Consider the following 57671-nt stretch of genomic DNA (forward strand, 5'->3'; position numbering starts at 1 on the left):
TTTTTGTATGTTTTGTAGTGCGTATTGTAAATCGTATCGTTCCTTATTCCATCATCATTTCTGGAATAGTTCCCTCAATAATTAATGCTGCTTCAGTGGAAGCAATAATATGTTCTACCGTTACTCCTGGAGCCCGTTCTAGTAACTTAAATCCTTTGGGGGTTACTTCTAATACGGCTAGTTCAGTTACGACTTTTTTCACGCAGCCCACACCAGTTAATGGTAAAGTACATTGTTTAAGAATTTTAGATTGTCCCGCTTTGTTGACATGCATCATCGCAACGATAATATTTTCGGCAGAAGCCACTAAATCCATGGCACCACCCATTCCTTTTACCATTTTTCCTGGAATTTTCCAGTTGGCAATGTCACCGTTTTCAGAAACTTCCATCGCGCCCAGAATAGTGAGATCAACATGTTGCCCACGAATCATTCCAAAACTTAGCGCTGAATCAAAAAAGGAGGCTCCCGGCAATGTTGTTATCGTTTGCTTTCCGGCGTTGATAATATCCGCATCTTCTTCGCCTTCAAAAGGAAATGGACCCATGCCTAAAACGCCGTTTTCACTTTGAAACTCAACGTCAATTTCATCAGGGATATAATTAGCGACCAATGTTGGTATACCTATTCCTAAATTCACGAAATAGCGGTCTTTAAGTTCTTGTGCAATACGTTTTGCAATACCTATTTTATCTAATGCCATAATATTTATGTATTAATTTTTTAATGTATCAATCTAGCAATGTGTCGAATTGTTTTATATAGCTTTGAATTAGCCATTTTTTTTGCTGCTACTGATTATTTTATAAACGATCAAACCAAGTTCATTGACTGTAGCCTTTAAATTAGTATCAAATGGTTAGCTTTTTGCACTTTCACAAATAATTAACCACTATTTAGTTGCTTCTAATTCTTTTGCAGCAATCTTTATCTTATGAATAAAGTCTGCTCTACTTTCTGCATTTTGAGCTGCTTAAATAGTAGCGCCAATACTTGTGCCGTTTTTTAGCAACTGATTTCCGATTACTTTCTACTAATTCACAAAACTGAATAATTTACAATTCTAAATCTACTGATTTAGAAACAGCTACATTCTCTCTGAACATAATTGTGTTTTTTAAATTATTAGATTGGTAAATTGATAAATTGTTTAATTCTTTTTTCTGGTTGTACGTTGCTCGATTCTTTTTTCATATTTCGATCCTTGAAAAATACGTTGCACGAATATGCCTGGAATATGAATTTGATTGGGATCAAGCGTTCCGGCTTCCACTAATTCTTCCACTTCAGCAACGGTGATGGTAGCGGCTCCGGCCATGGACGGATTAAAATTGCGGGCTGTTCCTTTAAAAATCAGATTCCCAGCCGTATCTCCTTTCCACGCTTTTACGATAGCAAAATCAGCTTTGAAAGCCAATTCCATCACATGCATTTTCCCATTAAATTCTCTAACTTCTTTTCCAGTAGCTACTTCAGTTCCGTATCCTGCAGGAGTAAAAAAGGCGGGTATTCCAGCTTGAGCAGCACGACATCGTTCAGCTAAGGTTCCTTGGGGAATTAATTCTACATCCAGTTCCCCAGAAAGCATTTGGCGCTCAAACTCTGCGTTCTCTCCAACATAGGAAGAGATCATTTTTTTAATTTGTCTTTTGTGTAATAATAAGCCAAGACCAAAATCGTCCACACCAGCATTATTAGAAATACAGGTTAGACCGGTGGTTTCTTTTTTTACCAATTCAGCGATGGAATTTTCGGGGATGCCACAGAGACCGAAGCCACCTAACATGATGGTCATTCCGTTTTCAAGCCCTTCAAGGGCAACTTGAACGTTATCTACTTTTTTGTTTATCATAGTCTATTTTTTTAGGTCCGAGCAGCTGTGTTATCAAACAGTTTTAAGTGTGAGAATAGGAAACTGCTGGAAATTCAAAATCAGTAAATGCAATTATTCTTTGTCAGAATAGTATCAATTATAGTTGTTTAATAGTCCGAAAATAATTCGGTTTTTATAGAGCTATATTGAATACATAAGGCGTATTAGAATTCAAATTCATCTGTGCTTTGAAGCGTATCAGTAGTGTCTTTTGCAGCCGGTGCATTGTAACAATCTACTCTTATCGAAAGATTTGGAGGTCTTTCAAATTCTCCTTTTGACACATTTAAATTTTCATCAGCATAACAAAGTTTCATAAAGTAAGCCCACACAGGCAATGCCGCAGTTGCCCCTTGTCCATAAGTAATACTTTTAAATCGGGCGGAACGATCTTCATTACCTACCCAGACGCCTGTTACCAGATTTGGAACCATTCCCATGAACCACCCGTCAGACTGGTTCTGCGTTGTTCCGGTTTTACCTGCAATTGGATTGGTAAACTTATAAGGATAGCCCGTAATTCTGTTGTATCCATAACCTCCACCCTCAGTTCTTAATCTGTTTCCGGATCCTCCCTCGGTTACCCCTTCTAATAATTTAATAATGGCAAAGGCAATATCTTTGTTCAGTACATCATGAGATTCCGGTATTGGCTCATAAATAATGACACCACTTTTGTCTTCGATTCGGGACAAGAACTGCGGTTTTGTATAAACACCTTGATTTGCAAATGTGCTATATGCCGCAACCATATCCTCGACGGTTATATCTACCGCGCCCAATGCAATAGAGGGTTGGATAGGTATTTCAGATTTAACCCCTAATTTATGCGTTAGCTTAACAACCGCTTCAGGACCTACTTTGTCCATCAGTTTTGCAGAAATTGTATTTATGGAATTGGCCAATGCTTTTTTCAAGGTAACCATTCCTATGTACTTGTTGTTGGAGTTTCTGGGTGTCCATGCTTCAGTAACGTGGTGGCGCCCAACAGGCATAGTGAAAGGAGCATCTATTATGGAATCACAAGGGGACATGTTTAATTGTTCGATTGCCGTAGCGTAAACAAAGGGTTTGAATGTGGAGCCCACTTGTCTGGCTCCTTGACCCACGTGGTCGTATTGAAAATATTTATAGTTAATTCCACCTACCCAGGCTTTTATGTTACCGGTTTGCGGTTCCATCGCCATAACTCCTGATTGTAGAAAATGTTTGTAGTATCGGATGGAGTCCATAGGAGTCATAATAGTATCTTTTTCTCCTTTCCACGTAAATACCGTCATTTTTGTTTTTACACCAAAAGATTCGATAATTTCTTCATCGCTTTTGTCCGCAGATTTTAAAACAGCCCAGCGGTTTGATGCTTTCATCGCATTGGTTAAAATGCGTTGCGTTTCCCTGTCAGAGATACCTACAAAAGGCGCGTTTTTGTTGTTTTTTGCTTGAATAAAAAATTCTTGCTGAAGATTTGCCATGTGAGCAGAAACGGCTTCTTCCGCATGTAATTGCATTCTGGAGTCAATAGTGGTATAGATTTTTAATCCATCTTTGTAGATATCATAATCAGATCCGTCTGGTTTTTTGTTTTCATCAACCCATTTTTTCATGTAATCACGAAGATACTCTCTGAAATAAGTGGCAGATCCTTCTCTATGGCTTTCCAGTTTAAAATCAAGAGTAATTGGTAAGCTTTGGAGTCTTTCTTTTTCTTTCTCTGTAATAATATCTCCTTTCGCCATCTGCGCAAGGACTACATTTCTACGATTTTTCACTCCTACAGGGTTTCGTATCGGATTGTACAAACCTGAATTTTTGAACATCCCTACTAATATAGCAGACTCTTCAATAGCTAAATCTTTTGGTTCTTTTGAAAAATAGGTTTGTGCTGCAGAACTTACCCCTACTGAATAGTTCCCAAAGTCATATACATTGCAGTACATAGCTAAAATTTCATTTTTGGTATATTGTCTTTCTAATCGGATAGCAATAATCCATTCTTTTACTTTTTGTACGATTCTAAAAGGCAAAAACTTTGAACCTTCGCCATGGAATAATTGTTTAGCCAGTTGCTGTGTTAAAGTACTTGCACCACCGCTACTTCCAAGACTTGCAATAGCTCTTAACGTCCCTCTTCCATCGATACCTGAATGTTCGAAAAAACGCTCGTCTTCTGTCGCTACTAGGGCTTGAACTAAATTTTTAGGCAAGTCGGCGTATTTTAATTGAGATCTATTTTTTTGAAAATACTTCCCTAACACCACCCCGTCAGCTGAAATAATCTCCGTCGCTAAATTAGAGTCTGGATTTTCCAAGTCTTCAAAGGAAGGCATAGTTCCAAAAAGTCCCCAGGAGGCAAATAAGAAAAAGAGAAGGATACCACCCATTCCAAAAAGAAAAATTTTCCAAAATGTTTTAGTATAATATTTAAAATCTTTATTGGCAGTATCGCCCTGATTGTTGTTTTTTTTAGCAGCCATAAATTATCCTAGTCTTTATTTTCTATTCTTAACCCTACTTCTGTAATTCCTTCTAATAGCTTGACACCGGATATTTTACCGGTCTCCCTGACGGCTTGTTTGATATAGATTTTGTATTCCCCCTTGAATTTTACATTCTCTTTAAAAAACAACTTACTTTCCTTTATGTCCGTAAAGCCGTTACCTAAAAGGGTTCCGTCAGGTTCTGCCATTTGATATTCTAAGGTATCTACTTTTGTATAGCCATTGGGTTTTTCAACAGATACAATCAAAAATAGATTATTGTATTGATAATTGTTATTGTCTCTAAGAGTTATGAATAAATCATATCGTTTTGTGGAATCTAATTCTGGTAAATCGAATGTTATAACACTATCTTTATGCCAGGCATTTCCCACCGATTTATATTCGTCAAAAGCTCTTTTTTTATCACATGAAAAAAAGAGTATTGCAATCAAAAACAAAAAAAACGCTATTTTTTAGCCTCATTTCTAGTAATAATTATGGGTTTTCTTGTTATGGCAGGTTTCTTTTCGTTTGAAACTGGAGGTACGGTGTTTGCCGGTTTTTTAGTGTTTGCGACAATCTTATTATCTCCTGCTGGTTTACTTTCTCCTGTTGGCCTAGGTTTTTTTGTTTGGTTTTTTCTTTTTTTAGGTTGATCAAATCGCGTTAAGCTCTCTTGACCCATCGCATTATTGAAATCTTTTTCTATTTCTTGAACGACTTCAATTGCATAATCCTCAAGTGAGGATACTTTGTTTTTCAATTTGTTTTCGGCGATGATTTCCTGTACTTTTTCAATTTTTAGGATATGCCAATTCGCAAAATTATTAGTGTAAGCAAACCACATTAATCCTTTAAAAATATCTTGTTTTTGACAAATTGCATCACCTTTTTCGGTAACTAATTTGGTTTCAAAATCAGGAAAACCTTTCAAGGCATCCATGTAAGTGTCCAATTCATAGTTAAGACAGCATTTTAATTTGCCGCATTGTCCCGCTAACTTTTGCGGATTCAATGATAACTGCTGGTAACGCGCTGCTGAAGTATTTACGCTTCTAAAATCCGTTAGCCAAGTAGAACAGCATAATTCTCTTCCACAGGAACCTATTCCCCCTAGACGAGCTGCTTCCTGACGGAAACCTACTTGTTTCATTTCGATTCGAGTACTGAATTCTTTGGCGAAATCTTTAATCAAAAGTCTAAAATCAATTCGGTCATTTGCCGTGTAGTAAAACGTGGCTTTAGACCCATCTCCTTGAAATTCAATATCAGAGATTTTCATTTCCAGTTTTTGAGAAATGGCTAATTCACGAGCGCGAACTTTCATAGGTTCTTCCTTTTCTCGTGCCGCAGACCAGATGTCAATGTCTTTCTGTGATGCTTTTCTATAGATTTTAGGAACCTCGTTGCTGTCAGGATTTGCTCCTTTTTTCTTCATTTGGATTTTTACCAATTCCCCCGTCAAAGTAACAATTCCGATATCATGTCCCGGAGAAGCTACAGTTGCCACGATGTCTCCCATACTCAAAGTCAATTTTTCAGTATTGCGATAGAACTCTTTTCTTCCGTTTTTAAAACGAACTTCAACACAGTCAAAGGGGGCTTGTCCAGTAGGTAAGCTCATATTAGAAAGCCAATCGAAAACAGTTAATTTATTGCAGCTATCAGTGCCGCAAGTCCCATTATTTTTACAACCCTTTGGTGATCCACCATCAGAAGTTGAACAACTTGTACATGCCATAATTTTATATATAGTGTTGTGACGAGCACAACTTATGTTCTTAAAAAGATTAATGTGTAAATATAGCATTTTTTAAGTGCATGATACAAAAACAGTAAATTACAACAGATTAAATTTTTCATAAAAAAGCCTATTTCAAGTGGATGAAATAGGCTTTTTAAGAACTTTATGTTAAAAAACAGGAGTTTAAATTTTATACAACTTATCAGATAAACGAATTCTAAAAGGCAATTTGAAGGTGCAGGTATCCCCAGCAACTGCTTTTTCAGCAGTTGCGTCATTCACTAACATTTCTTCGATAATTAATTTTTGCTTACCGGTTGTAGCGCCTATAATCAGGATGGTATCTCCTGTTTTAATTTCGTTTTCTTCTATTAAAAATTGGCCAATACTTGGTTTTGGGTAAAAATGAGTTCCTTTTCCAATGTATTGTTTTGTGATTTTCGGTTCTTTGGTACTAGCCACTTTTGGTACAACTGCGACAAAAGTACCGAGACTTTCTAGATTATTTTTAAAAGTCAATACATCCGATTTTCCTTTTTTGAAAATCTTATTCCCGTTTTTGATTCCTCTGCGAATGGCTTTTTGCTCTTCCTCTGGTAAGCGAACTACATCAATACAGTCTTGTGAACAACAGCCTTCCATTATCTGAGCACATTCCTCACATTGGATAAAAAGCAAATGACAACCTTCATTTAAACAATTGGTGTGCACATCACATGATTTCCCGCATTGGTGGCATTGTGATACGATATCGTCTGTAATTCTTTCGCCTAAGCGGTGATCGAAAACAAAGTTTTTCCCAATGAATTTACTCTGTAAACCTTCCTCTTTAACTTGTCGGGTGTATTCAATGATTCCGCCTTCCAGTTGATAGACGTTGTCAAAACCTTTGTGCTTAAAGTAAGCGCTGGCTTTTTCACATCTAATTCCTCCGGTACAATACATCAAAAGGTTTTTATCTTCTTTATGAGCTGCAAGTTGGTTTTCAATAATGGGTAAGCTTTCTCTAAAAGTATCTACGTCTGGCTTGATTGCGTTGGTAAAATGACCAATTTCGCTCTCGTAATGATTTCTCATATCAACCACAATGGTGTTTGGGTCTTCTAAGAGATCATTGAATTCTTTCGCTTTCAAATGAATCCCGATGTTTGTTACATCAAAAGTTTCGTCTACTAATCCGTCTGCAACAATTTTGTCACGCACTTTTACCGTTAATTTTAAAAAGGAATGATCGTCTTGTTCTACGGCAATATTCAATCGGATGCCTTTCATGAAATCATAGGTGTCAATAGTATCTTTGAAGGCATAGAAGTTATCTGCGGGAAGTGATAGCTGGGCGTTGATTCCCTCGTTGGCCACATATATCCGACCAAGAACCTCAAGTGGGTTCCATGCGAGGAATAAGTCGTTGCGAAATTGTGTGGGGTCTTGAATTTGCGCATAAGCATAGAACGACAAAGTAAGTCTTTGTTTTCCGGCATCATCAATCATGATGGCTCTTTCTTCTGCGCTTAAGGTGTTATACAGTTGCATGCTATAAACAGTTTAAGTGTGAAAAATGATTTTTGCAAAAGTAAGGAAAAGTGACAAAGTGACAAAGTTTCTGAGGTTCTAAGTTTTTAGGAGCTATTTCCAGCTCTCCACTGTATCTTTTATGCCAAACCCTGGCATAAAAGGATGCCGTTTCCATCTGGGCTAGGTAGTTTGGGCAGCTAGAAGTTTATTTTAATTATAAGAGGTTCTTAAAATAAAAAAAGCCCTGAATAAACTTCTGAGCTAATATTTGTATTTTAATCAAGTTACTTATTTGCGGTTATTCACCACATTTTCAGTCAGTATGTGGGATACTTCTCTTAGTTTTCCTTGTTCGTACAACTGTGGCAAATCTTTCAAAGCGGTTTTAACAGGCGCTTCATAATTTACATAATCCTGAAAAGTGACGCCAGCAATTACGCGTGTATTAAAAGCCGCTCTAAAACGTACGCCGCCTTCATTTACTTGGTAATTGTAAGCCAAATAATCAATTTTGTGGTTGTCTTTATTAATCCAATATTGGTATTCATCATTAAAATCTTTTCCGCCACCGTCTTGACCAAATGTTGCGCTTATCACATCGTACTTCTTTCCTTTGATAGTTGTTTCTTCAACGAATTTCGTGTTTACCGAAGCATCATGTAATTTGTGCGGTAGCGTGGCAAAGTAAATAACCGAATTCAACGTTTCAGAATATTTCCCAGCATCTTCTTTATTTAATGTTTGTAAAGTGCTATTGATACTCCTTTTAAACTGGTCTTGAGTCATTACATCTTTAACAAGAGAATCACCTTTTTGAACTTCAGAGGAGTACTCAAAATGGTCTCCATTGTTTATAAAACGATATTTGTTTCCTCTAAAAACAAAAGAATAATCAGCAGTATCGTACAAGCTTCCACCGTGCGCTTCGATGGCGCGATTAACTATAGAGTCTGCTTTTGAGAGCTGTTTTTCGATTCTAATGGTATCGTTTTTTTCGGTTGCTTCATCACTATCCTTTTTCTTATTACAAGACAATAAAAGCGTCGCAATAACACAAAGCATTATTAGGTTTTTTTCATTTTTAAATGTATTGCATTTTATAAAGAACAGCTTAATAAGTATGTGTTTTATACAATTTTTAACGTCGGCGTTCTTTTTTTATGATTTAGAAATAATTTGTCAGTGCTGGGTTTTGCCCGCGCTGTAGCAAAGTATTCTCGTGAAAGCTAATGGTTACGAAGTCTGGGGACGTGGTTTTTACATTTTCTGGTCTTCTTCAACAATTAGTTTCAAAGAGTTGATGTAATCCGTATCAAATTCTATCACTCTTATTTTGTTTGGCTTAAAACTCATCTCTCCTTCAAATATTCCTTCGTCTCCTAAAAAGTCTATTACTATCTCTTCTTCATCCATTTCTATGAGTTTACCCAGATAAACGGCTTTATCGGACTTTGTTGCGATTTGGAAAACTTCATATTTACTCGCTAAAAAATAGATGATGGAAGTTATATCAGTAAGCGGAATTATTTCGGCAGCACTTGTTTTTAATCCTTTGAGTTTAATTACTCTTTCGGTAAATTCATGGTCCTTGTCTTGGATAATGGCCTTTACATTTTTGTTTCTTAATATCGTATATCCATCAATTATAAAATCGACAGGATTATTTTTAATTAAGATCCAATCTTCAGTCCAATCAATAAGAAAACCACTGAAAATGTCTTTTTTGTCGTCAAATTCTATTGTGATTAATTGTCGTAAGTATTTGTCCATTTTATTTTTTTAATTTTATTGAGCGGTTTGTCACTACTGTAAGTTTCGGAATTGTTACGATAAAAGGGCATCGTAACCTTTAGTATATTTATTCAAAAGTAAATATACGTGTTTATAGAACCGACTGCTTGAATGTATTCGCACCAATTGCTTCCCGTAAAGATACTACGGATTTAGTTCTTATTTAAATGTAAAATTCGTCGTTAGGATTCTTTTTAGCTACTTTCGTGTCACAGAATGTAATTCTGCGCTGACGGAAATCGCAATCAATTCGCAAAGATTTATAAACAAATTCAATCATGTTTGTCATCTGGTAGGAATCTCAAATACTGTAATGCTTTTATCGAATTGCTATGTGGGATGGTAATTTAAAGGTTTCCATTGGTTCTGATGCAGGGTGCAATTCTGCGCTCACGGTTGAGGTTTATCTGCGCAATCGGGTTTAAAAATTGGATAGGTACGAAGTCGGGACTACTCATAGCAAGGTTTACTTTTTATTCAATTGTTATCATAAAACTTAATATTTAATTTCTAAATGTAGTTGTCTTCCTTTTTTAAATGCTTTTTTATCCATTTTTAAACCAACAGCAACAGCAACTCCCATAACAAGAGGTAAGTCCAAAGCCAGCAACCCAAGATTGCTCATACTCAATCCTAAACCACCCCGATTGGCAAGCTAAAAGCAGACATTCCAACTCCCATCCAGAGATTTGGATAGTAGCTTTTTGGAGTAACTTTAAGTTCTTTTTCAACTTGCTTTAAAGTTTTGATTTGTTCTAGCTTTATAAGCTCCCTTAATTTATCTCCTGTAAGTGACGAAGAGTTTAGTTTTTCAATACTTCCATGAATAGATTTGATAATGTTTTGAGATAATTCCCTTCTTCTAATTCGCGTAGAGGTTCTCCAAATTAGGAATAAATTCTATCTAATTTAACGAGGCTCGTTATATCTTGTCTCTTTTTTAGTTTAATGTTATTCATATTGTTATGTAAAGTTAATTGCTTAGCAATAGGCCTTATTAAAGACACATCTTTTTTGGACTAGCTGTTATTTGATGAGTAAATTATGAATAATTAATTGTAAGAAATTTTATATATTTTTTCCAATCTTCATTTAGAGTAGGCACGTTTTTAGCCCAGATGGGTATTACATCCTTTTTCTAGTCTTGTCTTTTGGACGTGTTCAGAAAAGGTATAGTATGCACCTGACCCGAGCGAAGCGAACTGGCGAAGTAGAATAACTCCAAATAAAGAAACCACGCCGGGACGTGGTTTTAAACAATACTTTTTTGACTGGGTTAACAGTTTATTTTAGCTATTTAGCCCGCAAGACGTTAACGTTTTAACTGGTTTTATCTTGAAGCCTCTTTTTTACTTTTATTTAATATACACAAGCGACTCTGATTTTTCTATGAGTTCTCCTATTGGTTCCGCATAAAGCCCCTTGCTTTTTAAAATTGATTCCACTTTTTGGGCAGCCTCTTTTTTGACAGCAATCAATAGTCCGCCACTAGTTTGTGGATCACATAAGATATGGCGTTGCTTTTCATTTTCAATGTCAAGTTTATGACCGTAACTATCCCAGTTTCGAAGTGTACCGCCAGGAACACATTTTTTATCGATATAGTCATGAATCTCATTGAAAACAGGCACTTTGCTATAATTAATAATAGCAGATACATTGCTTCCTTCACAAACTTCAAGCAAATGGCCCATAAGTCCAAATCCAGTTACATCAGTTAATGCGGTTACTTCTTCCATTTCGGAGAGTTCTAATCCTACATCATTTAAAATAATCATCGAATTAGCAGCAATGTCTTTATGTGCGTCTTCTAAAAGGCCTTTCTTTTGTGCCGTAGCTAAAATTCCAACACCTAAAGGTTTGGTTAAATAAAGGACACTTCCTGATTCTGCTTTATCGTTGCGTTTTAAATTAGAGATTATAACTGATCCAGTAACTGCTAGTCCAAAAATAGGTTCTGGATTATCAATACTATGACCACCAGCAATTATTATTCCTGCATCAGCGCATGCCTTTCTGCCACCTTCCATTACTTGAGCGGCCACTTCAGGGGCTAACTTATCTATGGGCCATCCTAAGATTGCAATCGCCAGTAATGGTTTTCCTCCCATGGCATACACATCGCTTAAAGCATTAGTAGCTGCAATCCTTCCAAAAGTGAAAGGGTCGTCTACTATGGGCAAGAAAAAATCGGTAGTACTGATGATTCCCGTGCCATTTCCCATGTCGTATACCGCAGCATCATCCCTAGTGTCGTTACCTACTAAAAGACGGGTGTCTTCCATTTTTGGGCTATTAGACTCTAATATGGTAGTCAATACTTTTGGTGATAACTTGCATCCGCAACCTGCACCGTGACTAAAACTTGTTAGTTTTATACCTTCGTTCATTTTTTTTAATTTAGTAAGTTTTATTAAAAAACCAGCCGTTTCCTCAGGATTGACGGTAGGGGTTTTAAATTCTAGAATTCTAGAATCTTCGCGTTTTTGTAATCCCTTTAGGTAGTATTTATCATAATATAGTAGGGTAATAGCTACTACTTTATAATAGTTCTTCTTTTCAAGCTCTTCTTGAGCAAATTTGGCATTGTCGTATCCAAGTCTTTTAGTGATTCGACCAATAGCATCGGCTAATTTGTCTTGATTAAGACTTGCGTAGGTGGTAACAAGGTGTTTTATTCTTTCCTCGAGAGGAACGTCTAAAAAATAGACGGGCATCTCTCTCATTTTAGAATAAAATGCATCAGGAATCGCTACTTGGCCAATTAACCTACTTTCGTCTTCAACCCATATTGTTTGATTAGGGTCTAAAGTTCTGACTATTGAGAATAGATTATTTTCAAATTGCTCCGTTGTTGGCTGCGGCGGAAGGTCTATCCCCCCGAAAGCGGAGCCTCTATGATTAGCCAATCCCTCCAAATCAATTACTTGCTGCCCTTTCTTTTTTAAAGAATGCAGTATCTCAGTTTTCCCCGTACCAGTATATCCACCTAGAATTTTAAGATTAAAGGGTTGATCAAAAAATTGTACTACATAATTGCGGAAAGCTTTGTACCCTTTTTCAATAACGTAAACTTTTTCAAAACCATTTTCGATAAGATGGTCAGCAAAAGCATTACTTCTCATTCCTCCACGCCAGCAATGAATAGCCACTTCTTTGTTAGGTGCAATTGCAATGGATTTAGTTATAAAATCATTTAGTTTGGGTTCTACATACCCAAACCCAATTTCAATGGCTCTTTCTTTTGACTCTTTTTTATATGCAGTGCCAACTACTGCTCGTTCTTCATCAGTAAATAATTCAAGATTAGTAGCATTTGGCACATGTCCTTTAGCAAATTCTCCAGGCGACCTCACATCAATAAGTGGGATATGCTCTAAATTTTGAAAGTAGAAGTCTATGGAAATGATTTGTTTCATTACAAAGTTTATATGATCCATCAAAGATAAACTTATTATAGAAAGCAAGCTTCTATTTTTCTAGAAGTAAGAGCAATAGTTTTAGTATTAATTGCATTAGCTGTATGTGCAAAGTTAATATTAAACGAATTTATGTCTTAGTTCAAAATGCTTTGGTATAATGCCGATAGATTATGCCGATTTTTCGACATAATAGAAGAATTTGAAGAAGGTACTATTGGAATTAGTGATGCAATGCAATGCTGCGCTAACTACTTTGATTTATCTGATTGATCGGGTAAGGTTTAGGAAGGAGGAAGACTTCAAGCAGTGGGTGACCACTATATTTAAAGAATACGTCAAAGAGCTGTGTGATTTAGCATTTTTCATTTGCTAATCATTTCCTAAAACAGGGTTTAGTAATTTTAAATTTTTAGTATTTAAGAGCTATAGTCATTTTCAGAACGCCGCCATCATATAGAAATTCAGCATCAGAATAGGAAGGAGCACTCAATACGATTTTTGCACCAGAAGAAAAACCATAACCTTCCTTTGGAATTCCAAACATGTTAGTGTCAAGTTCACCGTTGTGGTTTTCATCATGAATCACTACAATCGCATATTTTCCTGGTAGAATATCTGAAAATTCAAAACTCGCGTCTGCTCCGCTTATTTGTGTTATCATAATCTTAGGTGCAAATTTCAGAAATTTATCCGGAAAACCTTTTTCGGATTTAAAAATAGCGCAGGCGATGGCTCCAGTATTGTTAGCAATATTCTGAATTTTCACATTAAGCGAGGGACATTCTGTCTGAGCAAATCCTTTTGACGGCAGCCATAAGAAGATAAGAGCCAACCAAAAAAGCGGCCGTGAAAATTTTCGGAAAACCTGATGTATTACCGAGTTACGATTATTTTGAGAGAAAAACATAAAAAGCAGATTGTTTAACATTTTGATTTGTCTTTGATACATAATCTAAGTTAATTATTATGTGTTTGAAATACAAGTTATTAACAGCTATAAATATTTTTTTATAGATTTTTTAATTTTTTTCTCATTTGTGAGGTCTTATTTATGTCAGCTGGTTAAAGTTAAGGGGCGGGAATAAGAATGTGTTGGTGGCAGCTTTCTTGCTTGTCACTTTACATCTAAAGTGTTGCATTTATATCAGTTGTGTGCTAGTTGCGATAATCGATGGTGGCTACATTTATCCTGGTAGTACAACTAGTATAAGCTCTACGTGGGCTTAAGGATCGCGCTGGCGTAGGTCATATCAAGGGAGTTTTTTAAAATAGCATTGAAAAAATTACAGATTGTTACTGCTTATGGGTATGAGTAAGATGGTGTACTTTATGTTAAACAAAATAGGTTTGGCATCAGCAGTGGCTTGAGTTATGAGGAAAAGGTAGAGATCTATCAAACAGCAGTTTGATTTTGTTTTAAATAACACTTCGAAGAGCTGCATGTCGGTTGATCGGTTCCGTTCAACCAAGACTTCATGTTGGGTTTTCTAGACTACCTAATCCTTAGTTGCTAGCAGCAGTTCTTTATTCTTTAGTATTTATAAAAACAGCATATTGGTTAGCAGTTCGGTTCTTAAGCACAATATAACCTTTTATATTTTTCATATTAATTGTATCTGTAAATAATCTTTCAATTTCTTTACCGTTTAGTATGTATCTTAACTTTTTAATTTCTGGTTTTGGTTCTTGTGTTTCCATGTAAACGTTTGCTCCATTTATTTTACCTTGTTCTCCCCAAAATTCCTCAATCATATCTGAGTTTTTTGGGGTAATAAATAAGCCCTTCCGATTTAGATTGTTAAAAATAGGATGTTTCAAATCTACTTTGGAATATATTTTAGCTGATACTTGTGAGATTACAATTATTGGGTCATCTTCGATTAAAGATTTTTTCATCACTTCTTCTGCATAATTCTTAAGACTAACTTTTTGAGATACTTCTTTTATTCCTTAATTACATGATGCCACTAAAAATAAAATTAGTCAATGCAAAAAATTGTTGCATCGATGTTATGTGTTTAAATTGTTGATAACTAGTGACGATCATCAAATATAAATCTTTTTCGTACTAAATATTACTTAGAAAGTAGATTAGTTATGCCATTGCCAGAGCAGAGTTATAGCGTACTATCGTCAAAATTTTGTAAAAGAGTAATTGTGAGCTAGAACGTTTATAGCCCAGATAGAAGTGGAAATCCTTTTTTATTCGCTTTTTAGCGAGAAAAAAGATTGAAACGAATAGCTGGAAATTGCTTCAAATAAAAAAAACCACGCCGAGACGTGGTTTTAGATTGTGACTTTTGTCGGGATTAACAGTGCTCGTTGTAAGCATCTTGTAAGTTCTCAGCAATCAACTCAGCTGGACGACCTTCAATGTGGTGACGTTCCAACATGTGGACTAATTCTCCGTTTTTGAATAAAGCCATAGCTGGAGATGATGGAGGAAAAGGGAACATGTGTTGTCTTGCTGCGTCTACAGCGTCCTTATCTACTCCTGCAAAAACAGTAATTAGGTGATCTGGCTTTTTTGCTCCTGCTAAGCTCATTTTTGCTCCTGGACGTGCATTTCTAGCAGCACAACCACATACAGAGTTCACTACAACTAATGTAGTACCTTCTGCTTTCATTGCGTTTTCAACAGCCTCTGCACTATGTAAATCTTGAAAACCTGCAGCTGTTAATTCAACTTGCATTGGGGTTACCATATCTTGTGGATACATATCTTTTATATTTTTAATTTGTATTATTTATTAAGCAAAGTTACGAAGTTTAGGATTAAGTCCTTGGAGAGAATTATAAAGTTTTGTTATAGTTCAATAGCCATTTTTCGCGTTATTTCGTAAACTATATTTTAATTAAAACGATAAAATAAAAGCACTAAAGATAGCGCAGACTCCTCCCTATAGCCTTGATGAACACAAGTTGAGGACATTTTGATATAACTTTCAAATCTTCAAAATAAGAGGTCTCTTCATCTAAGAATTTAAAAACTAATGCAGGACTCCCTTTTTTAAAAATGGACGAAAAAATTCGTGCGCCTAATTCGTTGTGTTTGTCTAAAATGTTCAATAATAGCAAATCATAAAACCAAAACTTAGTTTTCGTATGAAATTCTCGTAATTCTTTGCTTTTTTGAAGAAAGGCGACTAATTGAGTTGACTTCTTGTCAGAATTTTTGAAGGTATAGCCCGTGCTTGCTTTTGTCCATCCGCCTGCGGTTCCTATATTTAGGACGCGTTTGGTAGTTTTGTTCATGAAAGGATAGCAGGTCATGGGAATACTGCCTTGTTCTTTTTCAATTATTTCGAAATTTTGAATGCCTAGTTTTTGAATGTATAACTTGATTTCCTGCTCGTATTCCTCTTTTGTTAAAAGCTTGTGCGAAAACAGAGTGTATTCCAATAAAGCTTCAGTGGTTGAAGTAGGCAGTACATACATAAAACGAGTATTTCCTTTTTGCTCAACTGAAAAATCCATAAAAGTAGCTTGCTCTGGATTGAATACGGGTTCTTCACTTTTTATAAACCAACCTATAAAATGTTGTTGTAATACGGGGTATTTAGTTTGACTTTCCACTTCTGATTTATTGTAAATACTGTTGAAAACGGTATCACAGGTGTACGTTTCTTTTTCAGTGGCTACGAAAACGTGGTTTTCTAATTCATTTATATCAGTCACTTTTTGATTGACATAACTGATGTTTTTTTCACTTAAAATAAAATCAAAAACTTGATTGTAAAAATCCAAGCCACGAATCATGTTATATTGATAAGGTTGCAAGTCTAAATTTCGCTTAAAATCACCATTGGCAAAAAGTGCTGAATTCCATTTTTTTGAAATGGATCGTTCCCAGTCCCCTTTTTCTATTTGCCAAAAACACCAAGTACGATCATTTGTTTTTTTTAAGTTTTCATCCAATAATAAAATGGTTTTTTCCTTAAACTTCCCAGATTTAGCCATTTTATAGACTGTCATCAAAGCGGACAAACCGCTGCCCGTGAAAATGTAATGGTAGTGCTTCATATCAGTTTTAGAAATTCTTATCAAAAATAGGTAATTAATTTATTTTTCCAAGGATAGAAATAAGGTCTTTCGTTTTTATATAGGACTGTTTATGGAATAGAATGGAATAATTGCGATCTATTATAGTGATTGTAGGGTAAGTTATCTGGTTATTAACTGTAGATAGAGCAATGGCTAATTCGTGCACTCCCGTGTTTGGCCCCGTTGGTTTGAATTTAAAAGTGCGGTCGTTGAACGCGATATCATTCTTACTTTCGGCGTCTAATAGAATGAAATAAAAATTTTCATTTAATATCCTAATAACTTCTGGATTTTTAAAAGTGATATTTTCCATCATCTTGCAGTATTTACACCACGAAGTATGAACAAAAACTACAATAGGTTTTGGGCTTTCTCTCGATAGCTGTTCCGCCTCTTCGAAGGAATAGTTTTTCAATTGGGCAAAACCAGCTGGAATCGTTAGCATAAATAGGAAGAATATAAGTAGTGATTTTTTCATCGCTGTTTTAGTATTTAAACATATAAGTCATTAGAAGCTGTTATCTATAAAAAGGTTTTATTACATAGAGTCATAGAACTCCTGTTGTTTTTAAAAAGAATTAGGGGTAAGTTTCACGTAGTTAAACTGTATTTATCATTTTTGTTCATTTATTTCCCTCGTTTATTGCTCTATTGTTCTATTAAAAAATTAAATATCTTCCTTTATAAGAAAAGAATCTATGGTTTTATGTGGTTAAAAAACAAACAAATACAATAACTCCATTAAAAATTATTTCAAAGTATAACGCAATCCAAAAAAGCTTCGGACTCCTTGATTAGGTCCGTAAACATAACCAGGGTCAAAGGTTAAAGCATAAGGGTTGTCTGCTGTCACTTGTGCATTGCCGTTTGAATCATATGTAACATTTTTATCAAAAGGATCGTTGGCTCTTGCTATGATAAATGGATTTCCCCTGTTTGGTGTCCAGTTCAGTAGGTTTTTTACTCCAGCATACAATTCTAAATTTTTGAACTTATTAAAAGTGAATTGGATATTCTGAATGCTCCAAGTAGGCGAATATTCGCTTCGAGGATCTAAAGGTCCTAGTAATGGTAATCGCATAGGGCCATAAAGATTTCCGGTATAGTCAATATCCAAAAATAGTTTATCCAAGCGGTAAGAGATGGCCCAGGTTCCCGTAACTCTTTCCGTAAGTAATTGTCTTGTCTTGATATTGTTTTCTGTTTTGGTCACATCCATATAAGTGACGCCTAAAATCATTTTTAGTCCATTGTTGAAAACCAAATCAATATTAGTACTAACACCTTTTGTTACGGCATAACCATTTAAATTTTTATAGATAATCTGGTTAGGGTTGCTATCGTAATCCGGAATAATAGAATTAGAAAAACGGGTGTACCAAGCGCTGGTTTCCAGTCCTATGAAGGTACCATTTTTAGTATACATTTTTTTTAAATAGTTCAAATTGGCATTGTAAGAACGTTCTGGTTTTAATTCCTCTAGAACAATGACTTCGCGAGAACCCGTTAGAGCTGCATGTTCCTCGGTGAAAAGATTTACAATTCTAAAACCAGTTCCGGTGTTAAAACGCAAAACGTTATTATCATTAATTTTCCATTTGTAGGCTAATCGAGGCGTAAATATAGCACCGTGATTGCTGTTGTAATCGTAGCGTGCCCCTAAAAGGATAGTCTGTTTTTCTGCTAAGGTGATTTCGTCCTGCACAAACAGACTCGGAATCCAATTGATATCCTCATCAACTGTTGCGGTTGTGTTGTCATCGTAATATTGGTAACGAAGGGCAGTTCCAAAAAGTAAGTCATGAGTAGTAATTTCTTTATCCCAGGTCAACTGCCCAAAGCCAATGCGCTGCTTGGCGCGGTAAGGCATATCACCATAAATGGAATTCTGGTCGTGGTCCGTATAAGAAAACGAAAACAGCATTTTTTCTTCAATGGGAAGTTCATAAGCACCGAGTAATTCCCAGCGTTTTGTGTAAATGCTTTCGCCATACACCTCAGTTCCGCCACGGTATTTTTTCTCCCATTGCAATTCGCCTCCCCATCTGTCTTCATAGAAATAGCGTCCCGCCAGAGAGAATAATTTATTGCTCATTCTGTTGAAATTCCATTTTTGGAAAACTGAAATCCGGTCCTGCAGTGTTAAGTCGGTGAAGTTGTCCTTGTTGTTGTCAATTGGGTTGCTGTAATTGAAATAATTAATTCCAGTTAAAACGGCGGCGGCCTTGCCAACATTTGCTTTAAAACCGATGTCGATATTCACTTCGCCCCAGCCAGTGGCAAACGCATCAGCAGAGAAAACAGGCGCATTTTTCGGGTTTTTTGTAATGATGTTAATCAATCCTCCCACAGCTTCACTTCCATATAAAGAGGAAGCGGGTCCTTTGACGATTTCAATGCGCTCTAACAAGGAGTTGGGAATTCCAGACAGTCCATACACTGTCGAAAGTCCACTTACAATGGGCATTCCGTCAATTAAAACTAAAGTGTAAGGCCCCTCTAGTCCATTGATATGAATGTCTCCAGTGTTGCAAACATTACAATTCAATTGCGGCCGAACCCCATTTACATTCTGTAATGCTTCAAAGATATTTGCCGTTGGATTTTTCTGGAAAAACACGGGTTTATAAACTTCTACGGGAACGGGACTTTCTAAACGACTGACTGGTTTCAACGTCCCAGTGATTACGATCTCGTCGAGGGTATTATTCTCTCTTAAAGTAAAATTCAAAATAACCGCAGTAGTATCGGCAATTACGATGCGTTGACTTTGGGATTTAAAACCGGTATAGGAAGCGGTAATTTCATAGTTTCCCACTGGAACAGTATTAAAATGATAAGAACCGTCGACAGTGCTGGTTGTTGAACTTTTAGAATTTTTCAACACAATATTGGCTAATGGCAAAGGCATACCGTCAGTAGTTACCGTTCCCTTTATGGTGGTTTGAGCAAATGAAATGGTATTGATTAGAATACAAAAAAGCAAAATTAGATTTTTCACAACTATATTTTAGCAATAGATTAAATAAATATTTAGGCAAAGCTAAAAATTATATTTGATATAACAAAAAACATAATTACATTTGCCTCAAATTGTTATTATATGGGAAAGTCCTTAGAGGAAGTAAACGAATCAGTTTCGACTCTAAATAAGAAGTCAGCTTTTAGAAAAATTTTAGCTTTTTTCGGTCCTGCATACTTGATAAGCGTTGGATATATGGATCCAGGGAACTGGGCGACTGATCTTGCAGGAGGAAGCCAATTTGGGTATTCCTTACTTTGGGTTTTATTGATGAGTAACATCATGGCTTTGTTGCTTCAAAGTTTAAGTGCACGACTAGGAATTGTTACTCAGCGTGATTTAGCTCAGGCTTCGCGGGAAACGTATTCGCGATTTATCAATTACATTCTATACTTTTTGGCTGAAGTTGCTATCGCCGCCTGCGATCTCGCTGAAGTATTGGGAATGGCAATTGGTATAAATCTATTGTTTGGGATTCCACTTATTGAAGGAGTACTGATTACGGTACTGGATACGTTCCTGTTATTGTTTTTGATCAATAAAGGCATCCGAAAAATGGAGGCTTTTATCATAGCGCTAGTTATGGTGATCGGGGTTTCTTTTATTTTCGAAATGATTTTTGCACAACCTAATATGGGGGATATACTAAATGGTTTAATTCCTTCGATGCCTAACGAATCAGCATTGTACATTGCAATCGGTATCATAGGGGCTACCGTAATGCCACATAATTTATACTTGCATTCTTCTTTGGTGCAAACTAGAAAATTTGACAGAACCACGGAAGGTATTAAGCAGGCTTTAAAATATAATTTTATAGATTCGACGATTGCGTTGAATTTGGCTTTTTTTGTAAATGCAGCGATATTAATTTTAGCAGCGGCTACATTTTATAAAGTTGGGATGTATGAAGTTGCTGAAATTCAGGATGCACACAAGTTTTTAGCGCCATTATTAGGGACTAAATGGGCCCCTATTTTATTTGCGGTTGCCTTGATTGCCGCGGGACAAAGTTCGACGATAACAGGAACATTGGCCGGTCAAATTATCATGGAGGGCTATCTTAATTTAAGGATTCAGCCTTGGGTGCGTAGAATAATCACTCGATTGATTGCCATCATTCCGGCAGTTGTCGTAATTAGTATTTTTGGGGAAGGAGTGACTGGAAAATTATTAATCTTGAGTCAGGTAATTTTGAGTTTGCAACTGGGTTTTGCCATTATTCCGCTGATTCATTTTGTAAGTGATAAATCTAAAATGTATGGATTTCATATTAGTAGAACCACACAAGTAGCATCTTGGATCGTGGCTTCGATTATTGTGGCACTGAATGGAAAATTAGTTTTTGATGAAATAAGTGGCTGGTTAGAGGTTTCAGAAAATCCTATTGTTTTATGGCTTACAGTGGTTCCACTAGCAGTAAGTTTCTTGATATTATTACTGTACATTGTCTTTAAGCCGTTTGTTAAGAAATCAAAAATCGCAATTCAAAACCATTCTCCACATAATTTAAAACTGACCTTTTCTAAATCAGAAGGTTATGCTAAAAAAGATATTGCTGTTTCTGTTGATTTCTCTTCTGCGGACGAAATCGCATTGAACAGTGCCTTTGAATTAGGAGGTACAGCAGCTAACTATACGCTGATTCACGTAGTAGAAACGGTTGGTGCGATGATTTATGGAGAGAATATTGATGATCATGAAACATCAGTCGATGAAAAATTACTGGAAGAATACAAAGCAATTCTATCAGAAAAAGGATTTAAAGTAGCGATTCAACTGGGCTTTGGTAAGCCAAATAAAGTGATACCAGAAATTATTAATGAAGGGAATTTTGACGTTTTGGTCATGGGAACTCACGGGCATACGGGATTCAAAGATTTACTTTTTGGAACTACCGTTGACAAATTGCGACACAAGATTTCTATTCCATTGTTTATAGTAAAAAATTAAAATAATAAGGAGCTTAATCCCGCTATCCGCTCTATCTTTATTTTTTTAAAGAAAAAAAATAAAGGATGCCGTTACTATCGGGGCTAAAAAAAATATAAAAATGACATTCTCAGAAGAAAATTATCTTAAAGGTATCTATCATCTTACGGTCGTTTCCCACTCCGAAGTGAGTACTAACGCCATTGCCGAAATGATGGATACAAAAGCATCCTCCGTCACCGACATGCTCAAGAAATTAGCCGAAAAAGATTTGGTGAATTATATAAAATATCGCGGAGTTTCCCTGACAGAACGGGGCAAGTTAGCTGCCAAAATGATTGTTAGAAAACACCGTCTTTGGGAAGTTTTTTTGGTGGAAAAATTAGATTTTTCTTGGGATGAGGTCCATGAAGTTGCGGAACAATTAGAACACATCAAATCTGAAAAACTAATTAATAAATTAGATGATTTTTTAGGAAATCCTACCGAAGATCCCCATGGCGATCCGATCCCAAATGCCGAGGGACAAATCTTAAAAATTGACAAGCAATTGCTTTCGGAACTAGTTGAGAATCAAAAAGGGATTTGTGTGGGAGTGAAAGATACTTCATCAGAGTTTTTGAAATATTTAGACAAACAAGGTATCGCTTTGGGCTCTATAGTAGAGGTAGTAAGTAAAGAAAGTTTTGATTTGTCTGTAAAAATAAAGGTGGATGACAGGAGTTTATCGATTTCAAATAAAATAGCAAGTAATTTATATATCAAATAGTTATGTTTCAATCTATAGTTGATTATTTCACAAGCATTGACCCAATATTAGCCGCTTTCTATGCGAGTTTATTCACTTGGTTTCTAACTGCTTTAGGGGCTTCTTTCGTTTTTATGTTTAAAACAATGAACCGTGTCGTGCTTGACGGAATGCTCGGGTTTACCGGAGGGGTTATGGTTGCTGCTAGTTTTTGGAGTTTATTGGCTCCAGCTATAGAAATGACCGGCGGTGAAGGTTTTGCTAAAGTCATGCCTGCGGCCTTTGGTTTTTTCCTTGGTGCTTTATTTATTTTTGGGATTGATAAAGTATTACCCCATCTTCATATCAATTTTAAAATTAGCGAAGGAATCAAATCGCCATGGCAAAGAACAACCTTGTTGGTCTCTGCAATTACACTTCATAATATTCCGGAAGGGTTGGCTGTTGGCGTTCTTTTTGGTGGAGTCGCAGCTGGGATTCCAGAAGCTTCTATCGCTGGTGCTGTTACATTAGCTATAGGAATTGGAATTCAGAATTTCCCAGAAGGAATTGCCGTTTCAATGCCGTTGCGAAGAATGGGAATGAGCAGATGGAAAAGTTTTATGTATGGGCAATCTTCAGCATTGGTAGAACCTATTGCTGCAGTTTTAGGGGCTTTTGCAGTCACTTTTTTTACACCAGTTTTACCCTATGCTTTGGCTTTTGCCGCAGGTGCGATGATTTTTGTGGTGGTAGAAGAAGTAATCCCCGAAACGCAACAAGATAATAATACGGATATCGCCACTATGGGTTTCGTTGGTGGTTTTATTGTCATGATGGTCTTGGATGTTGCTCTCGGCTAAGAATCCGTAGCTCAGCAAGGATTGCTATCGAAATAAAGCTTAGCTTTAACTTTAAAACATAGCATATGAAAAAGTCAATACTATTCCTTTTTATCCTTGGCATTAATTGGGCTTTGGCTCAAAGCCCAAGTTTGCAAAAGGTCAAGTACGTGAAAGTCATTCAAAAAGTATGTTCTAATCAAAAAGGGGTTCAGCTGGTTTTAAAAGAGGTGCTTTTAGATTCCCGGTGCCCTGACGGAGTAAGATGTATTTGGGCGGGCGAAATAAAAGTGGTTGTATCTGTTTATGAGGGCAAAAAACTCGTAAACGAGGAAGAATTAGTTATTTCAGGTAAAAAGGATTTAGTAAATGAAGTGTGGTTTAAGAAGTATTTGCCTTCTAGTCAGAAAAATATAAAAAGCATCACTGTTTTTCCTTACCCAAAAGAGGGCGTTACAATTGACCCTACAGCTTACTATATAAAGTTGGGGTATAATAAATAAATTAGTGACAGCCGCAGTCTCCACTACCACAATCTTTATCAGACTTCTTCCTTTTGAAAAAGAATTTTTTAGTTAGGAAGGTCATTGCGATCCCGAGCGCGACAAAAGCTATAATTTCTTGAATATCCATATTGTAAAAATAAGAAAAAGCAACCGAAAAAGGTTGCTTTTTGAGTTAAACTATTTACTTTGTTTTAGAACTGCGCCATAATTCCAAAGTTAATTCCAAAAGGATGTCCTGGTCTTAAACCTGATGGAACTCTCGAAACGGCGTACTTGTTATCTAGTAAATTGATGATGTTCCCCATCAGACTGACGTGGTCAGTTATGTGATATCTCGCTGAAAAATCGATGATGAAGTTAGATCCAACTTTGTTTTTTTCTGGAATGAACCCAGTGCCTGCTACTGTCCTGAAAGCATCTACATATTTTCCACTCAAGGCAAAGTTGAATTTTTCGGTTTCAAATGCAGTGGTGATTGCCAATTGATTTTTGGCGATGTATGGAATCTCATCTCCGCTTTCTACATTGCCCCAAATCGTGCTGTTAAAGCTGTTTTCCAATTTAGTGTCAGTGAAAGTATAGGATAAGGTAACTGGTAATTTGAATCTTTTATCTCTGTTGTCGATGACATCATAAGTTGCCAAAAGTTCAATTCCTTTCACGATGGCTGCACCTGCATTGAATAAATCTCCCGTTCCAGTTCCCCCGCCTGACATAGAATCAGAGCCTTGAAGATTGGAGAAATTGTTATAATATCCTATGATTTCTCCGTGCAATGCATTTTTATCGAAACGAAAGCCTAGCTCTGTATTCAAGCTGTTTTCCGCATCTTCTCCTGCACTTACCCCGGGAGGTGAAAACCCTTTGTGAACGCTTGTAAAGATGTTGTAATTATCATTTATTTTGTAAAGAATTCCCATACCTGGAATCCAAACGTTTATTTTATTTTCGGCTCTCGCCAAGGAAGTTCCAACTCTACCGATATCTTTTGTTCCATAATTTGAGGAACTAATTGTGATGTCCTCGTAGCGAATTCCAGGTGTGAAAGTGAACTTATCAACAGTTAAATTGTAAAGGACATGTGCTGCGATAGCTTCTGCTTTTGTGATTCTATTAGCGTCAGTACCTGGAGTTCCATTGCTGGTTCTGTTCATGACTCCATTTTGAATAGCATATCCATCTACCCACTGGAAACGATCCTCGTAGTCTTCATGGTAACGAAGTCCAAAATCAATATCGTGTTTTGCTTTTCCGGTTTCAAATTTGTAGTTCGCTACTGTTTGAATTCCTTTAGCCTCATACTTACGGTTGTTCGCTTTTACTAATAGGGCATTGTCTACGGTATTATCAGCACCAATTATGGCTCGGTATTCTGAGTTATAAGTTTCAGGGTTTGCTAGGATATTATTGATACTCACTTTTGAATTGCCTAATTTTAAGGCATCTAGTTTATACCAGTTTCTAGCGAAATTATTTTTATACGCTTTAGTTGTTACGCTAAAGTTTGTTGTAGGTCGTATAAAGTGCGTCAGCATAATTTGATTGTGCTCGGTGTCGATAAAGTCTTCGTTTGAGGCCACATACCTTCTATAAGGGCTTTTGTTATAATCATCATCAGTTAAACCAAGGTAGGTTTCGTTTGCTAAGTCTTCGCTGTATTGAAGTTTAGCGGTTAATGATTGGTATACTTTAGCATCAGAGTCCGTGTTAAATCTAAATTTTGCCACGTAATCATTGGCCTGAAAACCAGTATTTTTTGAACTATTGTCAATTGTTTTAAATCCGTCTGAATTTCGGTTGTTGTATTCCAATATGTAACCAAAATTTTCATGTTCATCACCAATATTCACATAGGTCTTTTTGGTATTAAAACTACCTATGCTTGTTGTTATACGGCCAGAAAAACGATTCGGAATTTGAGTAGAAACCATATTTATGGCACCTCCTGTTGTGTATGGACCATATTGAATCTGGCTTCCCCCTTTTAATACTTCGAAAGATTGCATTCTGCTTACCGTCGGAAAATAGTATGCTGCCGGAGCTGCGTAGGGCGCGGGTGCAATAAGAACTCCATCTTCCATCAATGTGATTTTTTCACTTCGGTTCGGGCTGGTTCCGCGCATTCCAATGTTTGGGCGTAATCCAAAACCGTCTTCTTCTTGAATAGTTAGTCCTGGAACTGTTCTTAAAATTCGAGAAACATCATCGTAGTTGAAGGTTTTTAATTCTTTTGGAGAAATAAAATAAGTCGAACCCGCCTTGTTTTTGGCGTTGAACTTACTTCCTATAATGGCGTCGGCTGTGATTATCACTTCATTCAAACTTTCAATACTGTCCTTTTGTGTTCTTGAAAGTTGTTTTTCTTGTGCAAAAAAAGCGGTTGTAACTAATAGCGAAGCTACAAGGATGTTATTCGTCATTCTTATTCTTATTTAGATTAATTCTTTTGCGCGAAGATAAAACCTTAATCTTATTTAGACAAATTAAAAATAATAAAAATTAAAAAATTTAACGTTTGTTGACAGATCAAAAGAAGTGCTTTTGTTCAATTATTTGAGAATCTGATATGCAATTAGGGCTACAACGTAAGCAAAGCCACTCATTAAAATAAGTTGTCCCAAAGGCCATTTCCAGGAGTTGGTTTCTTTTCTTGTAATAGCAATGGTACTTGCACATTGCAAGGCGAAAGCGTAGAACAACAATAAAGAGATTCCTGAAGCAAAATTGAATATTTTTTTCCCAGTTGCGGGATCGACTTCTGCAGCCATTTTATTTTTGATTGTATCTTCATTCCCAGTGCTTCCTACACTGTAAATAGTGGCCAAAGTACCTACGAAAACTTCTCTTGCCGCAAAGGAACTTATGATGGCGATCCCAATTTTCCAGTCGTATCCTAAAGGTGAAATAGCCGGTTCAATACTCTTCCCCATGATTCCAATGTACGAATTTTCTAATTTATATGCTGCTACTTTATTACCAAGTTCCTCTTGCGGTATTCCTACGTTTTCCGTTTTTGATGATTGAATAGCTTCTGCATTGTTAAATTTTTCGCCGGGACCATAGGAAGCCATGAACCACAGAACGATTGAGATTGCTAAAATTATTTTTCCCGCGCCAAAAACAAATGCCTTTGTCTTTTCAATAACATTGAGCGCTACGTTTTTGAACATAGGCAATTTGTAGCTTGGCATTTCTACTACAAAGAATGTCTTGCATTTTATTTTCAGGATTATATTTAAAATGTAGGCCGAGAATATCGCCATTGCGAAACCGATAAGATAGAGTAGCATTAACGTTAATCCTTGAAGATTAAAAATCCCTAATACATAAGTATCTGGAATCACCAGCGCTATAATAATAGCATAAACGGGCAATCTGGCAGAGCAGGTTGTAAATGGGGTGACTAGAATCGTGATTAATCGCTCTTTCCAGTTTTCAATATTTCGTGTGGCCATAATTGCCGGTATGGCACAAGCCGTTCCAGAAATTAAAGGGACTACACTTTTTCCTGATAAACCGAAATTTCGCATGATTTTATCCATCAGGAAAACGACTCTACTCATATAACCACTCTCTTCTAAAAGGGAAATAAATAAAAACAAGAAGGCTATTTGCGGAATAAAAATCAGAATTCCCCCAATTCCGGGAATAATTCCTTGCGACACTAAATTAGTTAAAACACCAGCCGGTAGCTCGTTATTTGCTAAAGTGCTCAACGAAGCAAAAGTACTGTCTATAAAATCCATTGGGACTTTTGACCATTCGAAAATTGATTGAAAGATCACAAATAAAATGACAAAGAAAATCACATATCCCCATAGTTTATGGGTCAACACGCGATCGAGTTTGCTGCGAAAATCTTTAGCAATAGATGCGTCCACTTTTAAACCTTCTTTCAAGACATCATTGATGAATTGATAGCGTTTAATGGTTTCTTTTTGTTGTAATCGTTTTAGATCTGAATGCGATTTAGTAAAGGAACCTTGAATCTCTTTTCGTTCTAAATTCAGGAAATTTACGTCTTGGGTTATTACCAGCCACAATTTATACAATAACTGATTGGGAAATGCTTTGCGCAGGCTGTTGAAATACTCTGGATCTATACTCGAGGCGTTAAGGCAGGGTTCTGTGGGGATTGATTTGTAGTTGACAATCAAATCTTTTAGTTCATCAATACCATATCCTTTTCGGGAACTGATCAGGGCAATTTTTGTTTTTAGGTGCTCTTCTAAATAAGGTATGTTTAAGGTAATCCCCTTGTATTCCATTCTATCGGCCATGTTAATGACTAAAATGGTTGGAATCTCTAAATCTTTTATTTGTGTGAATAAGAGTAAATTACGTTTCAAATTTTCTACATCGGTAACCACGATCGCTACGTCAGGATATAATTTATCCTTTTTATTCAGCATTAATTCAATGACAACATTTTCATCAATTGAACTTGCATTCAGACTGTAGGTACCGGGTAAATCTAATATGTTCCCTTTAACATTATTGGGTAATTTGCAGAAACCAATTTTTTTCTCAACAGTGATTCCTGGATAATTTCCAACTTGTTGATTGAGCCCGGTGAGCTGATTAAAAACCGAAGTTTTTCCTGTATTTGGGTTGCCTATTAAAGCAATATTAATATTCTGATTAATCATTAAAGCTTGATTTTGATTAGTTCAACTTCAATCTCTTGGGCTGTCTCCACTCGAATAGCCAAATGGGAACCGTTAATATTTAAGTATAAGGGATCTCCAAAGGGTGCGATTTGTAGCAATTCAACCGTATTCCCAGGCAAGCAGCCCATTTCAAGCAGTTTTAATGGAATGATGTCAATATCAAAATCTTTTATGATGGCTTTGTCTCCTTTTTTAAGGGAATATATTGTTGTTCGCAAGTCTTATTTAGATTGAATTAATATTGCAAAAGTACATATTAAAATACTAAAACGAATGTTAATTGTCACTTTTATACTGACGCTCAAATAAATTAAGGCTAAGAAAAAAGATTAAATGGCTTGTTATTAGAAAAGTAAAAATGGGTTTACTTTCTTTTAGTCAGTACTACTCGTTGCTGAGGAAATTAATGTCGATTATTAATTTTTCGATGTCCTCCTTTTTTGTACCGTCATAAAAACCACGCACCCTTCTTTTAGCATCGACCAACACAAAATTTTCGGTGTGAACCATATCGTATAATTCGCTTGGTTTCCCCAATTTGACGGCCAAATATGATTTTCTAGCCATGGTATAAATCTCTTTTTTATCACCGGTAACCAGATTCCATTTCTTGTCATTAACGCCATATTTCACCGCATATTCTTTTAAAACGGGTACACTGTCTGTTTCTGGAAACACGGTATGCGAAAGGAGCATCACTTTTGGGTTATCTATAATCGCTTTTTGGACTTCAAATAAATTGGCAGTCATTTTTGGACAAATGGAGCCACAGGTAGTGAAGAAAAAGTCAGCTACATAAATCTTGCCTTCATAATCTTTTTGAGTTACAGTCTTTCCGTTTTGATTGACAAAGGAGAAGTCGGCTATGGTGTGGTATTTACTAATGTATTGGACCGTACTGTCTACCAGCTCTGGATTTACATCAGCGGGATTGTAGATAGGAAGTGTTTTAGTAGGCTTTAAGGCTCCATAAAACAAGTAAAGTGTGATAGTGGAAAAGACCAGGAAAATACCAATAATTATTCGGTACTTCATAAAAATGGATTTCATAAAAATAATTTTTACAAAAATACAAAAAACGGCGCTTTTTACCGCAGGTTTATGCAATTGTAAATTTAACAAGAGTTTTAACACTCGTGTATTTTTTATTGATAGCTTTGTTACTCTAATGAATTATTTATTATAAATGAAAATAAAACTCAATAAGGGGCTTCTTTTAGTGATTCCTGCCATGATTGGATTTGCGGAGACTCAAGCTCAAACTGTTACTTCAAGTGTAGAACCGGGGATAAATGTTTCGTTCTTTGATAATACAGTAAAACCCGCAGATAATTTTTTCCGATTCGTAAATGGAACTTGGCTTGATAAAACTGAAATTCCGAGCGACAGAACTTCGTGGGGAAGTTTTAATGAATTGCTTAAAAAAACGGATAAAGATGCCTTGACTATATTGAAGGAGGCATCAAAAAACCCAATTTATAAATCAACGACTGATCAAGGAAAAGCAATTAACCTGTTCAATTCAATTTTAGACACGGTTGCAAGAGATAAACAAGGTGTTAAACCGTTAAAGCCCTATTTAGCAAAAATTGATAAGATCAAAAACACGAAGGACTTACAAAAACTATTAATTGAAATGGAACCTATCGGTGGAATAGGTTTTTTTGGGGTAGGAGTAGGTGCCGATGATAAAAACAGCGCTAAAAACTCATTAAATATAGGTGTTGGTAGATTGGGTTTACCCGATCAGGATTATTATTCTTCAGAAGAAAAAGACACGAAAGAAAAAAGAAATAAGTACGAGCAACATATTGCCAGAATGCTACAGTTGATAGGGGAGACTCCAGTGCAAGCTAAAGCAAGTGCAGCTAAGATTCTAGCGTTGGAAATCAAGATGTCTAATCCGCGTTTGGATCGAGTAGAGCGCAGAGATGGTAGATTGCAATACAATCCGATGACCATCGCCGAATTACAAAAAATGACGCCAGCAATTAATTGGAAAGACTATTTTGCAGGTATTGGTTATACAAAATTGGATACCGTAATCGTTTCACAACCAAAATACATGAAAGCATTGCAAACAATCCTTTCTGAAAATAATGTTTCTGCATGGAAAGAATATATGAAGTGGACTTTATTGAACGGTTCCACAGGTTTACTGTCTAGTACAGTCGATGCCGCTAATTTTGATTTTTACGGAAAAACATTAACTGGAGCAATCAAACAAAGACCCCTTGAAGACAGAGCTTTACAAACAGTTAATGGAACTATTGGTGAAGCCTTAGGTAAATTGTATGTCGAAAAGATGTTTCCTGCTGAAGCAAAAGAAAAAGCGGAGAAAATGATTCAGAATATTATTTTAGCGTATCAAAATCGAATCAATAATTTAACTTGGATGTCAGCAGAGACAAAAGTGAAAGCAGTTGAAAAATTGAATAAGATTAACATCAAAATTGGATACCCGGATAAGTGGAAAGATTACTCTAAATTAGATATAAATAGTATTGCTGAGGGCGGAAGCTATTTCGAAAACATGAAAAATCTTTCTCGTTGGAATTTCCAGAAAGATATCGACAAACTCGACAAACCAGTTGATAAAACAGAGTGGTATATGTCGCCACAAACTGTAAATGCTTATTACAATCCGGCGTATAATGAAATTGTATTTCCGGCAGCGATTTTACAAGCGCCTTTCTATAATTATCAAGCAGACGAAGCTGTAAATTATGGCGGAATAGGAGCTGTTATCGGTCATGAAATTTCTCATGGTTTTGATGACTCAGGTGCTCGTTACAATGCAGACGGAAATTTAATTGATTGGTGGACAGAAGGTGATTTAACTCGATTTACTGCTCTTGGAACTGCACTTGCAGATCAGTACAGCGCATTAGAGCCGCTACCCGGGGTGCATGTAGATGGTAAGTTTACCCTTGGAGAGAACATTGGTGACTTGGGAGGAGTAAATGCCGCTTATGATGGTCTACAATTGTATTTAAAAGAAAATAAAGGTCCTGGACTTATTGATGGTTTTACCCCAGAACAACGTTTCTTTATTTCTTGGACCACCGTTTGGAGAACTAAATCGCGGGATGAAGCGATTAAAAACCAAGTAAAAACAGATCCACATTCTCCGGGAATGTACCGTGCGTATGTGCCTGCTCAAAACGTTGATGCTTTTTATCAAGCATTTGACATTAAAAAAGGCGACGGTATGTATATCGAACCTGATAAAAGAGTTAAGATCTGGTAGTTGTTAAACTGCCATGACTAAGAAATCCCAAGTGAAAGCTTGGGATTTCTTAATTTTAAATGAAGGAAACCAACAACGAATATCTAAATAATTTCAAATGAAGTGACCTTTAAAATAAAGAATATGAAATTATTGACTTTTTTAATTAAACCTTTTATAAATTGCGAAGTCTAAAAAAGATAAATTAAGATAACTAATCAACTATAAAAATGAAAAAAAACAGCAACAGGCAGCTTCTTTTTGTGATTCCTGCACTTTTGGGACTTACGGTTTCACAGGCACAAACAGTTTCAACCGTAAAAGAACCGGGTATTAATGTCAACTATATGGACAAGACAGTGAAACCTAGTAATAACTTCTTCCGCTATGTAAATGGAACGTGGTTAGACAATACTGAAATTCCTTCTGACAGAACACGTTGGGGAAGTTTTGATGAATTAAGACAAAAGACAGACGCAGATGCTCTTGCAATATTAAAAGAGGCAGCAACAAATCCAAAATACAAATCAGATACGGATCAAGGCAAGGCAATCAATTTGTACAAAACGATCCTCGATACTGTAGGTCGAAATAAATTAGGGATTGCACCATTAAAACCTTACCTGAAAAAGATTGATGCAGTTAAAAACACAAAGGATTTACAAGCTTTATTAATTGAGATGGAACCTTATGGAGGGATTGGTTTCTTTGGCGCTAATATTGGTGCCGATGCTAAAAACAGTAATAGAAATGTAATCAGTGTGGGGCCTGGAGGTGTAGGTTTACCAGACAGGGATTATTATGTTTCTGATGATGCTGATTCAAAAGAAAAAAGAGAAAAATACGTGCTTCACGTTTCTAAAATGTTAGGATTTCTTGGTGAAAAACCTGCGGAAGCTAAAATACATGCGGAAAAGATTTTAGCACTTGAAATCGAAATGTCAAAACCTAGATTTGACCGTGTAGAAAGAAGAGACAGAAGAAAATCGTATAATCCAATGACTGTTGCCGATTTACAAAAATTGACGCCGTCTATCAACTGGAATACCTACTTTACTAAAATAGGTTTAAAAAATGTGGATTCTTTAATCGTTTCACAACCGAAGTATATGACAGCTTTTGAGGCTATCTTGAAAGAAAACAAAGTAAATGACTGGAAAGCTTATATGCGTTGGTCATTATTAAATAGAGCTTCAAGTCAATTGTCGACCACTATTGAGAATGCAAACTTTGAGTTCTATGGTAAGACCTTGACAGGTGCCGTAAAACAAAGACCAAGCGACGAACGTGCCTTGCAAGTAATTAATGGGAGAATCGGGGAAGCTTTAGGGAAATTATATGTAGAGAAAATGTTTCCAGCTGAAGCCAAAGCCAAAGCAGAGAAAATGATAAAAAACATCTTTGTTGCTTTTGAAAACCGAATCAATAATCTTGCTTGGATGTCACCAGAGACTAAAGTAAGTGCGGTTGAAAAGTTACACATGTCAAAAATTAAAATTGGGTATCCTGACAAATGGAAAGACTATTCAGCTTTAGTAATTAAGAGTCCAGAAGATGGAGGGACTTATTTTGAAAACACAAAAAACATGGCTAAATGGCGTTATGAGGAAGATCTTGCCGACTTGACTAAGCCAGTTGATAAAACCAGATGGGGAATGTCTCCACAAACAGTAAATGCGTATTACAATCCATCGTATAATGAGATTGTATTTCCAGCGGCTATTTTACAACCGCCATTTTACAATTACCAAGCGGATGAAGCGGTAAACTACGGTGGAATAGGAGGAGTAATCGGTCACGAAATTTCTCATGGGTTCGACGATTCAGGATCACGATACAATGCCGAAGGGAATTTAGTGGACTGGTGGACTGCGGAAGATTCAAAACAATTTGCAGCGCTGACTACAGCACTTGCTAATCAGTATAGTGCTTTGGAGCCATTACCTGGAACTTTTGTCGATGGTAAATTTACCCTTGGAGAAAACATTGGTGATTTAGGAGGTATAAATGCAGCTTATGATGGTTTGCAATTGTATTTAAAAGAAAACGGAAACCCAGGTCTAATCGATGGATACACGCCAGAGCAACGTTTCTTTATGTCTTGGGCCACAATCTGGAGATCTAAAGCTCGTGATGCAGCGATTAAAAACCAAGTAAAAACAGATCCGCACTCTCCAGGAATGTACCGTGCGTATGTACCATTGCAGAATGTAGATACGTTCTATCAAGCTTTTAACATCCAACCAAATGATGGGATGTATATTGCACCAGAAAAAAGAGTTAAAATCTGGTAGTAAAATAATTTATATAGTGAAAAATCCCAAGTGAAAGCTTGGGATTTTTTTATGTTTTATAAAAAATGTAATTTTCTATATGAACTTTTTTTATGCTTTTTATAGCTATTCATAGAATGTGACAAATAGCTGTGCTTTATTTTTTATAAAGGATTTTTTCTTTACCGTTTGTATATTCGACAGTCAAAATAGGTTCAAAAAATCCTTGCTTATTTTGCTTTTTAACATATTTAGTAGAGTCAGCTTCAGTTGGAAAGTTTTTAATTAAATTAACCGATGTATTTGTTATTCTTTTTCCATTATAATCTATATCTATGTCTCCCTTACCCAAAATTATATTTTCTCTGTAGGAAAGTACATGAGCTACATATTGCTCGCGTGATTTTTTCTTGATGTAATAGGACAGTACCCAAAAGTCAAGTTCATTATTGTATGTTTTTTTTATTATAAAGTTCATAGTTATATTTTCCAATTTTGATTTTTTCTACTTTTTCAGTCTCTTGAGAGTAAATCAAGGAACTAAATGTAATTGCTACAAGTAGAAGTGTTTTTTTAATTAAGTTCATAATGTGATGTTTTTAATTTAAAATCCAAATTCGTATTGATTTAATTCCTCCCTTTGGAGATGTATTTGCTCCTCCAATAACATAGCCATTTTTTATTAAGTCAGCATGTCCAGAATAGCCAGCTCCAGATAAGGTGCCGTCATTGTTAACTATAACGTAAATACCATTTTTTCCTTCTAATAATTTTGCTATTTTAGTTTTGTCGTTGGCAGCAGCTCCTTCGAGTTTAACAGATGTATCTCCAAAAGTTTTAATCATAAAATCATTTATGCCAATAGCTTGTAGAAAATAATATTGTGGTATACCGCCAACGTTAGCTCCTTGCCTAGTGATAGCATTATTTGGAATTAAAATTCCTAGTTTATTAAAAGCTAATGAAATTCTAACTGCACATGCATTTTTGTACGGACCGTTGTTTGCTCCGCTGTTTAAGTACAAAGATTGTAGATTTCCTCCAACCTGAGAATAAACTACGCTAGCTGGTAAAGTTTGATAATAATAAGGATACTCAGGCCAGTAAAGTTTTGGGAAATTATTTTGAAAATTAGCATAAGTAGGAAGTGATCTTTGTTGATAGGTTAGTGTGCTTAATAGATTATTTATATCTGCTATTTCTACTCCGTCTTTCCCTTCAGATTTTCCCATAAACCAGTTTTCAAAAAGTTGCCATGTTGTATTAGTATTATTGTAAAGTTCTCGGAGGGATATTAAATTTATTGAACTAACTCTACTTTCTTCGGTGGTTATAGTTAAATATGAGTTCAGAAACGTCGAATATTCAACTGCATTAACAACAGCCCAAGCTTTCAAATTATCGGGCAGATCAGCCCAATATGCTGCGGCTCTTTCTGCTCTTTGTAATATGATAATTGATTTGGGATTACTAAAGTCAAATAGGTTAGGGTCAATCACATATCCGCTCGGATCAGTTAAGTTCATGCCGTTACCACCACCGGTCTGTGGTTCATTGTTTGGATATTGTTCTAAAGCTTCCACCGCTTCTCCATCTGTAGGCATGCTAAAACTGTAGTAATCTACGCAAAGATTACAGTTGTCACAGGTTCCGTTAGCACAATCTCCTGTACGTGTACAATGCCTGTTTCCAGGTACGAATACAGTAGTGTAGCCTGTGCCAGAACCTGATGACTTTGAAGAGGACTTATTAATACTATTTTGAGTTGATTGATAAATAAGTTTCATTTTTCCCTTAAAATGTTTTGTATTGCCATTTATAAGGTCTTTGTAGTTTTGATCTGTCGGTATCATTTATATAACTGAAGTTTCCCAAACTCCATTTTTTCTAAACACTGTAAGGTTAAAAAAACTATTTCTTTTTATTATGGTCGGAATAATTTTAAAAGAGTAAGTAAAATTGTCTTGAATGACTAATTGCTTAATATATGTGATGTCAATTGTAAAATCATTTATTTCGTAGGCGCTTGTTTTATTTTTATTTTTTCTGGATTTAAAAGAATTTATTTGTAATCTGACGTCAGTTTCAATATTTTTTAATCCTGTTTTATTTTTAAATTCCATAAAAGAAATTTCATTTTTAGGAATTGTTTCAACGATATTCTTATTTAAAGCTACTTTATCTTCAGTACATTTTATTGTTGAAATTGCTACGATTAATAATAAAAAAGTTTTTGTTAACCATTTTTTTGTTTTGCACTTTTCAAGCATCAGGTTAGGCTTGTTCTTCATGGTTTGTTGTTTGTTCATTTTTTTCATAAAATATTAGATTAATTAGTTAAATATTAAAAAATATATACTAAGTTTTTTACAAAATTCATACTCGGTTTTAGTGATTTTTTATTGCTTTCGAAAAAAAGAATAGAGCATCTAATTTTTTACCTCAAGTGCCAAGCGGCGGGTTTTTCTAATCGAATGATTTACCATATATAAACCAAAAATTGTTATTCCGCCTCCAATTGCAATCACCATTGTAAGTGCTTCTCCAAAAATTAGAGCGCCTAACAGAACCGCCACAATTGGATTAATGTAAGCATAGATGCTATTTATTTCTGCCGGAAGATTTTGTAGCATGTAGATGTAGGCAATAAACGACAATACGGAGCCGATAATTACCAGGTAGGCAATGGACCACCAGGAAATTGCTGGAATTGACATTAAATTGACACCACTCCCAGTTGCACCCGTAAAGGCAAAAAGAATCAAGCTTGAAATTAGCATTTGTAACCCTAGGCTAAAATAAGGGTTAAAAGTAGCCGCCTTTTTCTTAGTGTATAAACTTCCAAAAGCCCAACTAATCGTTGCGATAAAGGAAAGTAGAATTCCAAACCTGAAATCTGGTTGGAGAAAATCACTAAGATGATCATAGAAAATGACGCAAACACCGCTAAAACTGATTGTCAAGCCCAGAATAGCTAGCTTCGCTAATTTTTCACCCCTGAAAAAAGTAATAATAACAATCCATAACGGGAAAACAGCATTTAAAATGGCGCCTAAACCACTGCTGATGAATTTTACTCCCCAAGTGCTAAGCCCGTTGCTTAAGGCAAAATTAAGAATACTTAAAATGATGATTGTTTTCCATTGCTTTCCCTTAGGCCAAGCCTCTTTTTTGTACATGAAAAAAGAAACGTAAAGGATACCACCTATAAATTGTCTAATTCCTGCTAGTTGCAATGCAGGCATGTGTCGCACTCCTTCTTTTGAAGCGATCCACGTAGTTCCCCAAAAAAAACAGACCCAGCATAAGGCTATTATTGGCATTCCGACAGCATTTATTTTGGTCGAAAAAGCACTAGTTATTTTAGATCTCACTTTATAGGTTGGTTATTGTAAAAGTATAATTAAGTTTTTCTACTAATTTATCCCCTAAAATGGTTTTTCCAACCGAGGGTTTATCGTGGTTGAACCTGGGTGGCACTAAATTTAATTCCACAGCTTTTTGAGTATAATACGCTTCGCGGGAAGGGTGTGCTGGAGCTGCTGCATTATAGGTTTCTCCCCAAGAATTATTTTCAATTATCCTAAGGATAATACCAATACAGTCCGTTTGATGGATCAAATTAATGGGCGCATCAGGATTTTCTAGACTTTCTCGGCCAGCTAAAAATTGGATTGGATTCCTATCTTCGCCAATTAATCCCCCAAAACGGAGTACTGTGGTCTTAAAATGACTGTTACCTTTCAAAACACCTTCTACTATAGCCAATTGTTTTCCGCCTTCAGAATCAGGGTTTAGTACTGTTTCTTCGGTCACTTGGTCATTGTCCTCTCCATAAACCGAGGTTGAACTGATAAACAGAACATTTTCAATGTTCGATTTCTCGATAAATGGGATTAAGGTCTCGATTTTACCAACAAAGTTTTCTTTGTTGATTCCTCTTAATTTAGGTGGAATATCAATAATTAGAATGGTGCTGCCTTGTAAAAAGTCTTCGATTGCACCAGAAATACGATCAGCTTCAAGAGTAATTACAAAAGGATGGATTCCGAACTTTTCTAAAATCGCAATTTTATCTGGAGAAGTCGTTGAGCCATTGACGCGAATCCCTTTCTCTAATACTGCTTTCGCCAAAGGGAAGCCTAACCAACCGCAACCTAAAATACTGATGTTTTTCATTTTGATATCCTGTTTTTCAATAAATTTTAAGCAGCGTCGCAAGCAGTGACGGCAAATTGACTTATGCAAATTTGAGTAAAATTATCTAACTTTTATAGTGTCATTTGCAATTATTACGTTTTCTTTTTTTTGAACATTGGAGTTTATTGATGTTGCAACAACAGTTGTGTTTTGTGTCGCGTTTTCATTGCTGATTGGTTCAGCAGTCTGAAGGACTAATGTTGGTTTTATTCTTTGTTTGATAACGACGGCATCAGTCAGAACAAAAGGAGTAGGCATCATCCAGGAAGCTCTTTTTGTAATGGAGAACAAGGGGTTCTGTATTAAATCAAAGGAGCTCTCCATTAATTCCATATCAAAAACAGTTCTTATGTCGATGTTGAACTCCATTTCTAAAGGGGCATTATTTACTACATAATAACTCAATAGTTTCTTTCCTTTTCGATTAAATTGGGTTCTTTTTTGATTGATATGAGTTGCGCCGTTAGCTCTTAAATTATAGAACACCATTTTTTTATTGGCAAAAATATCATAACGGTTTACCGCTCGGTTGGGAGAGACTCGAAGTTTTAAATACCTTTTATTTCCTGCAATACTGTCTTTCAAGAATTCGACGGTAGGTCTCTGGAGTTCTTTTTTTGGAGCAGGTGCAGCATACGTAAAGCCCGAATTGTATTTGCTGAACAAGGGAGTTTGATTTAAAATGGTAGCGGGTTTCGGATTTTCGCCTAAATATTCTTTGGTCCAGGGATCAAGATTAACATCATAAGTTACCCAGGTTGCCTTATCTGTATCGGCATTATAGATGTATAGTAAACTGTTTGGTTTTGCTTTTCCTTCTTCATAACCGGATTCGTAATGTGCTTTCGCGAAAAAGCCAATTGAGATCAGTAAAAGAAGTACGGACCACAACCATTTTTTAGTGAAATAACCAAAAACAAGGAATAGCAGCCCAAAAGTCAAAACAGTGAGAAGTGCACTTCCAAATAGTACTTTTAATCCCAAGCCTATTGGTAACATTTGAATAAACGGAACTAACAGCAGCAAGGCAGGAATGCTGAAAATAAGGTTTAGTGCTGTATTGACCTTTTGAGTAACGATATAGTAGCCAAACAGGAATAGTCCACAATAAACAGGAATAATTAGAAAACCAGCACCTTTGAGGTAAATGGCTAATATCAGGTTAAGGATTAACCAAATAAACAAAGGAGCCACATAGTGATTTACCGCGACTTTTTTAGAAGCAGAACGGCTATAAAAAAATAGAGTTATTGCACAAGCAAGAAACACAAAAGCAGCAATGTAGGCGTGACCATTATAGGTAAAACCATTTAGTAGATCATTATATTGAGTATAGAGTAGTAATAATCCTTTCCAACCAAGAAAAGTAATCAGTCCAGTGGAAATCAAGGAGCCTAAGAAGGGTATGAAGCCTCTTAGAATTCTTTGGAATGTTAGTATTTTCTTAGCAAGTCCTATGAAAACAAGAAAAAGAAAGAGTATCAAGGCTAAAATAGCCATTGGTAAAACCCAGCTAAAAGGATAACTTATAAAGGTAAAAGGGATAGTGAAGTAGACATAGTCCTCATTAGATTTTGTTGTGTTCAAATCAGCATTCGAGAAGTACTTCAATAAAGGCATTAAATATGTTCCTTGGTGGGCCAATGTGTTTTTATTTAGATGATTGATGTCATCTTGGGCGTTATGGTAGTTGTAATGGTCGTCTATAAATGCAAAGTTGTAGCCTTGAATGTTCTTTTGTTCTCTAAAAACAGTTAAGTCAGTATCGTTGGGAAGCATTTTATAAATACTGTACATCAAGGAGTTTGATACTGGAAAAGTAGTATTTGCTGCAGCAAATTCTTTAACAAGCCCCCCATTTCCTCCATTTGTTTCCATTAACATATAACTTGGTCCAGAAGTACCGCGGGCTTCAAAATTAAGAACTAGTCCCACTTCTTTTGCCCAATTGTGCTGGGTTGTAAAAAGAGCCGCTCCATTTAATCCTAATTCTTCCGCATCCGAAAACAGAATAATAATATCATTTTTATGTGCTTTTTTAGTATACAAAAAGGCGCGAACGCTTTCTAAGATTGTTGCTACTCCAGAGCCGGCATCGCTCGCGCCATGGGAGTAGGAATGAGGAGCGCTATCGTAATGAGAAAGTAGTAGTAGGGCTTTAGAATTATTAGAAGTTCCCTCTATCTTAGCCAAAACATTTCGTGACTTTACTAAATTTCCCCACTCGGTCAAAGTATATCCTTCTTGTATGGAAGTTTGTAGTCCTAAATTTTGTAGTTCTTTTTGTAGATAAATAGCAACCTTATCGTGATTTTGAGAACCAACAAAGTGCGGTTGTTTCGAGATTGCTTTTACTTTATCTAAGGCTCTTTCAGTTGAAAATTCAGAAAGAAGTACTCCGTCATCTGAAGTCCACTGTGGCATCATGGTAAGGAAGAGCACAGCTAAAATTGCTATAATAAAAGTGACGGCAAAAAGAGAGGGAAGACTTTTTTTCATATTTGGGAGATTGGGGGCGCGGGATTAAGTGTCTTTTTTGACTAATATATAGAAATCATTGTCCAACAGCATATAACCTTGGTCGTACAAAAAATAGTAGGTATTTCCTGTTTTGGTTTTAAGTATGTTAGTAAAAAATTCAAAATCAAAACCTTTGCTCAGTAATTTCGTTCGGTTTGTCTTTGATTTTCCCTCGAGATTAAGTTCTGATAGAATGCGATAATTTTTGCGCAACTTGTTATTAGTGTTGCGCATGTAATTATTACTGTCTTTGTTTATTTTATTGTTATAGGCGTTGCGGCAACCGTCGCTGCAGAATTTTTTATCCTCGCGACCCACAATTTTATCGGCACATTCTAAACAATTTTTCATCACTTCATTTTTTTCAAACTATACAAGTCGTGTCTTCGGTCCTTCATGGTGTTTACACTTCCGTGCTCGTGCAGCTCTTTCAGTAAATTAATATCGACATCAACAATTAAAGTCATTTCTGTGTTGGGCGTTGCTTCGGCTTTAATTCCATTACTTGGGAAGGCGAAATCTGAAGGGGTGTAAACAGCCGCTTGTGCATATTGGATATCCATATTGTTTACTTTTGGTAAATTCCCAACACAACCTGCAATGGCCACATAACATTCGTTTTCAATAGCTCTGGCTTGTGCGCAATGCTTTACACGTGTATAGCCGTTTTGAGTATCTGTTAAGAAAGGAACGAATAAAATATTCATACCTTGGTCTGCCATGAGACGAGAAAGCTCTGGAAATTCCACATCGTAACAAATTACAATCCCTATTTTTCCACAATCGGTGTCGAAGGTTTGAATAGTATCTCCGCCCGTAATTCCCCAATGGAAAACCTCGTTTGGTGTAATATGAATTTTACGATACATTTCGTTTGTGCCGTCACGCTTGCAAAGAAAACCGACATTATACACATGTTCATTTTCTATGAAAGGCATGCTTCCCGTGATGATATTGATGTTGTATGAGATAGCAAATTCTTGGAATTTTAATTTAACGGCTTCGGTATGTTTTGCCAATTCTCTAATTGCTTCCGCCTCTGATAAGTGATTGAAGTCAGCCATTAGCGGTGCTGTAAAAAATTCTGGAAATAGGGCAAAATCACTACCGTAACCAGAAACAGTATCGATAAAAAATTCGGCTTGGTCAAAAAGAGCATCCAAATTAGTTAAGGAACGCATTTGCCATTGGATTAATCCAAGTCGTACCACACTTTTTGTAGTGTTGATTAATTTAGGGCTATCGTCATAGTAAATATTATTCCATTCTAATAACACGGCATATTCTAAGGACTCCGTGTCACCTTCCAGATAATTTTTAAGTACACGAAGCTCATGAAAATCGTTACTTAGCTGAAATGATAAAACAGGATCGTAGACTTCTTTTTTCTTTACTTTTTCGATATAAACTTTAGGAGTGATTTCGTCTTTAAATTTTCCGTAATTGGGAATTCTACCCGCAAAAATGATAGATTTCAGATTTAATTGCTCGCATAATTCTTTTCTAACGTCATATAAACGACGACCCAATCGAAGTCCGCGATATTTAGGATTAATAAAAACATCAATTCCGTATAGAACCTCCCCATTGGGATTATGAGTTGAAAACGTAAAGTTTCCAGTTACGGCGTTGTAAGAACGTGTTTTAAAAGCGAAATCTTCCGTAACTAATAAAGATAGTGCTGAACCAACCACAATTCCATCTACTACGATCACCAATTGTCCTTCAGGAAATTTTTGTAATAGAAGTTCAATTTGATCTTCTCTCCAAAATGACTCCTCCATTTCTGGATAGGATTCAATCATGGACTTTTTTAATTGTTTGTAATCTTCAATTTGTAGATTGCGTAATTCTATTGATTTAATATTTGCTGGCATAAAGGACTTTAAATTTTCGGCTAAGGTAGTAAAAATAATATCCGTTTTCAAACGGTTACAAGTATTTACATCCGAAAGTAATTGAACGTTAACCGAATAAATTTCTCCAAACCTATAATCTTTGCAATGTCGAAATCAAATAACAATCGGCAGGAGTTTTAAACTAACAATAACATTTAAATTTTACACGCCATGAATGCATTAAGAAACAAAGTACAGTTAATAGGACACTTAGGGAATGATCCTGAAATCAAAAATTTTGATGGAGGAAAGAAATTAGCCAATTTTACATTAGCAACTAATGAGAGCTACAAAAATGACAAAGGAGAAAAAGTCGAGGAAACGCAATGGCATCGATTAGTTGCCTGGGGGAAAACGGCTGACGTGATAGAGAAATTCGTAACTAAGGGAAAAGAAATTGCAATAGAAGGCAAGTTAACACATAGGAGTTATGATGACAAAAATGGGGAGAAGCGCTATTTTACAGAGGTTGTTGTTACAGAGGTTCTTTTATTAGGGAAATAAAAAAAGGTACTAATTGCACGGATTACTTAAAAAGAGTTCGTGCAATTTACTTTTTCAATTTTTAAACGATAACCACTAAGGTTCTACTTCTAAGATGCGCTTAAGAGTATTCTACTTAGATTAAAAGCGAATAATTGAATTTAAGATTATGTATGTGTGGCATTTTAGTTAATTTCTACACATTAAATCAAAAATCAGATTGATGTTTTTTTTATATCAGCTGTTCCATATTTAGTTGTTATTTCAAAACTATAATTCGAAACTAAATAGCTATTAGCCCAAATAAAAAGATCATTAGAATAAAAGTTATTAGTTCTAGTTTCAGTTGCTTTTAGAATATGTTTTTGGCAACTCTATAAGTATTGGCGTGAGCTTCGATGATAGTTTTTATATCAGGAGAGTAGCCACCGCCCATTGAAACTTGGATTGGAATTTGGTATTGTGAACAAAATTCGAAAACCAATTCGTCTCTTTTTTTACAGCCCTCAAGTGAGCAACTTAATTTGCCTAGTTTATCAGAGGCCAAAATATCAACGCCAGCTAAATAAAAGATGAAATCGGGTTTTTCAGATTCAATTAATTTAGGTATCACAGTTGAGATTACTTTAAGAAACTCTTCATCAGATGTATTGTCATCAAAGGCAATGTCTAAGTCAGAAGTTTCTTTTTTGAATGGGTAATTGGTTTTGCCATGTGTCGAAAAGGTAAATACATTAGAATTTCCAGTGAAAATTTCAGCAGTTCCATTTCCCTGATGTACATCCAAATCGATAATAAGAATCTTTTTTGCAAGTTTATTGTCTAATAAAAATTGAGCCGCAATCGCTTGGTCATTTAACAAACAAAAAGCTTCGCCATGAGTGGAGTAAGCATGATGTGTGCCTCCCGCAATATTAAAAGAAACTTTTGTGTCAAAAGATTTTTTAGCGCAAATGATTGTTCCTTGTGCAATTCTTAATTCACGTTCAACAAGTTCTTTTGAAAGAGGAAATCCAATCTTCCTTGCCGCCTTTGAATCTAGAGTTAATTGAATTAGATCATTTACATACTCTTGTTTATGAATCGCTAAAACAGGACGTAAATCACAAATTTCGGGTTCGAAAAAGTTAGCTTGGAAAGCTGTTCCTTCATGTACTAATTGTTGAGGAAGTAATTCATATTTCAACATTGGAAATCGATGCCCTTCTGGCAAAGGATGCTGATATATAGGATGAAAAGCAATTGGAAACATAATAATTATTTTGAAATAGTTAAAAATGTAAGAATAGCAATAAAGGTACTAAAGTTAATATACTGTAACGTAGTATTAATTTTATTCGCGGTAATATGTGAGAGGAAATGTGTTATTACAAGTGTTTGCTTCTGCGTGAATCGGTGACTTGATATAGCTCTCTGCTTCCGTATGTCTAAAGTTTTAAATTACGCCACGAAATCTATTGATGATAAAGTCAATCCTACTACTCAGATAGTTTTATCCCGTATTACTAGGATAATTTTCGCTGCTAAGTAGGATTTCTTCAATTTTGAAAATAATTATTTTAAAATATGAATCACTTTTTTCAGTAACAGAGAATATTTCCAGGATAGTTTCTACTGATTCATAATTTCTTGAAAATAATCTATAAATTGTCCTAGATGTAACCCGTCCAATAATCCGTGGTGTACGTGAATTGACATGGGCATCGTTCTTTTTCCATTTTCTGAAACCGTCATTTTACCAAAAGAAATTTTCGGGCAGCTATCTGGAAAAGTATAGCTTCTCGCATGGGATAAGGAAGTAAAATTTAACCAAGGTATTGCCGAAAAGTGAATCACGTTATCGCTTTCAAATGTTCGTGTAAAAAGTCCGGTAGTACTTTGGATACGTTCTATTTCCTGTAAAGCGATTTCTGTAAAGCGATCAAAATCGGGATCGTAATGTAGTAGGGAAAAGCCAAATGTTCCATCCTCACGGCCTATTGTTGCCGAGGCATCAACGCGGTCGCAGATGTATATCCTATCCTCTGAAATCCGATAGCGAAAAGCTTCGTTGGCGTTGACTGAAACTAGTGTTTTATGCAGATAATAGATAAAGAAGGAAACTCCAAGCGCTTTTGATTTATTATAGGCGTTAGTGCAGTCGATTTCTACCGTGGCGCCAAAGAAAGGTTCTTCAAATTGTTTAAAAAAATGGAAATGCTCTTTTCTGGGCCAATTATCAAGATCTAAAAGTGTTTTCAAGGTTTTCGTAACTTTATATATTGGTCAAAAGTACAGCTATTCCTTTAATTTATAAACTCATTTAGTGATAGATTAGTGAAGAAAGTAATGAAATAGAGTAAGCCGTTTGTTGTATTTCTTTTGAGTTAAATGAAAGAGGGATTCAGATCAAAAAATGGGATATAAAAAAAGCCTTAAAAGGAATTCCTTTTAAGGCTTTAATATAATTTAAGAATAAATTATTTTATTCTGAAAGTAACTTTTCTAACTAATTTTCTAGCACCTTCTGAATCTTTCTCAACAGAAGTATCTTCACCTGCTGCGATAACACTTAATCTTGAAGCATCGATATTAGCTTTAGTTAAAATATTTTTCACATTAGCAGCTCTTTCATTAGATAACTTATCGTTGTATGCAGATCTTCCTAATTCATCAGCATGACCGATTATATCAACTGAAGCGCTTGGATTGTTTCTTAAATACGTTAAGATAAAATCAATACCTGTAGTAGAAACAGTTGTTGGATTTGTTTTGTCAAAATCAAAATAAGTAGCTACATAACCACCGTTGATCAAGCTTTTGATTAATTCATTATTAGTTGCAGTAGACTGATTGTTTTTATTAACGTAGTTAGCTAATAAATAGTTTTCTAATTCGTCAGGAACGTTATTGTTGTTTAAATCAATAGCTCTACCTTTAGAATCAACCATTACACCAGAAACAGTGTTTTTTTCAAGATCTAAATAATCAGCAACTCCATCTTGATCAGTATCAATCAACATAGTTTCTAGATTGTCAACTCTTTCTGTTAAAGCTAAGACATCTTTATCGATAAGAGTGACCCAGTCAGCGTGTTTGTCATTTTTACCTAAGTAAACAGTTACACCTACAGTACCATTAAAAAGAACTCCACCAAATCCTCTTGAACCGATAGTACTTTGTCCGTCAAAGGCATGATCTTGTTTAGCATTAAGGATTGTCGTAAAATCTCCTGTTAGGGCAATTCTGTCAGATAATTTAATTTGACCAGTTACACCAGCTATAAAGTTACCCATTCTGTCTTTTAATGCAGAATTTTCATCTTCTAATTGAGATAGTCCGAAACCAGCATGACCTAACAAGCCAATAGTATTAGTCCAAGTTTCAAAGTTCATGATTCTTCCCAAGTTAGCAACACCTTGTAAATCTGCCCTGTAATATTTAGTGTCAAAACTTCTTGAATCTTCACCTTCTTTAAAACTATTGTATCCAAAATCAGCTTTCAAACCAAATTTGTTGTTAAACATATATCTAACTCCTAAATCGGCTACATATGCGCTTGCTACTGAAGTTCTATAACCATTGGTCATAGGTCTCATAGGTTTGTTCAAACCACCTGATAACTCAACTGACCATTGGTTGAATTCAGGATTTACCGTTTTTACTGGCTCTGTTTGAGCTGATACTGTTGCGAATGCCGAAGCAAAAACCAACGAAAGTATAATCTTTTTCATTTTTATCTATTGATTAGAATTTCTGCAAAAGTAACGAATTTTGTTTAATAAGAATTTTCAAACAGTAAATTTTACAAAAATCAAATTTAATTTTATAAAATTCAGTGTAAAATGATAAAATATCTAGATTATATTACGTTTTTAATAATGTTCTAGCAGAATTGTGTCGCTATTTCATTTGTTGTCGTAATGCACATGTGACTAGAGTTCAGTTTTTTAACAAGAAAAAGCATCTCATTTTAACTGTTTTAAGACTTCGGTCATTTTTTTATAGGTCATGAAGTTTTTATGAACTATTTGATGGTCAATTTTTTCATGTGCCCATGTAGTATGAAATGGGATATGAACGGCATGCCCTCCAATGGCCAAAACGGGTAAAACATCTGATTTTAGTGAATTTCCAATCATAAAAAATTCGGATGGTTGTATTTCTAATCGTCTAATCAAGTCGGTGTAATCAACCTCCTGTTTGTCTGACATCACTTCAATATGATGAAAATAATGTCCTAGTCCTGAATTATGCAATTTTCTGCGCTGATCTAATAAGTCGCCTTTGGTGGCAACTACCAGCTTATATTTCCCATGCAGAGCTTCCAGTGTTTCTTCAACACCATCCAATAAAACGATCGGTTTTTCAAGTAGTTCCTTACCATATTGTACTATTTTTTCGATTATTTCAACGGGAAGGGTGTTATTTGAAATACGCATTGCTGCTTCAATCATAGAAAGAATATAGCCTTTTATACCATATCCGTATAGTTGTAGGTTATCGATTTCCATTTTAAACAGTTCTTTAGAAATACTTTGATGTGACAAATAATCTTCCATCAAACCACAAAATTTTTTCTCCGTTTCAGCAAAATAAGTTTCGTTGATGAATAAAGTGTCATCAGCATCGAAGGCAATTACTTTTAAATTTTTCATGTTGTTTTTTTAGTCCTGAAGAGGGATGTCCTCCTTAGTGTTTTTTACTATGTTTTTTATCGAAAGCGTTTTTGTGTAAAAGGTAATTCGGATACCCAAAAGTAAAATAAGCCCCCCAATAATCATATTCAATGTAATTTGCTCCTCTAAAAAGAACCAAGCTAATAGCGAGGTCAAAACGGCTTGGCCTAATAAACTGAGTGAAACTCTGGTGGTGCGCATGTGCTGTGTGGCATAACTAATCGACAACCAAGCTATCAATTGACATACGACCGCCTGAATACATAAAACGAACCAACCTGCGTCCGAAAACCCGAAAAATGGCTCGTCAAGTAGGGCACAAACAACACCTAAAAACACCGTTGATGATAGAAGGCTGATTGTCATGAAAGAGAGTACGTCCATTTGAGAGAGCACTTTTTTACTCATTAGTAAATATACTGAATACAAAACTCCAGCTAATACGGCCAGTAGAAATGCTGTATCGAAATCTAATTCCAAGAAAAATTTAAAACCTACCAACATAGCCATTCCAAATAATGCCACTGTCGTTCCAATCCAAAAATTAGTTGCCGGTTTGGTGTTTAGAAAGACGTAGGAAATAATACCTACCCAAAGCGGAGCTAAATTGACAAGCAAGGAAGCTTGCGTAGCACTTGAATTTTGAATTGCGATATTCCAAACGGCCACATCAGAAGCAAATAGCACCCCGCAAAGTAGGGCTAGAATTAAAATTTTTTTGTTAGGAAGTTTTAATTTTTTTGTGATAAGCACATAGGGTAGTAGAATTGTAAGCGATATTGCCATTCTGTAAAACGCAGAAATTAATCCAGGAGTCAGCCTGAGTTTAACTAATATTGGAAAAATAGAAATACAAAGTATTCCAAAAGCTAAAGCTAATCTTGGTTTTGCGTTGGTCATTTATATAGTATCAGAAAATTAAACTAGCCTATCGAAATTGATTGGCATTTTTAGGTCTTTTAAAACAACTTTTATATTCGAAAAAGAATGTTCAGACGTGAATTTTACTCCAAATTTGCAAATTTCCTACCGTTGCAGCAGAAAGTAATTTGCAAATTAGTGGTAACCTCTTAATTTATAGTCTCGCCATTCGCCGCTTCAGTATCTGGGTTAACAAAAACTAATTTCCCTTCTTTACTTGTGGTCATCAAGATCATTCCTTGACTTTCCACACCTCGTAAGTTTCTTGGTGCTAAGTTTACTAATACGGTCACTTTTTTGCCAACAATATCTTCCGGTTTGAAGCTCTCGGCAATTCCTGAAACGATGGTGCGAACATCAATTCCAGTATCCACTTTTAAAATCAGTAATTTATTCGCTTTAGGCATTTTCGAAGCTTCGATAATAGTACCAACACGCATATCTATTTTGGCGAAATCATCAAACTGAATCGCTTCTTTTTGAGGTTCCACTACTTTGTTTTCCGCTTTGTTGGCTACTTTAGTTGCTTCCAGTTTGTCTATTTGTTTCTGAATTTCTTCATCTTCAATTTTGGCAAAAAGCAATTCTGCCTCGCCTATTTGATGTCCTGCAGGAATTAAATCAGATGTTTCTGAAATCGTACTCCAAGACAGCGGCATTTCTATTTTTAAAATTCGGGACAATTTCTTGGCGGTAAAAGGCAAGAACGGTTCGCAAAGCGAACTCAAAGCGGCGGCGATTTGCAAAGCCACATACATTTGTGTTTGCACGCGCTCTGGATTGTCTTTGATTACTTTCCAAGGCTCTTCATCGGCTAAATATTTATTTCCTAAACGCGCTACATTCATTAATTCACCAAGTGCTTCTCTAAATCTGTATCGTTCAACAGAACTAGAAATTACCGCCGGATAGGCTTTTAATTCTGTTAAAGTCGCTTCGTCCACCTCAGAGAATTTATTTGGTTTAGGAACTGCACCATTATAATATTTATTGGTTAAAACCACCACGCGATTAATGAAATTACCATAAATAGCTACCAATTCATTGTTATTTCTCGCCTGAAAATCTTTCCACGTAAAATCATTGTCTTTAGTTTCTGGAGCGTTAGAAGTCAATGCGTAACGCAAAACATCTTGCTGACCAGGAAAATCTTCCAGATATTCGTGCAGCCAAACCGCCCAGTTTTTAGAAGTAGACAATTTATTTCCTTCTAAGTTCAAGAACTCATTTGCTGGCACATTGTTTGGCAAAACATAACTTCCTTCTGCTTTTAACATCGCGGGAAAAATGATACAATGAAAAACAATATTGTCTTTCCCTATAAAGTGAACCAACTTTGTATCTTTATCTTTCCAGTACGGTTCCCATTCTTTTCCTTCGCGCAAAGCCCATTCTTTGGTAGCCGAGATGTATCCAATAGGGGCATCAAACCACACGTATAATTTTTTTCCTTCGGCACCTTCAACGGGAACATCAATTCCCCAGTCGAGGTCACGCGTTACCGCACGAGGTTCTAATCCGCCATCGATCCAAGATTTTACTTGACCGTAAACATTGGGTTTCCAGTCGTTTTTATGGCCAACAAGGATCCACTCTTTTAAGAATTCTTCATAACGATCCAAAGGTAAAAACCAGTGTTTCGTTGATTTCATAATAGGCGTTTCTCCCGTAATAGTAGATTTTGGATTAATTAAATCCGTTGCGTTAAGCGTTGACCCACATTTTTCACATTGATCTCCATAGGCTTCCTCATTGCCGCATTTTGGGCAAGTTCCTACTACGAAACGATCTGCTAAGAACTGATCTGCTTTGGCATCATAGAGTTGCTCTGTTACTTGTTCTATAAAATCGCCTTTTTCATATAAAGTCTTGAAAAATTCCGAAGCTGTATCGTGGTGAATTTTAGCCGAAGTTCGAGAATAGTTGTCAAACGAAATATCAAAGTCAATAAACGATTTACGAATAATTCCGTCGTATTTATCGATTACTTCCTGAGGCGTGATGCCTTCTTTTTTAGCTTTCATTGAAATGGCAACTCCGTGCTCATCGCTTCCGCAAACAAATAAAACATCTCTTCCTTGCAATCTCAGGTAACGGGAATAAATATCAGAAGGCACGTAAACACCTGCCAAATGACCAATGTGAATTGGTCCGTTTGTGTAAGGCAATGCCGCTGTAATCGTATATCTTTTTGGATTCTGTGTCATATAATTAATTTTAGATTCTGAAATTAATTCAGAATGCGGTGCAAAAATAAGAAATAGAATTTTTATTTGGAGCTATTTCCCGCTATCCGTTATAATCTTTTCTTTTTTTAAGGAAAAAAAGAAAAGGATTTCCACTGCTATCGCGGCTAGGGATTTGAGAATTCCACAATATTTATCCCCAAACTTGTCCTTCTGACGCAGGAGGAATCGCATCAAGCATGTCAAGCTTTGTGAATTAATTATTTGATCTCTCCTTGATCGGAATTATAAAGAAACAATGTAAATGTGTTCAAATCAGTCTATAAAAACACTCCAATCAAGCATTGTTGCACCTTCATGGATTTTAATTAGTGGTGGCGTTACTTGATGGGATTCCTCGTTCTTTGGAAAGACCATATTGTGGAAAGACATAATCTATAGAAGCTTTGGTTTAAGAATTAAAAAGAAGAATGTGTTTGTATCCAATTCATCTATTGAAATAACACTACGCAAATGAAATAAATAATTTTTCATAACTTTGATTCGAGATAAATAAAATTGCAGAACTACTTTAACGCTTTTACTTATACCGTAATGTTTCAATGAATTTTTATAGCAAGCGAACGTTATTTATGGAGAAGACAAAGAGCCTACAAAAAACTAGCTTTTAAATAGCTAAGGCAATAAGCCAGATTAAATAGAATCCCTATGAATAAATCTTATATAACGTGTTTAGACTGTGGTACGGTTAACTTAAATAAGGAATATTGTTGTAACTGCGGCGCTATATTAGATGTAGTGCTGAAGCGCAAACTTGAAAGGGAAAAAAAGATTCAAGAAAAAATGGAGCTCAAAGAAAGAACAAAGAAAGAGCCAAGTAAAATAGAACTCTTTTTAAAAAACGGTGTACAACACTCAAATATCCTAGTGCGCATTCTTTTTCAAGCAGTCTATTCAATTTGGATTTTCTTTGCCATAGTAATTGGAGGACTTATTTCCTTAATTGTTGCAGCTGCAGCAGGTTAAACAAAAAGTAGAAATGAAGATATCAAAACAAAATCGCCAGAATGCCTTTTTTAAAAGACAGGCAAAGAGTAAAAATTTATTTTGGAGAATATTCACTAAAGCGTTTAGTTCCTCTTGGGGCATTGGAGCACTTTTAGCGGCTCTTTCGGCTTGGACAGCTGGCATTTTGTATGTTTAGAAGAGTGGTGTATAGTCTGATGTTTCTGACCGCTATGACAATCTATCTCATGCAGCGGTTGAGTTTGCCATTAAACTCTTTTATCAATAATTATGTTAATGACTTTCTGTGTCTTCCTTTATTGCTAGGCGCGATGACCTTTGTAATTCAACGTCTTAAAAATGATAATTCTTTTCAATTTTCCATTGGTTTTGTTGTTTTTTTAGCGGGCTATTATTCTTTTTATTTCGAATATTATCTTCCTGGAGTCAATTCAAGGTATACAGCAGATTGGATTGACGTGATTTTATATTTTTCAGGCGGATTTGTTTTCTTTTTTAGTGAAAAGCAAAAAACAAAGGACTTTCGTCATAGAAATCTTTAAAAGTCCATTTAAGCTGCTGCACCTTCTAGCCGATTTTAACCCGTTCTTCCTGTCTCTTTCTTTATATTTGTAGGCCTAATTAAAAAAATGGCAATTTATGGCAAAAGGACCCGAAAAAAACACTAAAAATAAGGCTTTACACAGCAAATTGCTCAATCGGAAAAACACGAAACTTCAAGAAGAAAAAAAAGCAAAAGCATTACGTTTAAAAGCTTTAGTGGAAAGAATGAATCAGCAAAAGAATAAAGAATAGTAAAACATCAGAACCGATTAATCATATCTCACCGTATTTCTATTTTATTTTCCCTGTTAACGCAACCGTCGCGCTTGTGCCTGTTAACTCACTCGTAACACAAATAAAACTATTGAGCATTTTCTCCATCCAATATTTTACTCGAAATTTGCATATAACTATTAAATAAAAACCCACATGGAATTCGGTAGTATCATTATTTCAGAAACCGCAGCGAAAAGCGAAAACCCGCAGGACGTTATTAACTCTAATATTTCAGTTATTAACCTAATGAGAGAGGAAAAAATTGACGATGACTTGATTCACGAAGACGCCTTGATGAGTTATTATTTAGATTATTACACCGCTCAATATACCGAAGGGAATTTTGCCCAATTTGTGTACAACTCCCGTTGGAATACGGAGTTAAATGAACTGATCGAAGAAGGATTGGCCTTACTTGGCGCCGAAAAGCATTTGGAGTTATTCCAGCAACAATGCCAAAAAGTCAAATTGATGAGCGCTGTAAAACGAGATAAATTCTTCAAATCGAAACTCGAAGGTGTAAACCCAATCCGGGATTTGATGAATAGTAATACTTTTTTTGAAATAGAAGAAAACCTAGTTCAACTCAATGGCGCTTTCTTAAAATCCCATCCTGATATTGAAGTGCTCGCAGTAGACGATATGTTTGCCACACTAGAAGAATTTGTGGGACATGATATTAAAAGGTCTTAAAGTCGCTTTTCAGTTTTTTTAAGCACATAGAAGCGTAGATTTTTGTTATTTGTCAAAAAGACATTTAATTTATGTAGGAATCATAGCTATGTAAAAATATGGAATACTATAAAACTCTTTTTGCAATTGATTTTTCTTTGTCTAAAAATGCAGTGGTTATGCGTTTAAAAGATTTAAATCTTTGCGACGCTTTGATTTTGCTTTATGATCTTTGCGAGATAATTAGTATTGTACTGCATCGAAAATCCATATTAACGGAAACTTAAACCGTACGAATCTCAAGATTAACGTCTGAAAAAGTAAATGAGGCCTAATGAAGAGTTTAGTAGGTTATTTTTCAAAGCTGATTCTGCGTCGGTTTTTGTTCTTCCGTCAAAATTAAGGGATTGTTTTGTGTGCATTAAACTCGAGATGTCGGCACTTAATGATACGTTTCTAGAAACTTTTAAGGTCCCGGTAAAACCATAAATTAAGTTAATCATTTTATCCTGGTTTGTGCCGCTACGGAGCTGAGAAACTCCAGCCCCAGCATGAAATAATATCCCGACTGGATCTGCCCGATTATAAAGAGCTAATGCATAGCCTATATCGGCAACGGCTTGAATATCCATTCGTATATAGTTGCTGTCAAATTCTCTTGAGTTGTAGTTGTTTTTGAATTTATCATAACCACTATCTGCCTTTATACCTATGTATGGGTTAATGGTGTATCTTGTTCCTAAATCAATATGATAGAAACTAGGGGTAGAAGTGAAGTAGCCACGAGTCATTGTATTGTACGGTTTGTTCAACCCCACATTGAATTCTAATAACTATTTCTCATAATCTCCCCTATAGGCCTGGGCATTTAAATTCATAAGGACTGAAAGTAGCAGTAAAAGGAATGATTTTTTCATGTCCGTGAATAGAATAATAGTTGGTTTTAGTAAATTTATGATTTTTAGGAGAAAAAAGCTATTCTGCTTACCGAGTTGTGTTTAGTGCGCTATTTGTTTTACCTAACGTTGATAAGTAAGTTTTTCGTCAAAACTTTGTCTGATAAGTCTCAAACATTTCCTTAAATTTGCTTTCTGTAAAGAGATAAAAACCTAAGAGTTATAAAATTCAAACTATGTTACAAATTGCATTTATTAGAGAGAATCAAGAGAAGGTAATCCAAGCTTTGGCAAAAAGGAATATGGATGCCAAAAGTATTGTGGAAGATGTCTTACAATTAGACGCGCAACGTCGTGCTACGCAAGTAGAATTGGATGGTATTTTGGCTGAATCTAATAAATTGTCCAAAGACATTGGCGAAATGATGAAAAACGGCGAGAAATCGAAAGCCGCTATCCTAAAAGAAAAAACGGTTCTAAATAAAGAGAAAAGCAAGAAACTAGCTGAAACGGCTGATGCGATTGCTATTGAGCTTAGTGAGAAACTATATTCATTACCCAATCTTCCAGCCGATATTGTACCGGTAGGGAAAACACCTGAGGAAAACATAACCGTTTTTGAAGCGGGTGAAGTTCCTGTTTTATATAAAGGAGCTCAGCCACACTGGGAATTAGTTAAAAAATACGACATCATTGACTTCGAGTTGGGAAATAAAATCGCAGGAGCGGGATTTCCTGTTTACAAGGGCAAAGGAGCACGATTACAGCGTGCTTTAATTAATTATTTCTTAGATAAAAATACAGCAGCGGGTTACAATGAAGTACAAGTGCCTCATATGGTAAACGAAGCCTCTGCATACGGAACGGGACAATTGCCAGACAAAGAAGGGCAAATGTATCATGACGCTACCGATAATTTATATTTAATTCCTACGGCTGAGGTTCCGGTAACGAACCTGTTTAGAGATGTTATCTTAAACGAAAATGAACTGCCTGTTCTTACAACAGCTTATACGCCTTGTTTTCGTCGTGAAGCAGGTTCGTATGGCGCACATGTGCGTGGATTGAATCGTTTGCATCAATTCGACAAAGTGGAAATCGTACGTGTGGAGCACCCTGATAAGTCATATGAAGCTTTAGATGGAATGGTCGAACATGTAAAAGGCCTCCTTAACGAATTGAAATTACCGTATAGAATCTTACGCCTTTGTGGAGGAGACATGGGATTCACATCGGCATTAACTTATGATTTCGAAGTGTTTTCTACCGCACAAGATCGTTGGTTAGAAATTAGCTCGGTTTCTAACTTTGAAACTTTCCAAGCAAATCGTTTGAAACTGCGTTTCAAAGATAAAGACGGAAAAAACCAATTGGCACACACGCTTAACGGAAGTGCACTTGCTTTGCCAAGAGTACTGGCAGGAATCCTTGAAAATTATCAGACAGCGGAAGGAATCGTAATACCTGAAGTTTTACGTCCGTATTGCGGGTTTGATATTATAGACTAATTATTTTAGTCATCGGTCTCCGTTTTCAGTCTATAACTTCGCGACTAAAAACGTTGACTCAAAACATCGACTGAAAACTGAAAACCTGAAAATTGCGATTTATGAAAAAGCTCTTTCTTTATATCACTTTGTCATTCTCGCTGTTTGCGTTTGCTCAAAACGAACAATTAGCGCAGTATTATTATGACAAGGGCGATTTTGAAAAGGCCAAAATGGGTTATGAGGAATTGTTGCTCGTCGTTCCTCAAAACATGCAGTATTTCTTAAGGACTGTTGATTGTTACCAGCAATTGGAGCAATTTGACAGCGCGGAGAAAGCAATCACAACCCGACTTAATAAATACAATCAGGGAAATCTTTTAGTGGAATTGGGTTATAACTTTCAGTTGCAAGAGAATGAGGCTAAAGCCAAAATTTACTACGACCAAGCGATAGAGCTAATCAAGAAAAATCCGAATGAAGTCTATGGCATAGCAAGCACATTCGAAAAAAAAGTACTGCTGGATTATGCTTTGAAATCCTACCAAACGGCGACAGATTTAGAACCCAAATATAATTTTAATTATCAGAAAGGATTGCTTTACGGGCAATTGGGAAATACAGAAATGATGATTTCCACTTTTTTAGATGAATCGTATGCGAATCCGCAAAATTCGATACTAATCCAAAATCAATTGTCTCGCTTCATGTCAGATGATAGTGATGCTAACTTTAGTGAGACACTTAGAAAAGAATTGATAGTTCGGGTCCAAAAAATTCAAGATCTGTTTTGGAACCATTATTTGAGTTGGTTTTACGTCCAACAAAAAGAGTTTTCAAAAGCCTTTATTCAAGAAAAAGCCATCTATAAACGCAACCCGGAATCGCTGTCCAATATTGTCAATTTAGCATATCTTGCCGTTGAAGAAGACGATCAGGAAATTGCCGTTGCAATTTTAGGTTTTGTACTGGAAAACACCAAGGATCTCGAATTGTTGGTGCAGGCAAATACCTATTTGATGAGAATAAAAATAGATAAGGCGAAGGAAAAAGATTTTGCAACTATCAATGCAGAAATAGAGGGTTTGCTGACAGAATATGAAATCAGCCCATTTACCTTATCTTTGCAATTAATTCAGGCACATTTTGTAGCTTTTAATTTAAACAATCCGGAGCAAGGGAGAGCAATCATCAAAAAAGCGCTTGACTTGCGACTGAATGATTATGAAGTGGCTCAGGCCAAAATGGAATTAGCAGATATTTTACTTTTCGAAGAAAAATTCAATCAGGCATTAATTTATTATTCTCAGATTGAGATGGATTTGAAAAATGATGTGGTGGGGCATGAAGCGAGTCTAAAAGCAGCTAAAACGAGTTATTTTAAAACTGATTTTGTGTGGGCATTGAAACAGTTCAAGGAATTAAAATCAGCTAATACCCAACTGATAGCAAATGATGCATTAGAATATTTCCTGCTAATAAATGACAACACTGCAGCTGATTCAACACAAACAGCCCTGAAAGAATTTGCAAAAGGAGATTATCTTTTATATCAGAATAGAGATCAAGAAGCGATAATTCAATTTCAATCGATCTTAGGAAAGTATAAAGGGCAGGAAATAGAAGCGGTTACCTTGTTGCGTTTAGGAAAGGTCTATGAGAAAATGGCTGACTACACTTTGGCTTTAAGCCAATATCAAGAAATTATTGACCGTCATAGCGATGGAATTTATATCGATGAGGCTTTATTTTTCTCGGCTGAGATATATAATAAAAAGTTAAAAGAAACAGATAAAGCCAAGCCGCTATATGAAAAGATAATTTTCAATCACGAA

Annotated in this window: 48 protein-coding genes and 2 pseudogenes (1 of these 50 running past the window's edge); 14 read left to right on the top strand and 36 right to left on the bottom strand. The window is 35.8% G+C overall.

The window, feature by feature from the left end; genetic code table 11:
* Positions 1-43: 43 nt before the first annotated feature.
* The 17 genes and pseudogenes from A3SG_RS0102035 to A3SG_RS0102110 form a co-directional block, all read right to left on the bottom strand.
* On the bottom strand, positions 44-703 hold the full coding sequence (locus tag A3SG_RS0102035) for a CoA transferase subunit B (RefSeq protein WP_016988335.1): 660 nt from the start codon (positions 701-703) through the stop codon (positions 44-46).
* 447 nt (positions 704-1150) lie between these two features.
* Positions 1151-1852 carry a CoA transferase subunit A gene (locus tag A3SG_RS0102040; protein ID WP_016988336.1) on the bottom strand — a complete coding sequence of 234 codons (702 nt, stop codon included), beginning with the start codon at positions 1850-1852 and terminating at the stop codon, positions 1151-1153.
* 185 nt (positions 1853-2037) lie between these two features.
* Positions 2038-4347 (bottom strand): penicillin-binding protein 1A, encoded by a 2310-nt coding sequence (locus tag A3SG_RS0102045; RefSeq protein ID WP_016988337.1) that lies wholly within the window; start codon positions 4345-4347, stop codon positions 2038-2040.
* Between the two features lie 8 nt (positions 4348-4355).
* Positions 4356-4836: pseudogene (locus A3SG_RS0102050) on the bottom strand (gliding motility lipoprotein GldH).
* Positions 4820-6094 (bottom strand): stage 0 sporulation family protein, encoded by a 1275-nt coding sequence (locus A3SG_RS0102055; protein WP_016988339.1) that lies wholly within the window; start codon positions 6092-6094, stop codon positions 4820-4822. Before A3SG_RS0102055 ends, A3SG_RS0102050 begins: the two are co-directional and overlap by 17 nt.
* A 186-nt stretch (positions 6095-6280) precedes the next feature.
* On the bottom strand, positions 6281-7630 hold the full coding sequence (locus tag A3SG_RS0102060) for a rhodanese-related sulfurtransferase (RefSeq protein WP_016988340.1): 1350 nt from the start codon (positions 7628-7630) through the stop codon (positions 6281-6283).
* A 270-nt stretch (positions 7631-7900) separates the two neighbouring features.
* Positions 7901-8674 (bottom strand): DUF6503 family protein, encoded by a 774-nt coding sequence (locus A3SG_RS0102065; RefSeq protein WP_016988341.1) that lies wholly within the window; start codon positions 8672-8674, stop codon positions 7901-7903.
* Positions 8675-8869: 195 nt separating this feature from the next.
* Complete coding sequence (locus A3SG_RS0102070) at positions 8870-9382, bottom strand: hypothetical protein (RefSeq protein ID WP_016988342.1); 513 nt, start codon at positions 9380-9382, stop codon at positions 8870-8872.
* Between the two features lie 517 nt (positions 9383-9899).
* Positions 9900-10028: a hypothetical protein gene (locus A3SG_RS22680; protein ID WP_016988343.1), complete on the bottom strand. Its 129-nt coding sequence runs from the start codon at positions 10026-10028 to the stop codon at positions 9900-9902.
* 730 nt (positions 10029-10758) lie between these two features.
* Positions 10759-11793, bottom strand: coding sequence for a selenide, water dikinase SelD (selD, locus tag A3SG_RS22685; RefSeq protein ID WP_255347657.1), 1035 nt, complete (start codon positions 11791-11793; stop codon positions 10759-10761).
* A gap of 36 nt (positions 11794-11829) precedes the next feature.
* A pseudogene (mnmH, locus tag A3SG_RS22690) lies at positions 11830-12843 on the bottom strand (tRNA 2-selenouridine(34) synthase MnmH); the annotation flags it as partial.
* A gap of 391 nt (positions 12844-13234) precedes the next feature.
* The gene (locus A3SG_RS0102085) at positions 13235-13753 is read right to left on the bottom strand and encodes a DUF2141 domain-containing protein (protein ID WP_029596563.1); all 519 of its coding nucleotides are present in this window, start codon (positions 13751-13753) and stop codon (positions 13235-13237) included.
* Between the two features lie 596 nt (positions 13754-14349).
* Complete coding sequence (locus tag A3SG_RS0102090; RefSeq protein ID WP_016988346.1) at positions 14350-14721, bottom strand: hypothetical protein; 372 nt, start codon at positions 14719-14721, stop codon at positions 14350-14352.
* 413 nt (positions 14722-15134) lie between these two features.
* On the bottom strand, positions 15135-15545 hold the full coding sequence (locus A3SG_RS0102095) for a BrxA/BrxB family bacilliredoxin (RefSeq protein WP_016988347.1): 411 nt from the start codon (positions 15543-15545) through the stop codon (positions 15135-15137).
* A 157-nt stretch (positions 15546-15702) separates the two neighbouring features.
* Entirely contained in the window at positions 15703-16848 is a 1146-nt protein-coding gene (locus tag A3SG_RS0102100; RefSeq protein ID WP_016988348.1) for a lycopene cyclase family protein, read from the bottom strand.
* A gap of 34 nt (positions 16849-16882) precedes the next feature.
* Complete coding sequence (locus A3SG_RS0102105; protein ID WP_016988349.1) at positions 16883-17347, bottom strand: thioredoxin family protein; 465 nt, start codon at positions 17345-17347, stop codon at positions 16883-16885.
* 270 nt (positions 17348-17617) lie between these two features.
* Positions 17618-19870, bottom strand: a complete 2253-nt coding sequence (locus A3SG_RS0102110; RefSeq protein ID WP_016988350.1) for a TonB-dependent receptor — start codon at positions 19868-19870, stop codon at positions 17618-17620.
* 102 nt (positions 19871-19972) lie between these two features.
* Here A3SG_RS0102110 and A3SG_RS0102115 point away from each other — a divergent pair, with 102 nt between their 5' ends.
* From A3SG_RS0102115 to A3SG_RS0102130, 4 genes are all read left to right on the top strand, one after another.
* Positions 19973-21844 carry an Nramp family divalent metal transporter gene (locus A3SG_RS0102115; RefSeq protein WP_016988351.1) on the top strand — a complete coding sequence of 624 codons (1872 nt, stop codon included), beginning with the start codon at positions 19973-19975 and terminating at the stop codon, positions 21842-21844.
* A 100-nt stretch (positions 21845-21944) separates the two neighbouring features.
* Positions 21945-22592 carry a metal-dependent transcriptional regulator gene (locus A3SG_RS0102120; protein WP_016988352.1) on the top strand — a complete coding sequence of 216 codons (648 nt, stop codon included), beginning with the start codon at positions 21945-21947 and terminating at the stop codon, positions 22590-22592.
* A 2-nt stretch (positions 22593-22594) separates the two neighbouring features.
* Positions 22595-23413 carry a ZIP family metal transporter gene (locus A3SG_RS0102125; RefSeq protein WP_016988353.1) on the top strand — a complete coding sequence of 273 codons (819 nt, stop codon included), beginning with the start codon at positions 22595-22597 and terminating at the stop codon, positions 23411-23413.
* Between the two features lie 65 nt (positions 23414-23478).
* Positions 23479-23895, top strand: a complete 417-nt coding sequence (locus A3SG_RS0102130; RefSeq protein ID WP_016988354.1) for a hypothetical protein — start codon at positions 23479-23481, stop codon at positions 23893-23895.
* A 194-nt stretch (positions 23896-24089) separates the two neighbouring features.
* Here the strand turns inward: A3SG_RS0102130 and A3SG_RS0102140 are convergent, their stop codons facing one another.
* From A3SG_RS0102140 to A3SG_RS0102155, 4 genes are all read right to left on the bottom strand, one after another.
* Positions 24090-26318, bottom strand: a complete 2229-nt coding sequence (locus tag A3SG_RS0102140) for a TonB-dependent receptor family protein (RefSeq protein ID WP_016988356.1) — start codon at positions 26316-26318, stop codon at positions 24090-24092.
* Positions 26319-26447: 129 nt separating this feature from the next.
* The gene (gene feoB, locus A3SG_RS0102145) at positions 26448-28547 is read right to left on the bottom strand and encodes a ferrous iron transport protein B (protein WP_016988357.1); all 2100 of its coding nucleotides are present in this window, start codon (positions 28545-28547) and stop codon (positions 26448-26450) included.
* The gene (locus A3SG_RS0102150) at positions 28547-28786 is read right to left on the bottom strand and encodes a ferrous iron transport protein A (protein WP_016988358.1); all 240 of its coding nucleotides are present in this window, start codon (positions 28784-28786) and stop codon (positions 28547-28549) included. The genes feoB and A3SG_RS0102150 overlap by 1 nt, the downstream gene beginning before the upstream one ends.
* A gap of 166 nt (positions 28787-28952) precedes the next feature.
* Entirely contained in the window at positions 28953-29618 is a 666-nt protein-coding gene (locus A3SG_RS0102155) for an SCO family protein (RefSeq protein ID WP_016988359.1), read from the bottom strand.
* A gap of 136 nt (positions 29619-29754) precedes the next feature.
* Between A3SG_RS0102155 and A3SG_RS0102160 the strand changes: the two genes are divergently transcribed.
* Together A3SG_RS0102160 and A3SG_RS0102165 are read left to right on the top strand one after the other, a co-directional pair.
* Complete coding sequence (locus A3SG_RS0102160) at positions 29755-31818, top strand: M13 family metallopeptidase (RefSeq protein WP_016988360.1); 2064 nt, start codon at positions 29755-29757, stop codon at positions 31816-31818.
* Positions 31819-32027: 209 nt separating this feature from the next.
* Positions 32028-34091: a M13 family metallopeptidase gene (locus A3SG_RS0102165; protein ID WP_016988361.1), complete on the top strand. Its 2064-nt coding sequence runs from the start codon at positions 32028-32030 to the stop codon at positions 34089-34091.
* A gap of 136 nt (positions 34092-34227) precedes the next feature.
* On the opposite strand, the gene A3SG_RS0102170 is transcribed toward A3SG_RS0102165, so the two are convergent.
* The 8 genes from A3SG_RS0102170 to A3SG_RS0102215 all read right to left on the bottom strand — a co-directional run bounded on the left by A3SG_RS0102170 (position 34228) and on the right by A3SG_RS0102215 (position 42667).
* On the bottom strand, positions 34228-34548 hold the full coding sequence (locus tag A3SG_RS0102170) for a hypothetical protein (protein WP_016988362.1): 321 nt from the start codon (positions 34546-34548) through the stop codon (positions 34228-34230).
* Between the two features lie 121 nt (positions 34549-34669).
* A complete protein-coding gene (locus A3SG_RS0102180) occupies positions 34670-35857 on the bottom strand; it encodes a T6SS effector amidase Tae4 family protein (RefSeq protein WP_198008492.1) in 1188 nt (395 codons plus the stop codon).
* Between the two features lie 66 nt (positions 35858-35923).
* Entirely contained in the window at positions 35924-36388 is a 465-nt protein-coding gene (locus tag A3SG_RS0102185) for a hypothetical protein (RefSeq protein WP_016988365.1), read from the bottom strand.
* 111 nt (positions 36389-36499) lie between these two features.
* Positions 36500-37393, bottom strand: a complete 894-nt coding sequence (locus A3SG_RS0102190; RefSeq protein ID WP_016988366.1) for a DMT family transporter — start codon at positions 37391-37393, stop codon at positions 36500-36502.
* A 52-nt stretch (positions 37394-37445) separates the two neighbouring features.
* Positions 37446-38249, bottom strand: coding sequence for an epimerase (locus A3SG_RS0102195; protein WP_035663246.1), 804 nt, complete (start codon positions 38247-38249; stop codon positions 37446-37448).
* An 81-nt stretch (positions 38250-38330) separates the two neighbouring features.
* A complete protein-coding gene (locus A3SG_RS0102200) occupies positions 38331-40769 on the bottom strand; it encodes a M28 family peptidase (protein WP_198008493.1) in 2439 nt (812 codons plus the stop codon).
* A gap of 24 nt (positions 40770-40793) precedes the next feature.
* On the bottom strand, positions 40794-41141 hold the full coding sequence (locus A3SG_RS0102210; protein WP_016988370.1) for a hypothetical protein: 348 nt from the start codon (positions 41139-41141) through the stop codon (positions 40794-40796).
* Positions 41141-42667, bottom strand: a complete 1527-nt coding sequence (locus tag A3SG_RS0102215; protein WP_029596566.1) for a carbon-nitrogen hydrolase family protein — start codon at positions 42665-42667, stop codon at positions 41141-41143. Before A3SG_RS0102215 ends, A3SG_RS0102210 begins: the two co-directional genes overlap by 1 nt.
* 192 nt (positions 42668-42859) lie before the next feature.
* On the opposite strand from A3SG_RS0102215, the gene A3SG_RS0102220 reads away from it, so the two are divergent.
* Positions 42860-43192 carry a single-stranded DNA-binding protein gene (locus A3SG_RS0102220; RefSeq protein ID WP_016988372.1) on the top strand — a complete coding sequence of 111 codons (333 nt, stop codon included), beginning with the start codon at positions 42860-42862 and terminating at the stop codon, positions 43190-43192.
* A gap of 331 nt (positions 43193-43523) precedes the next feature.
* Here the strand turns inward: A3SG_RS0102220 and A3SG_RS0102225 are convergent, their stop codons facing one another.
* The 6 genes from A3SG_RS0102225 to metG all read right to left on the bottom strand — a co-directional run bounded on the left by A3SG_RS0102225 (position 43524) and on the right by metG (position 50957).
* The gene (locus A3SG_RS0102225) at positions 43524-44423 is read right to left on the bottom strand and encodes a histone deacetylase (RefSeq protein ID WP_016988373.1); all 900 of its coding nucleotides are present in this window, start codon (positions 44421-44423) and stop codon (positions 43524-43526) included.
* A gap of 359 nt (positions 44424-44782) precedes the next feature.
* The gene (locus A3SG_RS0102230) at positions 44783-45412 is read right to left on the bottom strand and encodes a chloramphenicol acetyltransferase (RefSeq protein ID WP_016988374.1); all 630 of its coding nucleotides are present in this window, start codon (positions 45410-45412) and stop codon (positions 44783-44785) included.
* 218 nt (positions 45413-45630) lie between these two features.
* Positions 45631-46884, bottom strand: a complete 1254-nt coding sequence (locus tag A3SG_RS0102235; RefSeq protein WP_016988375.1) for an OmpA family protein — start codon at positions 46882-46884, stop codon at positions 45631-45633.
* A gap of 234 nt (positions 46885-47118) precedes the next feature.
* Positions 47119-47808: an HAD family hydrolase gene (locus tag A3SG_RS0102240; protein WP_016988376.1), complete on the bottom strand. Its 690-nt coding sequence runs from the start codon at positions 47806-47808 to the stop codon at positions 47119-47121.
* Positions 47809-47817: 9 nt separating this feature from the next.
* Entirely contained in the window at positions 47818-48729 is a 912-nt protein-coding gene (locus A3SG_RS0102245) for a DMT family transporter (RefSeq protein WP_016988377.1), read from the bottom strand.
* A gap of 170 nt (positions 48730-48899) precedes the next feature.
* Entirely contained in the window at positions 48900-50957 is a 2058-nt protein-coding gene (metG, locus tag A3SG_RS0102250) for a methionine--tRNA ligase (protein WP_016988378.1), read from the bottom strand.
* A 687-nt stretch (positions 50958-51644) separates the two neighbouring features.
* Between metG and A3SG_RS0102260 the strand changes: the two genes are divergently transcribed.
* The 5 genes from A3SG_RS0102260 (at position 51645) to A3SG_RS0102280 (ending at position 53474) form a co-directional block, all read left to right on the top strand.
* Complete coding sequence (locus A3SG_RS0102260) at positions 51645-51962, top strand: hypothetical protein (RefSeq protein WP_029596567.1); 318 nt, start codon at positions 51645-51647, stop codon at positions 51960-51962.
* 13 nt (positions 51963-51975) lie between these two features.
* Entirely contained in the window at positions 51976-52140 is a 165-nt protein-coding gene (locus A3SG_RS0102265; RefSeq protein ID WP_157485269.1) for a hypothetical protein, read from the top strand.
* 34 nt (positions 52141-52174) lie between these two features.
* Positions 52175-52504 (top strand): hypothetical protein, encoded by a 330-nt coding sequence (locus A3SG_RS18875; protein WP_157485270.1) that lies wholly within the window; start codon positions 52175-52177, stop codon positions 52502-52504.
* Between the two features lie 97 nt (positions 52505-52601).
* Complete coding sequence (locus tag A3SG_RS21805) at positions 52602-52757, top strand: hypothetical protein (RefSeq protein ID WP_016988383.1); 156 nt, start codon at positions 52602-52604, stop codon at positions 52755-52757.
* A gap of 177 nt (positions 52758-52934) precedes the next feature.
* Positions 52935-53474, top strand: a complete 540-nt coding sequence (locus tag A3SG_RS0102280) for a hypothetical protein (protein ID WP_016988384.1) — start codon at positions 52935-52937, stop codon at positions 53472-53474.
* Between the two features lie 284 nt (positions 53475-53758).
* Here the strand turns inward: A3SG_RS0102280 and A3SG_RS0102290 are convergent, their stop codons facing one another.
* The gene (locus tag A3SG_RS0102290; protein WP_016988386.1) at positions 53759-54244 is read right to left on the bottom strand and encodes a hypothetical protein; all 486 of its coding nucleotides are present in this window, start codon (positions 54242-54244) and stop codon (positions 53759-53761) included.
* Positions 54245-54585: 341 nt separating this feature from the next.
* Between A3SG_RS0102290 and serS the strand changes: the two genes are divergently transcribed.
* Together serS and A3SG_RS0102300 are read left to right on the top strand one after the other, a co-directional pair.
* Complete coding sequence (gene serS / locus A3SG_RS0102295) at positions 54586-55857, top strand: serine--tRNA ligase (protein WP_016988387.1); 1272 nt, start codon at positions 54586-54588, stop codon at positions 55855-55857.
* A gap of 101 nt (positions 55858-55958) precedes the next feature.
* Positions 55959-57671, top strand: the 5' portion of a protein-coding gene (locus tag A3SG_RS0102300; protein WP_016988388.1) for a tetratricopeptide repeat protein. Its footprint extends 66 nt past the window's final position; the window shows 1713 of its 1779 coding nt (coding positions 1-1713); its start codon is at positions 55959-55961; the stop codon falls past the right edge of the window.

This window comes from Flavobacterium sp. ACAM 123, assembly GCF_000264055.1.
GTDB lineage: Bacteria > Bacteroidota > Bacteroidia > Flavobacteriales > Flavobacteriaceae > Flavobacterium.

What these genes read in the sequence shown, in the direction of transcription:
- A3SG_RS0102035 (WP_016988335.1), bottom strand. Translation starts at nt 703, where the DNA reads ATGGCATTAGATAAAATAGGTATTGCAAAACGTATTGCACAAGAACTT.
- A3SG_RS0102040 (WP_016988336.1), bottom strand. Translation starts at nt 1,852, where the DNA reads ATGATAAACAAAAAAGTAGATAACGTTCAAGTTGCCCTTGAAGGGCTT.
- A3SG_RS0102045 (WP_016988337.1), bottom strand. Translation starts at nt 4,347, where the DNA reads ATGGCTGCTAAAAAAAACAACAATCAGGGCGATACTGCCAATAAAGAT.
- A3SG_RS0102055 (WP_016988339.1), bottom strand. Translation starts at nt 6,094, where the DNA reads ATGGCATGTACAAGTTGTTCAACTTCTGATGGTGGATCACCAAAGGGT.
- A3SG_RS0102060 (WP_016988340.1), bottom strand. Translation starts at nt 7,630, where the DNA reads ATGCAACTGTATAACACCTTAAGCGCAGAAGAAAGAGCCATCATGATT.
- A3SG_RS0102065 (WP_016988341.1), bottom strand. Translation starts at nt 8,674, where the DNA reads ATGCTTTGTGTTATTGCGACGCTTTTATTGTCTTGTAATAAGAAAAAG.
- A3SG_RS0102070 (WP_016988342.1), bottom strand. Translation starts at nt 9,382, where the DNA reads ATGGACAAATACTTACGACAATTAATCACAATAGAATTTGACGACAAA.
- A3SG_RS22680 (WP_016988343.1), bottom strand. Translation starts at nt 10,028, where the DNA reads ATGAGCAATCTTGGGTTGCTGGCTTTGGACTTACCTCTTGTTATGGGA.
- selD (WP_255347657.1), bottom strand. Translation starts at nt 11,793, where the DNA reads ATGAACGAAGGTATAAAACTAACAAGTTTTAGTCACGGTGCAGGTTGC.
- A3SG_RS0102085 (WP_029596563.1), bottom strand. Translation starts at nt 13,753, where the DNA reads ATGTTAAACAATCTGCTTTTTATGTTTTTCTCTCAAAATAATCGTAAC.
- A3SG_RS0102090 (WP_016988346.1), bottom strand. Translation starts at nt 14,721, where the DNA reads ATGAAAAAATCTTTAATCGAAGATGACCCAATAATTGTAATCTCACAA.
- A3SG_RS0102095 (WP_016988347.1), bottom strand. Translation starts at nt 15,545, where the DNA reads ATGTATCCACAAGATATGGTAACCCCAATGCAAGTTGAATTAACAGCT.
- A3SG_RS0102100 (WP_016988348.1), bottom strand. Translation starts at nt 16,848, where the DNA reads ATGAAGCACTACCATTACATTTTCACGGGCAGCGGTTTGTCCGCTTTG.
- A3SG_RS0102105 (WP_016988349.1), bottom strand. Translation starts at nt 17,347, where the DNA reads ATGAAAAAATCACTACTTATATTCTTCCTATTTATGCTAACGATTCCA.
- A3SG_RS0102115 (WP_016988351.1), top strand. Translation starts at nt 19,973, where the DNA reads ATGGGAAAGTCCTTAGAGGAAGTAAACGAATCAGTTTCGACTCTAAAT.
- A3SG_RS0102120 (WP_016988352.1), top strand. Translation starts at nt 21,945, where the DNA reads ATGACATTCTCAGAAGAAAATTATCTTAAAGGTATCTATCATCTTACG.
- A3SG_RS0102125 (WP_016988353.1), top strand. Translation starts at nt 22,595, where the DNA reads ATGTTTCAATCTATAGTTGATTATTTCACAAGCATTGACCCAATATTA.
- A3SG_RS0102130 (WP_016988354.1), top strand. Translation starts at nt 23,479, where the DNA reads ATGAAAAAGTCAATACTATTCCTTTTTATCCTTGGCATTAATTGGGCT.
- A3SG_RS0102140 (WP_016988356.1), bottom strand. Translation starts at nt 26,318, where the DNA reads ATGACGAATAACATCCTTGTAGCTTCGCTATTAGTTACAACCGCTTTT.
- feoB (WP_016988357.1), bottom strand. Translation starts at nt 28,547, where the DNA reads ATGATTAATCAGAATATTAATATTGCTTTAATAGGCAACCCAAATACA.
- A3SG_RS0102155 (WP_016988359.1), bottom strand. Translation starts at nt 29,618, where the DNA reads ATGAAATCCATTTTTATGAAGTACCGAATAATTATTGGTATTTTCCTG.
- A3SG_RS0102160 (WP_016988360.1), top strand. Translation starts at nt 29,755, where the DNA reads ATGAAAATAAAACTCAATAAGGGGCTTCTTTTAGTGATTCCTGCCATG.
- A3SG_RS0102165 (WP_016988361.1), top strand. Translation starts at nt 32,028, where the DNA reads ATGAAAAAAAACAGCAACAGGCAGCTTCTTTTTGTGATTCCTGCACTT.
- A3SG_RS0102170 (WP_016988362.1), bottom strand. Translation starts at nt 34,548, where the DNA reads ATGAACTTTATAATAAAAAAAACATACAATAATGAACTTGACTTTTGG.
- A3SG_RS0102180 (WP_198008492.1), bottom strand. Translation starts at nt 35,857, where the DNA reads ATGAAACTTATTTATCAATCAACTCAAAATAGTATTAATAAGTCCTCT.
- A3SG_RS0102185 (WP_016988365.1), bottom strand. Translation starts at nt 36,388, where the DNA reads ATGAAAAAAATGAACAAACAACAAACCATGAAGAACAAGCCTAACCTG.
- A3SG_RS0102190 (WP_016988366.1), bottom strand. Translation starts at nt 37,393, where the DNA reads ATGCCAATAATAGCCTTATGCTGGGTCTGTTTTTTTTGGGGAACTACG.
- A3SG_RS0102195 (WP_035663246.1), bottom strand. Translation starts at nt 38,249, where the DNA reads ATGAAAAACATCAGTATTTTAGGTTGCGGTTGGTTAGGCTTCCCTTTG.
- A3SG_RS0102200 (WP_198008493.1), bottom strand. Translation starts at nt 40,769, where the DNA reads ATGAAAAAAAGTCTTCCCTCTCTTTTTGCCGTCACTTTTATTATAGCA.
- A3SG_RS0102210 (WP_016988370.1), bottom strand. Translation starts at nt 41,141, where the DNA reads ATGAAAAATTGTTTAGAATGTGCCGATAAAATTGTGGGTCGCGAGGAT.
- A3SG_RS0102215 (WP_029596566.1), bottom strand. Translation starts at nt 42,667, where the DNA reads ATGCCAGCAAATATTAAATCAATAGAATTACGCAATCTACAAATTGAA.
- A3SG_RS0102220 (WP_016988372.1), top strand. Translation starts at nt 42,860, where the DNA reads ATGAATGCATTAAGAAACAAAGTACAGTTAATAGGACACTTAGGGAAT.
- A3SG_RS0102225 (WP_016988373.1), bottom strand. Translation starts at nt 44,423, where the DNA reads ATGTTTCCAATTGCTTTTCATCCTATATATCAGCATCCTTTGCCAGAA.
- A3SG_RS0102235 (WP_016988375.1), bottom strand. Translation starts at nt 46,884, where the DNA reads ATGAAAAAGATTATACTTTCGTTGGTTTTTGCTTCGGCATTCGCAACA.
- A3SG_RS0102240 (WP_016988376.1), bottom strand. Translation starts at nt 47,808, where the DNA reads ATGAAAAATTTAAAAGTAATTGCCTTCGATGCTGATGACACTTTATTC.
- A3SG_RS0102245 (WP_016988377.1), bottom strand. Translation starts at nt 48,729, where the DNA reads ATGACCAACGCAAAACCAAGATTAGCTTTAGCTTTTGGAATACTTTGT.
- metG (WP_016988378.1), bottom strand. Translation starts at nt 50,957, where the DNA reads ATGACACAGAATCCAAAAAGATATACGATTACAGCGGCATTGCCTTAC.
- A3SG_RS0102260 (WP_029596567.1), top strand. Translation starts at nt 51,645, where the DNA reads ATGAATAAATCTTATATAACGTGTTTAGACTGTGGTACGGTTAACTTA.
- A3SG_RS0102265 (WP_157485269.1), top strand. Translation starts at nt 51,976, where the DNA reads ATGAAGATATCAAAACAAAATCGCCAGAATGCCTTTTTTAAAAGACAG.
- A3SG_RS18875 (WP_157485270.1), top strand. Translation starts at nt 52,175, where the DNA reads ATGACAATCTATCTCATGCAGCGGTTGAGTTTGCCATTAAACTCTTTT.
- A3SG_RS21805 (WP_016988383.1), top strand. Translation starts at nt 52,602, where the DNA reads ATGGCAAAAGGACCCGAAAAAAACACTAAAAATAAGGCTTTACACAGC.
- A3SG_RS0102280 (WP_016988384.1), top strand. Translation starts at nt 52,935, where the DNA reads ATGGAATTCGGTAGTATCATTATTTCAGAAACCGCAGCGAAAAGCGAA.
- A3SG_RS0102290 (WP_016988386.1), bottom strand. Translation starts at nt 54,244, where the DNA reads ATGACTCGTGGCTACTTCACTTCTACCCCTAGTTTCTATCATATTGAT.
- serS (WP_016988387.1), top strand. Translation starts at nt 54,586, where the DNA reads ATGTTACAAATTGCATTTATTAGAGAGAATCAAGAGAAGGTAATCCAA.